General features: G+C 65.9%; 59 protein-coding genes and 1 tRNA gene. 26 read left to right on the top strand and 34 right to left on the bottom strand.

From position 1 onward, the window contains the following. Positions 1–262: 262 nt before the first annotated feature. Complete coding sequence (locus tag ACQUQR_RS00300; RefSeq protein ID WP_435193832.1) at positions 263–742, top strand: thiol-disulfide oxidoreductase DCC family protein; 480 nt, start codon at positions 263–265, stop codon at positions 740–742. On the opposite strand, the gene ACQUQR_RS00295 is transcribed toward ACQUQR_RS00300, so the two are convergent. After that, the gene (locus tag ACQUQR_RS00295) at positions 739–2,094 is read right to left on the bottom strand and encodes an NAD(P)/FAD-dependent oxidoreductase (protein ID WP_435193830.1); all 1,356 of its coding nucleotides are present in this window, start codon (positions 2,092–2,094) and stop codon (positions 739–741) included. The two genes, ACQUQR_RS00300 and ACQUQR_RS00295, sit on opposite strands and share 4 nt — an antisense overlap. A 99-nt stretch (positions 2,095–2,193) precedes the next feature. Between ACQUQR_RS00295 and ACQUQR_RS00290 the strand changes: the two genes are divergently transcribed. After that, positions 2,194–2,985 carry an enoyl-CoA hydratase/isomerase family protein gene (locus ACQUQR_RS00290; RefSeq protein ID WP_435193828.1) on the top strand — a complete coding sequence of 264 codons (792 nt, stop codon included), beginning with the start codon at positions 2,194–2,196 and terminating at the stop codon, positions 2,983–2,985. Here ACQUQR_RS00290 and ACQUQR_RS00285 read toward each other — a convergent pair whose 3' ends face one another. Next, positions 2,986–4,227 (bottom strand): MFS transporter, encoded by a 1,242-nt coding sequence (locus ACQUQR_RS00285; RefSeq protein WP_435193826.1) that lies wholly within the window; start codon positions 4,225–4,227, stop codon positions 2,986–2,988. A gap of 102 nt (positions 4,228–4,329) precedes the next feature. On the opposite strand from ACQUQR_RS00285, the gene ACQUQR_RS00280 reads away from it, so the two are divergent. Both ACQUQR_RS00280 and ACQUQR_RS00275 read left to right on the top strand, forming a co-directional pair. Continuing rightward, on the top strand, positions 4,330–5,262 hold the full coding sequence (locus ACQUQR_RS00280) for a D-2-hydroxyacid dehydrogenase (RefSeq protein ID WP_435193825.1): 933 nt from the start codon (positions 4,330–4,332) through the stop codon (positions 5,260–5,262). A 41-nt stretch (positions 5,263–5,303) separates the two neighbouring features. Next, positions 5,304–5,672 (top strand): universal stress protein, encoded by a 369-nt coding sequence (locus ACQUQR_RS00275; protein ID WP_435193824.1) that lies wholly within the window; start codon positions 5,304–5,306, stop codon positions 5,670–5,672. On the opposite strand, the gene ACQUQR_RS00270 is transcribed toward ACQUQR_RS00275, so the two are convergent. Continuing rightward, positions 5,669–6,034, bottom strand: a complete 366-nt coding sequence (locus ACQUQR_RS00270) for a VOC family protein (RefSeq protein WP_435193822.1) — start codon at positions 6,032–6,034, stop codon at positions 5,669–5,671. The genes ACQUQR_RS00275 and ACQUQR_RS00270 overlap by 4 nt on opposite strands. 76 nt (positions 6,035–6,110) lie before the next feature. Between ACQUQR_RS00270 and ACQUQR_RS00265 the strand changes: the two genes are divergently transcribed. Continuing rightward, positions 6,111–6,569, top strand: a complete 459-nt coding sequence (locus tag ACQUQR_RS00265; protein ID WP_435193820.1) for a hypothetical protein — start codon at positions 6,111–6,113, stop codon at positions 6,567–6,569. On the opposite strand, the gene ACQUQR_RS00260 is transcribed toward ACQUQR_RS00265, so the two are convergent. The 9 genes from ACQUQR_RS00260 to cofD form a co-directional block, all read right to left on the bottom strand. Next, on the bottom strand, positions 6,544–7,689 hold the full coding sequence (locus tag ACQUQR_RS00260; protein ID WP_435193819.1) for a histidine kinase dimerization/phospho-acceptor domain-containing protein: 1,146 nt from the start codon (positions 7,687–7,689) through the stop codon (positions 6,544–6,546). The genes ACQUQR_RS00265 and ACQUQR_RS00260 overlap by 26 nt on opposite strands. Before the next feature lie 60 nt (positions 7,690–7,749). After that, the gene (gene asd / locus ACQUQR_RS00255) at positions 7,750–8,781 is read right to left on the bottom strand and encodes an aspartate-semialdehyde dehydrogenase (RefSeq protein ID WP_435193817.1); all 1,032 of its coding nucleotides are present in this window, start codon (positions 8,779–8,781) and stop codon (positions 7,750–7,752) included. A 110-nt stretch (positions 8,782–8,891) separates the two neighbouring features. Continuing rightward, entirely contained in the window at positions 8,892–10,379 is a 1,488-nt protein-coding gene (locus ACQUQR_RS00250; RefSeq protein WP_435193816.1) for an MATE family efflux transporter, read from the bottom strand. Continuing rightward, entirely contained in the window at positions 10,376–10,960 is a 585-nt protein-coding gene (locus ACQUQR_RS00245) for a TetR/AcrR family transcriptional regulator (protein ID WP_435193815.1), read from the bottom strand. The genes ACQUQR_RS00250 and ACQUQR_RS00245 overlap by 4 nt, the downstream gene beginning before the upstream one ends. A gap of 80 nt (positions 10,961–11,040) precedes the next feature. After that, positions 11,041–11,229, bottom strand: coding sequence for a 30S ribosomal protein S17e (locus ACQUQR_RS00240; protein ID WP_435193814.1), 189 nt, complete (start codon positions 11,227–11,229; stop codon positions 11,041–11,043). Between the two features lie 70 nt (positions 11,230–11,299). Next, a complete protein-coding gene (locus ACQUQR_RS00235) occupies positions 11,300–11,872 on the bottom strand; it encodes a DUF447 domain-containing protein (protein ID WP_435193812.1) in 573 nt (190 codons plus the stop codon). Then, positions 11,869–12,699: a triphosphoribosyl-dephospho-CoA synthase gene (locus ACQUQR_RS00230; protein ID WP_435193810.1), complete on the bottom strand. Its 831-nt coding sequence runs from the start codon at positions 12,697–12,699 to the stop codon at positions 11,869–11,871. Before ACQUQR_RS00230 ends, ACQUQR_RS00235 begins: the two co-directional genes overlap by 4 nt. Beyond that, the gene (locus tag ACQUQR_RS00225; RefSeq protein ID WP_435193808.1) at positions 12,696–13,433 is read right to left on the bottom strand and encodes a tRNA-dihydrouridine synthase; all 738 of its coding nucleotides are present in this window, start codon (positions 13,431–13,433) and stop codon (positions 12,696–12,698) included. The genes ACQUQR_RS00230 and ACQUQR_RS00225 overlap by 4 nt, the downstream gene beginning before the upstream one ends. After that, complete coding sequence (cofD, locus tag ACQUQR_RS00220) at positions 13,433–14,425, bottom strand: 2-phospho-L-lactate transferase (RefSeq protein ID WP_435193806.1); 993 nt, start codon at positions 14,423–14,425, stop codon at positions 13,433–13,435. Before cofD ends, ACQUQR_RS00225 begins: the two co-directional genes overlap by 1 nt. 84 nt (positions 14,426–14,509) lie before the next feature. Here cofD and ACQUQR_RS00215 point away from each other — a divergent pair, with 84 nt between their 5' ends. The 7 genes from ACQUQR_RS00215 to ACQUQR_RS00185 all read left to right on the top strand — a co-directional run bounded on the left by ACQUQR_RS00215 (position 14,510) and on the right by ACQUQR_RS00185 (position 19,826). Beyond that, a complete protein-coding gene (locus tag ACQUQR_RS00215; RefSeq protein WP_435193804.1) occupies positions 14,510–15,658 on the top strand; it encodes an HD domain-containing protein in 1,149 nt (382 codons plus the stop codon). A gap of 140 nt (positions 15,659–15,798) precedes the next feature. After that, on the top strand, positions 15,799–16,083 hold the full coding sequence (locus ACQUQR_RS00210) for a hypothetical protein (protein ID WP_435193802.1): 285 nt from the start codon (positions 15,799–15,801) through the stop codon (positions 16,081–16,083). Positions 16,084–16,161: 78 nt separating this feature from the next. Then, complete coding sequence (locus ACQUQR_RS00205; protein WP_435193801.1) at positions 16,162–16,395, top strand: AbrB/MazE/SpoVT family DNA-binding domain-containing protein; 234 nt, start codon at positions 16,162–16,164, stop codon at positions 16,393–16,395. Then, entirely contained in the window at positions 16,392–16,778 is a 387-nt protein-coding gene (locus tag ACQUQR_RS00200) for a PIN domain-containing protein (protein WP_435193800.1), read from the top strand. The genes ACQUQR_RS00205 and ACQUQR_RS00200 overlap by 4 nt, the downstream gene beginning before the upstream one ends. A gap of 273 nt (positions 16,779–17,051) precedes the next feature. After that, a complete protein-coding gene (locus tag ACQUQR_RS00195) occupies positions 17,052–18,278 on the top strand; it encodes an HD domain-containing protein (RefSeq protein ID WP_435193798.1) in 1,227 nt (408 codons plus the stop codon). Continuing rightward, positions 18,271–19,317, top strand: a complete 1,047-nt coding sequence (locus tag ACQUQR_RS00190) for an amidohydrolase family protein (RefSeq protein WP_435193797.1) — start codon at positions 18,271–18,273, stop codon at positions 19,315–19,317. The genes ACQUQR_RS00195 and ACQUQR_RS00190 overlap by 8 nt, the downstream gene beginning before the upstream one ends. Positions 19,318–19,349: 32 nt before the next feature. Next, the gene (locus tag ACQUQR_RS00185) at positions 19,350–19,826 is read left to right on the top strand and encodes a universal stress protein (protein ID WP_435193795.1); all 477 of its coding nucleotides are present in this window, start codon (positions 19,350–19,352) and stop codon (positions 19,824–19,826) included. A gap of 3 nt (positions 19,827–19,829) precedes the next feature. Here ACQUQR_RS00185 and ACQUQR_RS00180 read toward each other — a convergent pair whose 3' ends face one another. The 10 genes from ACQUQR_RS00180 to ACQUQR_RS00135 all read right to left on the bottom strand — a co-directional run bounded on the left by ACQUQR_RS00180 (position 19,830) and on the right by ACQUQR_RS00135 (position 29,880). Beyond that, a complete protein-coding gene (locus tag ACQUQR_RS00180; RefSeq protein ID WP_435193794.1) occupies positions 19,830–20,774 on the bottom strand; it encodes a biotin--[acetyl-CoA-carboxylase] ligase in 945 nt (314 codons plus the stop codon). 39 nt (positions 20,775–20,813) lie between these two features. Further along, on the bottom strand, positions 20,814–21,122 hold the full coding sequence (locus ACQUQR_RS00175) for a NifU family protein (RefSeq protein WP_435193793.1): 309 nt from the start codon (positions 21,120–21,122) through the stop codon (positions 20,814–20,816). A 40-nt stretch (positions 21,123–21,162) separates the two neighbouring features. Beyond that, positions 21,163–21,360 carry a hypothetical protein gene (locus tag ACQUQR_RS00170; RefSeq protein WP_435193792.1) on the bottom strand — a complete coding sequence of 66 codons (198 nt, stop codon included), beginning with the start codon at positions 21,358–21,360 and terminating at the stop codon, positions 21,163–21,165. 51 nt (positions 21,361–21,411) lie between these two features. After that, entirely contained in the window at positions 21,412–23,205 is a 1,794-nt protein-coding gene (locus ACQUQR_RS00165) for an acetyl-CoA carboxylase biotin carboxylase subunit (protein WP_435193791.1), read from the bottom strand. Between the two features lie 105 nt (positions 23,206–23,310). Next, positions 23,311–23,541: an acc operon protein gene (locus ACQUQR_RS00160; protein ID WP_435193790.1), complete on the bottom strand. Its 231-nt coding sequence runs from the start codon at positions 23,539–23,541 to the stop codon at positions 23,311–23,313. After that, the gene (locus tag ACQUQR_RS00155) at positions 23,538–25,082 is read right to left on the bottom strand and encodes an acyl-CoA carboxylase subunit beta (RefSeq protein WP_435193789.1); all 1,545 of its coding nucleotides are present in this window, start codon (positions 25,080–25,082) and stop codon (positions 23,538–23,540) included. The genes ACQUQR_RS00160 and ACQUQR_RS00155 overlap by 4 nt, the downstream gene beginning before the upstream one ends. A gap of 106 nt (positions 25,083–25,188) precedes the next feature. Further along, entirely contained in the window at positions 25,189–26,619 is a 1,431-nt protein-coding gene (locus tag ACQUQR_RS00150) for a sodium-dependent transporter (RefSeq protein WP_435193787.1), read from the bottom strand. Between the two features lie 127 nt (positions 26,620–26,746). Then, complete coding sequence (locus tag ACQUQR_RS00145; RefSeq protein WP_435193786.1) at positions 26,747–27,589, bottom strand: response regulator; 843 nt, start codon at positions 27,587–27,589, stop codon at positions 26,747–26,749. A 72-nt stretch (positions 27,590–27,661) separates the two neighbouring features. After that, the gene (locus ACQUQR_RS00140; protein ID WP_435193784.1) at positions 27,662–28,978 is read right to left on the bottom strand and encodes a sodium-dependent transporter; all 1,317 of its coding nucleotides are present in this window, start codon (positions 28,976–28,978) and stop codon (positions 27,662–27,664) included. A 209-nt stretch (positions 28,979–29,187) separates the two neighbouring features. Next, positions 29,188–29,880 (bottom strand): SDR family oxidoreductase, encoded by a 693-nt coding sequence (locus ACQUQR_RS00135; RefSeq protein ID WP_435193783.1) that lies wholly within the window; start codon positions 29,878–29,880, stop codon positions 29,188–29,190. Positions 29,881–30,007: 127 nt separating this feature from the next. Here ACQUQR_RS00135 and ACQUQR_RS00130 point away from each other — a divergent pair, with 127 nt between their 5' ends. The 3 genes from ACQUQR_RS00130 to sucD all read left to right on the top strand — a co-directional run bounded on the left by ACQUQR_RS00130 (position 30,008) and on the right by sucD (position 32,804). Further along, positions 30,008–30,685 carry a glycerophosphodiester phosphodiesterase gene (locus tag ACQUQR_RS00130; RefSeq protein ID WP_435193782.1) on the top strand — a complete coding sequence of 226 codons (678 nt, stop codon included), beginning with the start codon at positions 30,008–30,010 and terminating at the stop codon, positions 30,683–30,685. A gap of 99 nt (positions 30,686–30,784) precedes the next feature. Continuing rightward, positions 30,785–31,930, top strand: coding sequence for an ADP-forming succinate--CoA ligase subunit beta (sucC, locus tag ACQUQR_RS00125; protein WP_435193781.1), 1,146 nt, complete (start codon positions 30,785–30,787; stop codon positions 31,928–31,930). 1 nt (position 31,931) lies between these two features. Beyond that, positions 31,932–32,804, top strand: coding sequence for a succinate--CoA ligase subunit alpha (gene sucD, locus ACQUQR_RS00120; RefSeq protein ID WP_435193780.1), 873 nt, complete (start codon positions 31,932–31,934; stop codon positions 32,802–32,804). Between the two features lie 48 nt (positions 32,805–32,852). Here the strand turns inward: sucD and ACQUQR_RS00115 are convergent, their stop codons facing one another. Next, on the bottom strand, positions 32,853–33,857 hold the full coding sequence (locus ACQUQR_RS00115; protein ID WP_435193779.1) for a hypothetical protein: 1,005 nt from the start codon (positions 33,855–33,857) through the stop codon (positions 32,853–32,855). A 119-nt stretch (positions 33,858–33,976) separates the two neighbouring features. On the opposite strand from ACQUQR_RS00115, the gene ACQUQR_RS00110 reads away from it, so the two are divergent. Beyond that, positions 33,977–35,302, top strand: a complete 1,326-nt coding sequence (locus ACQUQR_RS00110; RefSeq protein ID WP_435193778.1) for a cytochrome P450 — start codon at positions 33,977–33,979, stop codon at positions 35,300–35,302. Here the strand turns inward: ACQUQR_RS00110 and ACQUQR_RS00105 are convergent. Then, a complete protein-coding gene (locus tag ACQUQR_RS00105; protein WP_435193776.1) occupies positions 35,299–35,940 on the bottom strand; it encodes a DUF7504 family protein in 642 nt (213 codons plus the stop codon). The genes ACQUQR_RS00110 and ACQUQR_RS00105 overlap by 4 nt on opposite strands. 172 nt (positions 35,941–36,112) lie before the next feature. On the opposite strand from ACQUQR_RS00105, the gene ACQUQR_RS00100 reads away from it, so the two are divergent. Next, entirely contained in the window at positions 36,113–36,901 is a 789-nt protein-coding gene (locus tag ACQUQR_RS00100; protein ID WP_435193774.1) for a GNAT family N-acetyltransferase, read from the top strand. A gap of 205 nt (positions 36,902–37,106) precedes the next feature. On the opposite strand, the gene ACQUQR_RS00095 is transcribed toward ACQUQR_RS00100, so the two are convergent. Continuing rightward, positions 37,107–37,181 (bottom strand) — tRNA-Val (locus ACQUQR_RS00095). 42 nt (positions 37,182–37,223) lie between these two features. Beyond that, positions 37,224–37,496 (bottom strand): DUF7553 family protein, encoded by a 273-nt coding sequence (locus ACQUQR_RS00090; protein ID WP_435193772.1) that lies wholly within the window; start codon positions 37,494–37,496, stop codon positions 37,224–37,226. 144 nt (positions 37,497–37,640) lie between these two features. Between ACQUQR_RS00090 and ACQUQR_RS00085 the strand changes: the two genes are divergently transcribed. Then, a complete protein-coding gene (locus tag ACQUQR_RS00085; RefSeq protein WP_435193770.1) occupies positions 37,641–38,519 on the top strand; it encodes an NmrA/HSCARG family protein in 879 nt (292 codons plus the stop codon). A gap of 18 nt (positions 38,520–38,537) precedes the next feature. Here the strand turns inward: ACQUQR_RS00085 and ACQUQR_RS00080 are convergent, their stop codons facing one another. Both ACQUQR_RS00080 and ACQUQR_RS00075 read right to left on the bottom strand, forming a co-directional pair. After that, positions 38,538–39,074 carry a cob(I)yrinic acid a,c-diamide adenosyltransferase gene (locus tag ACQUQR_RS00080; RefSeq protein WP_435193768.1) on the bottom strand — a complete coding sequence of 179 codons (537 nt, stop codon included), beginning with the start codon at positions 39,072–39,074 and terminating at the stop codon, positions 38,538–38,540. Between the two features lie 239 nt (positions 39,075–39,313). Then, the gene (locus tag ACQUQR_RS00075) at positions 39,314–39,898 is read right to left on the bottom strand and encodes a GNAT family N-acetyltransferase (RefSeq protein ID WP_435193766.1); all 585 of its coding nucleotides are present in this window, start codon (positions 39,896–39,898) and stop codon (positions 39,314–39,316) included. 279 nt (positions 39,899–40,177) lie between these two features. On the opposite strand from ACQUQR_RS00075, the gene ACQUQR_RS00070 reads away from it, so the two are divergent. The 5 genes from ACQUQR_RS00070 (at position 40,178) to ACQUQR_RS00050 (ending at position 45,458) form a co-directional block, all read left to right on the top strand. Beyond that, the gene (locus tag ACQUQR_RS00070; RefSeq protein ID WP_435193764.1) at positions 40,178–41,518 is read left to right on the top strand and encodes a sodium:calcium antiporter; all 1,341 of its coding nucleotides are present in this window, start codon (positions 40,178–40,180) and stop codon (positions 41,516–41,518) included. Positions 41,519–41,520: 2 nt separating this feature from the next. After that, positions 41,521–42,366, top strand: a complete 846-nt coding sequence (locus ACQUQR_RS00065; protein ID WP_435193763.1) for a universal stress protein — start codon at positions 41,521–41,523, stop codon at positions 42,364–42,366. 272 nt (positions 42,367–42,638) lie between these two features. Further along, on the top strand, positions 42,639–43,436 hold the full coding sequence (locus ACQUQR_RS00060; protein ID WP_435193761.1) for an HNH endonuclease: 798 nt from the start codon (positions 42,639–42,641) through the stop codon (positions 43,434–43,436). 345 nt (positions 43,437–43,781) lie between these two features. After that, positions 43,782–44,228, top strand: a complete 447-nt coding sequence (locus ACQUQR_RS00055) for a low molecular weight phosphatase family protein (protein ID WP_435193759.1) — start codon at positions 43,782–43,784, stop codon at positions 44,226–44,228. A gap of 213 nt (positions 44,229–44,441) precedes the next feature. After that, positions 44,442–45,458 (top strand): lysylphosphatidylglycerol synthase transmembrane domain-containing protein, encoded by a 1,017-nt coding sequence (locus tag ACQUQR_RS00050; RefSeq protein WP_435193757.1) that lies wholly within the window; start codon positions 44,442–44,444, stop codon positions 45,456–45,458. 46 nt (positions 45,459–45,504) lie between these two features. Here the strand turns inward: ACQUQR_RS00050 and ACQUQR_RS00045 are convergent, their stop codons facing one another. The 3 genes from ACQUQR_RS00045 to ACQUQR_RS00035 form a co-directional block, all read right to left on the bottom strand. Continuing rightward, positions 45,505–46,731: an aryl-sulfate sulfotransferase gene (locus tag ACQUQR_RS00045; RefSeq protein ID WP_435193756.1), complete on the bottom strand. Its 1,227-nt coding sequence runs from the start codon at positions 46,729–46,731 to the stop codon at positions 45,505–45,507. A gap of 106 nt (positions 46,732–46,837) precedes the next feature. Next, positions 46,838–48,214, bottom strand: a complete 1,377-nt coding sequence (locus tag ACQUQR_RS00040; RefSeq protein ID WP_435193755.1) for an arylsulfotransferase family protein — start codon at positions 48,212–48,214, stop codon at positions 46,838–46,840. An 88-nt stretch (positions 48,215–48,302) separates the two neighbouring features. Next, positions 48,303–49,667, bottom strand: a complete 1,365-nt coding sequence (locus ACQUQR_RS00035) for an MFS transporter (RefSeq protein WP_435193754.1) — start codon at positions 49,665–49,667, stop codon at positions 48,303–48,305. Positions 49,668–49,920: 253 nt separating this feature from the next. On the opposite strand from ACQUQR_RS00035, the gene ACQUQR_RS00030 reads away from it, so the two are divergent. Beyond that, positions 49,921–51,192, top strand: a complete 1,272-nt coding sequence (locus tag ACQUQR_RS00030; protein WP_435193752.1) for an ethylbenzene dehydrogenase-related protein — start codon at positions 49,921–49,923, stop codon at positions 51,190–51,192. Positions 51,193–51,241: 49 nt separating this feature from the next. Here ACQUQR_RS00030 and chrA read toward each other — a convergent pair whose 3' ends face one another. From chrA to ACQUQR_RS00015, 3 genes are read right to left on the bottom strand one after another with little or no spacing between them, the layout of a single operon-like run. Then, positions 51,242–52,627: a chromate efflux transporter gene (chrA, locus tag ACQUQR_RS00025; protein ID WP_435193751.1), complete on the bottom strand. Its 1,386-nt coding sequence runs from the start codon at positions 52,625–52,627 to the stop codon at positions 51,242–51,244. A 19-nt stretch (positions 52,628–52,646) separates the two neighbouring features. Beyond that, a complete protein-coding gene (locus ACQUQR_RS00020) occupies positions 52,647–52,838 on the bottom strand; it encodes a hypothetical protein (RefSeq protein WP_435193750.1) in 192 nt (63 codons plus the stop codon). A 21-nt stretch (positions 52,839–52,859) separates the two neighbouring features. Beyond that, positions 52,860–53,078: a DUF7130 family rubredoxin-like protein gene (locus ACQUQR_RS00015; RefSeq protein ID WP_435193749.1), complete on the bottom strand. Its 219-nt coding sequence runs from the start codon at positions 53,076–53,078 to the stop codon at positions 52,860–52,862. Positions 53,079–53,182: 104 nt separating this feature from the next. Here ACQUQR_RS00015 and ACQUQR_RS00010 point away from each other — a divergent pair, with 104 nt between their 5' ends. Together ACQUQR_RS00010 and ACQUQR_RS00005 are read left to right on the top strand one after the other, a co-directional pair. Next, entirely contained in the window at positions 53,183–53,773 is a 591-nt protein-coding gene (locus ACQUQR_RS00010) for a hypothetical protein (RefSeq protein ID WP_435193747.1), read from the top strand. Positions 53,774–53,776: 3 nt separating this feature from the next. Beyond that, positions 53,777–54,271, top strand: coding sequence for a DUF892 family protein (locus ACQUQR_RS00005; RefSeq protein ID WP_435193745.1), 495 nt, complete (start codon positions 53,777–53,779; stop codon positions 54,269–54,271). Positions 54,272–54,443: the final 172 nt, after the last annotated feature.

The following is a 54,443-nucleotide window of genomic DNA, read 5'->3' as shown; positions in this document are numbered from 1 at the left end:
GCATCACTCCCGGCGGCATGCCTCGGTCAGCCGGCAAACCCTCGTGTGGGGCGGTCGCGTCGGGCTGCGACGGGCCTTCGCTGGCTCAGTTACAGCCAGAGGCGCTGACGGAGTCAACGCAATTGGATATGAGCGTACCCGGGTTCTCCACGTCCGTCATCGCTGCGCCAAGGGCGGCCTCGGGGTGGGGACTAAAGGTACGCATTCTACCCAAGATGACCGAGGGGAATACCCTTTTCGACGTGCGAGCCGCATACTGAACATGGCCGAGCCCACCGCGAGCGAGGGCGCAGCCGGGAGCGAGCGCACGAGCGCCGCCGACAGCGACCCCGTCCCTTCCCGCGACCGCGAACACCCCGTCGTCCTGTTCGACGGCGTCTGCTCCCTCTGTGACTGGTCCGTCCGGTTCATCCTCGACCACGAACGCGCGGGGAGCGAACTCCACTTCGCGTCGCTGCAGTCCGAGGTGGGGACGGCGCTCTTGGAGGAACACGGACTGGGAGGGGACTACTTCGACTCGCTGGTGTATCTCGACGGGGAGGCCCATACGGCCTCGGATGGGGCGCTGAAAATCGCGGAGCATCTGGAGACTCCCTGGCGGTGGCTCCGGCACCTGCACGTCGTCCCCCGACCCCTCCGTGACGCGGGCTATCGGCTCCTCGCGCGGGTTCGCTACCGGCTGTTCGGGAAAAAAGATTCGTGCCGGATGCCCGACCACCGGCTGCGCGAACGGTTCCGCTAAACGGTGTACTCCTCTTCGCGAATCTGACAGACCCGCGGGCCCCGATACCGGTACTTCGTCTTCTTGTAGCTGCCGAAGAGCTTCGCGCCCGAGATACCGGTCTTCACGGCGTCGCGGGGGGTGAAGCCGCCGTCGTCCATCACGCTGGAGATGATGCCGAAGACGCGGTCCCAGTCGCTCGGTCCGTAGCCGACGACCATGTCCGCGAAGGCGACGTTCCTCCGGACCTCGTCGCCGATGGCCTCGCGCCACTCGGTGTTGTACGCCCGCATCGCGTCCAGCCCGGCGAGTCGGCCGGCGATCTTCCCGGTGCGGATGGCGACGTGGTCGCCCCCCTCGTGGAACGCGCTCGTCGCGCCCATCGCCCCGCCGACGACGGCGATGTTCGCCGCGGTGGGGGACTCGATGGGGCGGGTGGAAGAGATGGGGTACGTCTCCGTGCCGCCGCGTTTCCCTCTGTCGCCGACGAGTGGGAAGTCGTCGGCGTCGTACTCGGGGTAGAGCCAGTCGATGAGCCGCTCGATGTACACCTTCCCGGAGGGGACGCGCTCGTCTTCGGGCCGGAGCAGGACGTAGTCCTCGCGGTTCTCCACGGTGTCGAGGTCCAGCCCGATGGGCATGGTGAGGCCGACGCGGGCCACCGTTCCGTCGTTCGGGAACACCCACGGATACGCCGTATGCCCGGGCATCGCACCCCACCAGAACTTGATGCGGTCGGGCTCGAACAGCTCCTCGGGGAACTCCCGATACTCCTGATACGCGATGTGGTTCACCTTCGGGGAGGCCATCCGCTCCTCGAAGACGCCCTCGGCGAGGTACTCCGAGAGCACCTGCCCGGTGATCGTGCGCTGGGGGCCGTCCGCGAGGACGAGGTGGGTGGCCCGAATCTCCGTGCCGTCCTTCAGCGTGAGGGTGTGGGTCGGCGAGCCGGTGAGGTCCGTCTCCACCGAGCGCACCCCCGTCCCCACGCGGTACTCCGCGCCCGCGTTCTCGGCGCGCTCGCGGAGCCAGTCGTCGAGCCGAGCCCGCTGGACGGTGAACCCGAAGTTCGGGTACGACGACTCGATGCCGGTGTCGTTCAGCGCGACGGACTCGTTCGGGCCGAGGAAGTCCGCACCGGAGAGCTCCCGGAGCTTCACCCACTCGGGAATGGGCTCGTCGAGGTCCATGATGTCGACCCAGTAGTCGAGGATGCCGGCGGCGTCCGTCGAGTCGGGACCGAGGTCCTCCCGGTCCTCCCGGGGGACCCCCTTCTCGATGACGACCGCATCCGCACCGGCGCGTGCGGCCGCCCGCCCGGCGGAGGAGCCGGCAGGGCCCCCGCCGACGATGGCGACGTCCACTTGTTGCATACTTCACCCGTGTGCGTAGTGGGCATAAAACGCTTGACGTTCCCGGTGGGGTCCCCGGGTTCGGGGTAGCTTGATTGTTCCCCACCTCGGAGGGGGAGCATGACCGAGTTGGAACTCCAGCACGTCACCATCCGCCACGAGGGTGACGTGGGCTATCTCGTGATGGACCGCCCCGAGACGAACAACGCGCTCGACCTGACGATGGCACGCGAGCTGCATCAGGCCGCGCTCGAGTTGAGCGACGACGACTCGCGGTGTCTCGTCCTCACGGGCACTGGGGGAACGTTCTGCACCGGCGCGGATCTCACGGCCCTCTCCGGCGACAGCGGGGACCACCCCACGATCAAGCGGCTGGCGAACTACCTCCACGAGACCGTCTCGACGCTCGCCCGCGCCCCCAAGCCCGTGGTCTGTGGCGTCAACGGCGTCACCGCGGGCGGTGGCATCGGCCCGTCGCTCTGCGGCGACATCGTCATCGCCAGCGAGTCCGCGCGCTTCGAGTTCGCCTACCCCCGCATCGGCCTCTCCGCCGATGGCGGCTCCTCCTACTTCCTCCCCCGGCTGGTCGGCCTCCGGACGGCCCAGGAGATCGCGTTCCGCGACGAACCCGTTTCATCACAGGAGGCCGCCGACCTCGGGCTCGTCACCGAGACCGTCTCCGACGATGGATTCGACGACGCCGTGCGCGAAGAAGCGGAACGGCTCGCCGCGGGGCCCACCCGCGCCTACGGGGAGACCCGCGCGCTCCTGCGGGGGTCGTTCGACCGGTCGCTCGACGGCCAGCTCGCCGCCGAAGCGGAGCGCATCGCCCGGCTCACCCACACCGACGACTATCGGAAGGGGATCGAGGCGTTCCTCTCGAAGGAGCAGGCCGACTTCGAAGGGGAGTAATCAGTCGTCCGCGGGGACGCCACTCGCGGCCGCGGGCCGGGACTCGACCAGCCCGACGGTGACGACGAGGACGGCGAAGCAGGCGACGACGGAGGCCGCGGCGAACGCCGTCTCGTAGCCGTACGCCGTCGCGGCGAGGCCCACCAGTGGCGGGCCGAACACACCGCCCAACCCCTTCGCGGTCCCCCGAAGCCCGAGCAGTTCCGATTCCCGTCCCGTCGGGGCCACATCGCCGATGAACGCGACCGCACCGGTCGTCATCGCGGAGAAGGAGAACCCCAGCAGGAGGAACGCACCCCCGGCGACGAGGATTCGTCCGACCCCGTCCGGATAGGTCATCACCGCGGCGACGACGGCGAACGCGGCTGAACCGGCCATCCCACCGACGATGAGCGGTTTTCGACCGAGCCGGTCCGCGACGACCCCCAGAAGGAACATGAACGCGACCTGCGAGCCGTGGTTGACGGCGAGGAGACTCCCCATCATCGCGCCGCTCACTTCCACGTTCCGGAGGAGATACGGTCCCATGAGCGCCATCACGCCGAGCACGCAGAGATTGCGGGCCGCGAGCGCGACGTAGAGCCAGCGGAGGCCGTTGGTGTCGAGATGCCCGCGCTCGTCGGGCGCGGGGAACAGCCGAGAGCGAATCTCGGTGAGCACCTCGCTCCACGACGTGGAAGGAGAAGTCGGCGTCGGGTCCTCGATGAACGCCGCGGCGAGCGCACACAGCGCGGAGAGCCCGGCGACGGCGAGGACCACCGCGGTGCCGGCGGGGGCGACGAGCCCCACGAGCACCCCCGCGCCGACCTGCCCGGAGGCGAACCCCCCGGAGCGGGCGCTGTTGTAGAGCCCGACGGAGCGCCCGCGACCCGTCGCGCCGCCGTGGTGCGAGACGATGGCGAGGACGACGGGGGCGTAGCCCGCGAAGAACACCGCGAACAGCGCGCGGACCCCGATGGCGGCCCACACGCTCTGGACGACGAGCAGCGGGAGGACGACGACGGCAGAGAGGAGCGCCGTGAGGACCATCACCGCGCGGCGACGGCCCGTCACGTCCGCGAGGGCACCCCAGACAGGGGAGAACACCATCAGTCCCGCATAGTAGCACGCGGCGAGCACGCCCGCGAGGAGGGGTGAGCCCGCGCTCTCGACGTAGACGGCGAAGGCGGTCCCCATCAGGATGCCGCCAGCGAACCGCGTGAAGGCGGAGAGGCCGATCAGTCCCCAGATGCGTCGTGACACGGCTCGGCTGAAGCGGTCACCCGACTTGAGGGGCGCGATACGACCCCGGGGGACGCTCGCGGGAGGCGACGGCTCTTAGACCCCCGGGTGAGAGGGGGAGATATGCACATCGTCGTCCTCCGGTCGGCCGTCAGCGGTCGGCCCATCGACGCCTACGTCGACGCGCTGCGCGACCGCCTGCCCGACCACGAGATCAGCCACGCTCGCACCCCAGACGAGGAACGCGCGCTGGTCGCCGAGGCGGACGTCGTCACCGGCCCGACCCTCCCACCCGAGCGCGTCACCGACTCCCTCAAGCTCTTCGCGGGCGTCTACGCCGGGAGCGACCACATCGACCTCGAGGCGTTCGCCGCACACGAGGTGCCCGTCACGAGCGCCGCGGGTGTCCACACCTCCAACGTGGCGGAGTACGCCATCGGGGGGCTCATCACCCTCACGCAGGAGTTCACGGAGGCGTTCCGCCAGCAGGAGCGCCGGGAATGGCGCCACTTCGGCACGAGCGAGCTGTACGGGTCGACGGTGACCATCGTCGGGCTGGGCGCCATCGGTCGGGGCATCGCGGAGCGGCTGGAACCGTTCGGCGTCGAGACGGTCGGCATCCGCGCCTCCCCGGAGAAGGGTGGCCCCACCGACGAGGTGCTGGGGCCCGACCACCTGCACGACGCGCTCGCCCGCTCCGATTCGGTCGTGCTCGCCTGCCCGCTCACCGACGAGACGGAGGGCTTGCTGGGGAGTTCGGAGTTCGTCACCATGCCCGCCCACGCCACGCTCGTCAACGTCGCGCGGGGGCCGGTCGTCGACACCGACGCGCTCGTCGACGCGCTCCGCTGGGAGCAGATCGCGGGGGCCGTCCTCGACGTGACCGACCCCGAACCGCTCCCCGAGGACCACCCGCTGTGGGCGATGGAGAACGTGCTTCTCACCCCGCACATCGCGGGTGACACGCCCCACTACTTCGACCGGCTCGCGGACATCGTCGCGGAGAACGTGGCTCGTCTCGAACGGGGCGAGCCACTCCGTAACCGCGTCGTCTGAGCAGGGGCAATGCTGATAGTGGCGTCTCCCCTGAACCACCCATGACGCGGTATCTCGTCGCCACCGCCTCCACGGAGGTGACCGCGGCGGCCTGTGACTATCTGGAGCCGCGGCTCACCGGCGACGACGAGGTGTACGTCCTCACCGTCGACGAGGCGGCGAACCCCATCACCGAGCGGACGGCACTGCTCAGGCTCGCCCAGGAACGGCTCGCCGACACCGTCGAAGTGCGGACGATCCGCCGGACGGGAGACCCCACCCGCGAGATCGTCCAGTTCGCCCGCGAGAAGTCGGTCGACGAGATCATCATCGGGCCGCGCCGGGCGGCCGGACCGAAGATCGGCTCCTCGATGCGTGCCGTCCTCAACCGCGTAGAGGTCCCCGTCTTCGTGGTTCCGCTCTCCCCTTAAAGCGGTTCGATGAGCTCGACGACGTGCCCGTCGGGGTCCTTCACGAACGCCGTCCGGGCGCCCGCGGCCTCCTGGTCCGCGGGCTCGGAGACGACGCCGAAGTGGTCGAGCTCCGCGAAGGTGGCGTCCACGTCGTCGACGGAGAGGGCGATGTGGTCCCACGCGGTCCCCTGTTCGAACTCGGTCTCACCCTCGGTCTCCGAGAGCTGGATCTCCACCCCGTTCTCGTCGGCGACGTAGCGGTTCTCCGTCTCGCCGTCGGGGGTCGTGAAGCCCCACGACTCCTCGAAGCCGAACTGTTCGTAGAATGCGATCGACGCGTCGGCGTCCGCCACGTTCAGGCAGGTGTGTAGGATTGCCATATCGGGTGCGGGCACGGAACCGGGAAAAACGGGGGGGTTCGGGCAACATCCATGTTCCTCCAGTCCAACGGGAGGTATGGACTGGCGGGCCGTCCTGGCAGGTGTGGGCGCGAGCGTCGCCTATCTCCTCCTGCTCGCGGGCTTTCCAGGGACCGAGACGGTGCGGCTCGGCGGGGTGCCACTCGTCCTCGCCACGGGCCTCATCGCGGGCGCCACCGCGGGGCGACTCGCCCCCTCAGCCCGGGTCGGCGGGTGGCACGGTCTCTGCTCGGGGAGCCTCGCCGGGGGGCTGTTCGCCGGCTCCTTCTGGTACCTGCTCGCGCTCCCCGCGCGGCCGCCGGGCGTCTACTACGGCCTGAACTACCTGCTCGCGGTCTCCGCGGGACAGTTCCCGGTCGTCGCCACCCACGGCCCGCTCGTCGTCGCGCTGCTCGCGGGCGTCGGGTGGGCCGGTATCGCCGTCTGCGGGCTCTACGCGGGGACGCGAGCCCCCCAGCGACACGGGGGGTTCATCGACCCCGGGCACCCTCGGTGACGGACCCGTCGACACCGCGAACCTCGATGCGGCAGCCGTTCTCGCAGTCGCCGAGCCCGACGCGCCAGCCGTGGACCCCGGCGATGCGCTTCACGATGGCGAGGCCGAACCCCGTCCCCTCCTCGTGGGTGGTGTACCCCGGCTCGAAGATGGAGTCGCGGTGGATGGACTCGATGCCGGGGCCGTCGTCCTCGAGGTAGAACCCGTCCGGGAGGAGACCGAGTTCGACGCAGACGTTCGGCCCGCCGTGGCGCACCGCGTTCGACAGGAGGTTCTCGAACAGCTCGACCAGATAGTTCTCGTCGGCGAGGATGGGCTGGTCGTCCACGACCGACAGCGTGGCCGTCGCGTGGTCGATGTTCCCCCACGCCCGCTCGGCGGCCTCCCGGACGGAGATCGCCGACAGCTGGCCGGGGGTCCCGTGTTTCGCGAGCGAGAGCAGGTCGTCGACGAGGTGGTCCATCCGGTCGAGCGCCTCGGCGACCCCCTGCAGGTGCGCCGACTCCTCCTGCTCCTCCGCGAGCGTGAGGTAGCCACGAGCCACCCCCAGCGGGTTGCGGAGGTCGTGGCTCACGATGGAGACGAACTCCTCGAGCCGCTCGTTCTCCGCGCGGAGGTACGCGGCCGAGAGGTCGACGGAGATGGCGCTGGCGAGCGCCACCAGCTCCGTGGACTCCGCGTGCGCCTCGTCGAGGTAGAACACGAGGACGGCGACGAGCCCGCCGTCGGTGACCGGGATGGCGACGGCCGCGCCGAGCCCCACGTCGCTCGCGGCGCGTGCGCGGGCGAACACCTCGGGGTCGGCCGAGGCCGTGTCACGGAGCCACTCCACCTCTCCCGACTCCCAGACGCGGCCGGGGAGCCCCTCACCGCGGGCGAAGCTCACCCCCTCCGAGTCGGCCCGGAAGCTCTCGATACCCTCGTGGTCACCGGCCCAGATGGGTGAGAGAACGAGCGCGGTGCCCGCCGCGTTCGGCTCCCACACCTCCACGTACACCCACGGCGTCGCGTCACAGACGAGCGAGACCGTCCGCTGGAGTGCCGTCGCGAACGAGTCCCCGTCCCTCGCCGTCTCCGCGAACTCCCGGAGGAGTTCCGGAGGTGAACGCTCACCAGCCATGCATAATCATGTGAGATAGGCACTCGCACGGAAAAAGAGACGTGTTCGGTCAGCCGACGATTACAGGTAGCCCTCATCCAGGAGGAGCTCGCCGTTCAGCACGGACGCGCCGGCGGCCCCGCGGAGGGTGTTGTGCGCGAGACAGTCGTACTGGACTCCATCGGGAGTCTCGCGGACCCCGCCGACGGAGACGGCCATCCCGTCGCCGAGCATCCGGTCGAGCCGCGGCTGCGGACGGCCCGGCTCCTCGAAGACGTGGATGAGCGGGTCGGGCGAGGAGGGGAGAGCCAGGTTCGGGAACGCCTCGAGTGCGGCCTGCACCTCCTCGACGCTCGGGGACTCCGCGAGGTCGGCCCAGACGTTCTCCAGGTGGCCGTCGAGCGTCGGAACCCGATTGGTGGTGGCCGACACCTCGGCGTCGTGGGGAGACACCTCCGCGCCGTCGAACTCGCCGAGCAGCTTCAGAGACTCCGTCTCCATCTTCTCCGCCTCGCCACCGATGTGCGGGAGCACGTTATCGATGATCTCCATCGAGGTGACGCCGGAGTAGCCCGCGCCGGAGACGGCCTGTAGCGTGGCGACATGGACGCGTTCGAGGCCGAACCCGTCGAGCGCGGCCAGCGTCGGCACCATCGTGATAGTCGAGCAGTTCGGGTTCTTGAGCAGGGCGCCGTCCCAGCCGCGTTCGTCGCGCTGGACCTCGAGCAGGCCGACGTGGTCGGCGTTCACCTCGGGGATGACGAGCGGCACGTCGTCGGCCATCCGCGCGTTCGAGGAGTTCGAGGAGACGACGTATCCCGCCTCCGCGAGCGGGGGCTCGACTTCCGCGCCCACCGAGGAGGGGAGCGAGGAGAACAGAAGCGAGACGTCGTCCGGGATGGCCTCGGGCGTCGTTTCGGTGACCTCGATGTCCGTGACTGACGAGGGGATGGGCGAGTCGGCCCGCCACTTCGCGGCCTCGCGATACGGCTTGCCCGCCGAGGCGGGCGACGCGGTGAGGGCTGCGATCTCGAAGTCCGGGTGCGGTTCCAGCAGTTGAATCAGGCGCTGTCCGACGGCGCCGGTGGCGCCGAGGATGCCTACGCGTACCATTGTCGTAGTCGTCAGGGGTCGCCTCTGAAAACGGTATCGAACCGAGCAACGGTCAGGGAGCCGTCAAACGGCAGATGTTGCGAGACCGCGGGAAGACGAAACGAGGGCTTTCAGTCGTCCCCTGCACTCGCGTCCACGTCGCCCGCGTGGTCGGGGACGCGCGAGCCGCGCACGTCAGCGTCGCGCCAGGTCCCGCGTTTGTACCACGCGACGGCGATGGCCGCGCCGGCGAGGTTCGAGACGACGAACCCCCACCAGATGCCGACCGGGCCGAGCGGGGCGAGGAGCTGCGGGACGACGACCTCGAGACCGAGAAGCGAGAGCGTCGAGGGGCCGATACCCTGTGAGAGCCCTGCGGCCACGGGCAGTCGAATCAGCCCGAGGAAAGTGATGGCGATGACCGCCGCGACGAGCGTCTTGCCCGCGCCTCTGAACGCACCGGTGTACGCGCGCATCACGCCGATGAAGCCGAAGGTGGGGGCGACGTAGCGGAGGAACTCCGCGCCCACGCGGATGACCTCGGGGTCGGCCGTGAACACCGCGACGATGGGCGTCGGGAGGAGGAAAATGACCACGCCGAGCCCACCGAGGACGAGGAACATCACCTTCGCGGCGAAGTCCGCGGCGGCTTCTGCTCTATCGGGTTGGCCCGCGCCGATGTTCTGGCCGGCCATCGTCTCCACCCCCCGCGCGACGGCGATGGCGGGGAGGAAGATAACTGAAAAGACCCGGATGCCGATACCGAAGCCGGCGACGACGGTCGTGGAGAAGGCGCCGACGATGACCATGAGGAGGTTGACGGAGGCCGCCCGACCGGTTCCCTCGATGGACGCGGGGACGCCGATGGCGAGCATCTTCTTCGCGTACGCGAGGTCCGGGACCATATCGCCGGGGCGAATCTTCACGCCGCGGGTGCCGGAGAACATGATGCCCATGCCGACGACCATCGCCAGTCCCCTGGAGAAGACGGTGGCGTAGGCCGCGCCGGTGATGCCGAGTTCCGGGAACGAGAGGGGGCCGAGCGACCAGCCGAAGATGAGGAACGGGTCGAGCGCGATGTTGAGGACGACGGTCCCGAGCATGACGAGCATCGGGGTGATGGTGTCGCCGTACCCCCGCATGAGCGAGACGAAGATGAAGAAACCGAACATGAATGGGAGGCCGAGCGAGACGACCTGCATGTAGCTCGACGCGGCGGCGAGGGTCGCGGGCTGCGCGCCGAAAAAGCGCAGAAGGTCGTCGACGACGAAGTAGCCGCCGACCCCTAACAGAACGGCGGCGACGAACGCGAACGCCACGGTCTGGGAGGCGGCGAACTCCGCCCGTCGTTCGTCGCCCGCGCCGACGTTCTGGGCGACGAGGACGGAGCCCGCGACGGAGAGCCCCAAGCCGAGCGAGATGAGGAGGAAGACCATCGGGAACGCGAAGGAGATGGCCGCCAGCGCGGTGGTGGAGTACTGGCCCAGCCAGAAGGTGTCCGCGAGATTGTACGCCGTCTGGAGGAGGTTCGTGATGACGATGGGAAGCGAGAGGAAGAGCAGGGGCTTGCCGATGCCGCCGGCCGTGAGATCCAGGTCCTCCTGACTCGGGACGTTCACGCGGGCACCTCCCGCGCGCCGAGGATGGCGAGGGCGTCACACCGGACCTGCGCGTGGAGGGACGCACGCGACTCGTCGAGCGCCACCCGCCGGGCGTGGGCCCCGTTTATCATCGTGACGACGGAGCGCGCGAGCTCCTTCGGGGGGCGGTCGGTGTCGAAGGCACCCGAGTCGAGCCCGTCGGCGACGATGGCCCCCACCCACTCGCGCATGAACGCGTCGTGGTCGAGCAGGCGCTCGCGGAAGGCGGACTGGTAGGGCGCGCCGGCCTTGAGCTCCAGGATGGCGGTCGCGAACTCCTCTTCCGCCTCGACGGTCGGGGTGAACACCTCGTCCAGAAAGGCGTCGAGCCGTTCGGTCGGCCCCTCGGCATCCGCGGTTTCGAGCCGGTTCCGGAAGCGGTCGAGGAGCTGTGAGAGGAACGCCTCCAGCAGCTCGTCTTTCGTGTCGTAGTGGTAGTGCAGTGCGGCCTTGCTCACCGACGACTCGTCGGCGATCCGCTGCATCGTCAGGTCCGCATAGCCGTGTTTACAGAGCGCACAGAAGGTCGCACGCATGATGTCGTCCGTCGCGTCGCTCATTCGACCGAACTTACTAACCGGTCAGTCAAGTATCTTCGGAACGCGCCGCTGGCCGGGAAGAGAACGTGAGAAAGTCCAGATTACGCCGGGGGGGCCTGCTTCTTGCGCGTGACGTAGCCCGCGATGCGGTTGCGGACGCCCTTCGACTCGATGTTCGTGAGCTCGGAGACGGCCTCCTTGTTGTGCTCGAAGTCCGTCCCGAACGCGTCGGGATATCGTTCCATGAGCAGCGTCGCCGTCTTCTTGACGTAGGCGGGTTTGATGGCCATGGGTGAAACTCAGGGTCGCGAGGCAAAAAGCGTTCGATACATCGGGCGGGCGTCAGGGTGCCACACGGTTCTATCCGTCCCCGTGCCAATCGACGAGTGCCTCGAACCGCTCCCACGCATCCCGCTCGCGTGCGCCCGCACACGAGTCGACGACCGATTCGAAGTACCGGATCCGCTCCCGGAGCTCCGCGTCGTCGAACCCCGCGACCCCCAGCCGCGAGGCCGCGACGGTCGCCTCGACGATGGCGAAGTACGCCCGGTTCGTCGTCGGCACCACCTCGCGGCGAACCTCGTGTTCCTCGGGGTGGAGATGCCAGTCCGTCCACTCGGTGTCCCCGTCGCTCCCCGACCCCGCCTCCTCGACCGACACCCGGACCCACGCGTCGGCCGATTCGAGAATCGGGTCCGGTTCCTCCCGGATCGAGCAGGCCGCCTCCACGAAATCCACGGGGTCGCGGGTGAACTGGACGTAGCCCGTTCCTCGCTCCGAGAAGTTCCGCCACGTGCGCGTCCGGCCCCAGGTCCGGGCGCGCACGGGGTCACCCTCGAACAGCCCGAGCGCCGCGACGTTCCACTTCCCGTTGGGGCCGAGCGTCGTCACCACGGACTCCGTCGCCCCCGAGAGCTCCACGGGCCAGCTCATACCGCCAGCCCCCGTTCGAGCGCGACGAACAGCGCCGCCGCGGTGATGTCCGCCGTCGTGCCGGGATTGATTCCCGCCGCGACGAACTCGTCGGCCAGCTCCTCGACCGCGATGTCGCCGTCCAGCGCGGCCTGCGCCCGTTCGCTCGCCCGCTCGGCCGTCGCCCGGTCTCGCTGGATCGCGACGAACGTGTCGGGGCGCTCCGCGAGCAACCGCAGGAACGCCCGGGCCGCGCGGTCGGGGGCCGGCCCCTCATCGTCGAGTATCCACGCCGCGGCGGTGAAGGTGCGGGGGAAGCCGCGCACCCACTCCCGGCCGTTGTCGTCCCGGTCGGCGCTCAGTTCCATGATGTCGTGAAGCGAGAGCCCCCGTGCTTCGAGCGTCGGGACGGCATCCGACCCCCGTCGAACGTCCAGCGCGTCCAGCTCCTCGGGTGGGTCCGACACGGCTACATCGACGTGCTCGAACGCGCGGTAGAACCCCGCGGCGTCCGCGACGGTCGTCGCCTCCACGACCTCGGTGACCCCCGCCGGTGAGAGCCCCCCACGCGCCGCAGCCCGGACGAGCGGGACGAGCAGGAGCAGACAGCCGAACTGGGTGTTGCCACCCTCCTGCTCGCTCATCCCCTCGATAGCCGTCTCGAACGCCTCACCGACCGGCCCCTCCTCGGCCAGCCGGAGCCCGCGGGCCGACCCGACCGCCCCCGCGAGGAAATGCTCGAATCGCAGATCGTCGTGGTCCCGGTGTCTGTCGACGTTCCCCGGTTTCGGCGTCCCCGCGACCTCGAGCAGCAGGGCGAGCTCCGCGTTCTCGGCGTGCGTTCTCATCGCCGTGCCTCCGGCGCGTCGAGTGCCACGCGAACACGGCTCAGGACGGCGGGGTTGTCGGAGGGTCGACCCACCGACACCGCATCCGCGCCGTACTCGAGGTACTCCTCGACCGTCTCCCGGTCCCGGACGCCGTTGTTGGCGACGAGAAAGCAGTCGCAGGCTTCCCGCACCTCGCGGATGACGGGCTCGGAGTCCATCGCGTCGACGTGGAGGATATCGGCACCCGCCGTCTCCAGTCGCTGCGCGAGGGCCGGCAGCGAGACGCCCTCGACCTCCGCACGGACCTTCACGCTCACCGTCGGTCTCTTCTCGGCGGCCGCGGCGACGTACTCCGCCAGCCGGTCGGTGTCCCGCAAGAGGGTCTCACCCGCCCCCACCGCACACAGTTCGTCCTGCCGGCAGTGCGCGTTCACCTCCAGGATGGCGCCGTGGCTCGCACACACCCGCGCGGCCTCGCGCAGAGGCGCGATCGTGGTCGTCCGGACGTTCACGCCCGCGCGGAGGGAGGCACCGTCGAGTGCCGACAGCTCCCGGTCGATGAACGCCACGGGGTTCTCGGGGAGGAACTCGGTCCGGTCGCGGGCGACGAGTTCGCGGGCCGCCGTTCTCGTCGTCGCGTCGAGTGCGACCCCCCCGAGGAACGCCGCGCCGACGTACTCCTCTGCCGTGAGCGCCCAGTCCGCATCCGACTCCCCCGAGAGGGAGGCGAGCGCCAGTCGGGGAGCGAACATCAGGTCACCTCCGCGAGCGCCTCGTCGACCGTGCGCGCCACGCGGTCGCTGTCTTCGGGCGTGTCGAGTTTCGTATCGGTGCGGACGACCGGGCGGTCGAGGTCGGTGCCGTCCTCGCTGTCGAGGACGAAGGCGTCGGCGAACTCGTACACCTCCGCGACCCCGCTCGTGGAGGGCTCGTAGCCCGTGGCCGCCATGAGTTCCGCGGCGGGCCCGGAGAACACCGTGTCCTCCACAAATGGTGAAACGGCGACCACTGGCGTCTCGTGGAGCGCCTCCCTGAAGGCATCCATCGCCAGCATCGGCCCGATGCTCGTCACGGGGTTGGAGGGGCCGATAACGACCGGATCGGCGAGCGCGTCGAGCACCTCCGGGGTGGGCTCGGCGTTTTCGGCCCCGCGAAATTCCACGTCCTCGATGGCCGGCTCTGCACGTCTGTGGACCCAAAATTCTTGAAAATGCATCGGGCCCTCCTCGGTGTGGACGATGGTGGCGACGGGGTCGTCGCTCATCGGGAGCAGGGGGCGGTCGATGTCGTAGGCCTCGCAGAGAACGCGAGTGGCTTCGGTGAGCGTGTACCCCTCGTCGATGAGGCCCGTCCGGGTGAGATGAATCGCTCTGTCCACGTCGCCGATGAACATGAACTCCGCGACCCCCGAGAAGCGCCGCCAGCGGGCGATCGTTCTCCCGGACGTCTGCGCCTCCTCGGAGAGATACCGCGGCCCCGAATCGAGCCCGGCGCGCTCCGCGAGCGCGTGGAGCTGGTCGTTCGTCGTACCGCCGTCGGCGTCGATCCCCCACCACGTCCCGGTGTCGAGAATGCCGGCGTCCGCGAACAGCTGCGTGTCGAGGTCCGGACAGACGAGATGCCCCGAGAGCTCCACGTCGTCGCCGGTGTTACCGACGACGGGCGAGTCGGCCGGTGGGAACACCTCGGCCGCGCCGTGGAGGAGTTTGGGGGTGCCCGTGCCCCCGGCGAGAAACGTGACCATACCCCTCCTCCGGCGCGTGGCGGTTTGTCGGTTTCGCCGCGAGGGACCGGGCGCTATTTCATCGCCCTCCACGAACCCCCGCCGATGAACGCCATCAAGGACTCCGTCCACGACTACATCGCGTTGGGTTCGGTGGCGGCCGCCCTCATCGACACCCCCGCCTTCCAGCGACTCCGCCACATCAAACAGCTCTCTACCGTTCGGCTGGTCTACCCCTCCGCCTCCCACACCCGCTTCGAGCACTCGCTCGGGGTGTACCACCTCGCCGACCGCGCGCTCGACCATCTCGCCGTCGGGGAGATGGACGCCGACCACGTCCGCGCCGCCGCGCTGCTCCACGACGTGGGCCACGGCCCCTACGGCCACCAGACGGAGGAGGTGATCCGCCGCCACACCGGGAAGGACCACGACGAGGTCGGCGAGCTCCTCTACGAGGTGGGGCTCGCCGAAGTCCTCGAATCGGAGGGGCTGGACCCCGACCGGGTCGCCGCGCTCATCGACGGGCAGGGGGAACTCGGCGCACTCGTCTCCGGGGAGCTGGACGTGGACCGCATGGATTACCTCGTGCGCGACGCCCACCACACGGGTGTCCCCTACGGCACCATCGACCACGGCCGGCTGGTCCGCGAGCTTCGCCTGTGCGATGGCAAACTCGTCCTCGCGGAGGGGAACGTCCCCACCGCCGAATCCCTGCTGCTCGCCCGGACGCTCATGGACGGCATCGTCTACCGCCACCACGTCTCGCGGATCGCCGGGGCGATGCTGGAGCGTGCGGCCGAAGACCTGCTGGAGCACGTCGACATCGACACCTTCCGCCGGATGGCCGACCACGACCTGCTCGTCTCCCTCCGCGAGCACGTCCCCGAACTCGGCCGTCGCATCGAACAGCGCGACCTCTACAAGCGCTCGGTCTGGGCCGGCCTCGACCGGGTTCCGGAAGCAGTGACGGAACTCGCCTACGAGGATATCCGGGCGACGGAACGGGAGATCGCCGATATCGCGGACGTGCCGGAGCGCGCGGTCGTCCTCGATATCCCCTCCCGACCCACCATCAAGGAGTCACAGGCCCGTGTCGTCGTGAACGGCGTCGTCCAGCGTCTCGAGAACGCCTCCGAGCTGGTGCCCGCGCTGCGCGCGACGCAGCGCGCGGGCTGGCGCATGGGCGTGTACGCCCCCGAACGCTCGCGCGACGCGGTGCGAGCGGCCGCGACCGACGTGCTGGGGCTTCCCTGACTCCGGATATCAAAGTTGAATATGAGAGTGTGAATTGTCCACACAATACCGTATTGCCAACTCTATACCGATTTTTTACATAGAATATCACGCATATAGCCCCTCAAGCTTTAACACCGGGAGCTGCGTTTCTCGGCGTGATGAGCGAATCGAGCCCTCCCGCGGCACACGATGTGCCGTCGAAGACGACGCTGTTCTGTCCATCCTGTGGGCACCAGAGCCGCTGTGACGGTGACTGGACCCGTATCGAGAGTGTCCACGAGACGCGCCTGTCGTGTCCCGACTGTGGGGAGACGATACTCACCCGCCCGACGACGGTCGACGACCGCCAATCGACGCCCCTCTGGCGGCAGGCGTGGGAGACGTGGGACGCGGGGCTGCAGGCGTGGCAGGCCGTCTGGCGCCGGATGGTCGCCACGTACTGAGGCCGCGCCGAGACGGACAGTACCATCATCACGAATTCCGTGGTAAGGTTCATTTTTCGCACCATCGTATACACATCCATGTCAGCAGAGACCGACCGGCAGGGGCGGCTCTACATCCCGAAGGCAGTGCGCGAAAAGTATGGAGAGCGCTACCACATCGTGACGTACGAGGACCGTATCGAACTCATCCCCGTGGCGGACGACCCGCTCGCAGCAGTCCGGGAGGCCGCCGGCGAGCTCCGAGAGGCGTCCGTCGAAGAGATCCGGGAGGATATCGAGGCGGAGGCGAAATGCGAGGCTCGCGATATATGACCGTCTACGTCGAGACGGACTTCCTGCTCGCGCTGGCGAAGGGCTCGGACTGGCTACAGACCTCAGCGGAGGAGGCCTTAGACGAGCACGAGGTCGAAACCTCGGCGTTCGCCTATCTCGAGCTCCTACTCGCCCGCGAGCGGTACGAGTTCGACTACGTTCCCCTCGTCGCGAACCTTCTCGAACTGGTCCCCGTTCGGGACGAAGAAGAGAAACAGGTCGTCCTGAAGGCCGTGAACTACTACGACCAGGGGATGACATCGTTCGATGCGTTCCACGCGGCCACCGCCGAGACACGCGGCTTGGACGTGCTCTCGTCCGAACAGGACTACGAGGATATCGAAGTCGATCGCGTCCCCCTCGAACCGGACGACGAGGACTGATTTTCACCCGGCGACGACGCCCAACCATCCACCAAGGGAGGGACTGAAAGGGGCCGGTCGGTCGGCGAAGGAACGGACGAAGGAGCACCGCAGGAGCGAGCGTGAGCGAGCGACGAGGAGCGCGTTCGCCGTACCGAGCCGAGCGACTGGGGGCTTTCGAGGTGTTCACGTCGGCGAGTCCCACGACAGACAAACAAGAATTCAACGTAGAGCTATCACCAAAGCAAAACGAGAGACGACGGTTTTTATCCGACCCCGCCGAAATCCGGGGCAATGAACACCATCAAGGACTCCGTCCACGACCACATCGCGGTGACGGGTGTGGCGGACGAGCTCCTCGATACGCCGCCCCTCCAGCGCTTGCGACGGATCAAACAACTCGGAACGGCGAGTTTCGTCTACCCGAGCGCGAACCACACGCGCTTCGAGCACAGTCTGGGCGTGTACCATCTCGCGAACGAGGCGCTCGGCCATCTCGGTGTCGAGGGGCGGCAGGCCGAACGGGTCCGGGCCGCGGCGCTGCTTCACGACGTGGGCCACACCCCCTTCTCGCACAACGTCGAGGAGATCATCGAACGCCATACGGGGAAGGCCCACGACGACGTACACGACCTCCTGGAGGGCGGGGAGGTGGAACACGTCCTCATCCGGAACGACCTCGACCCGGGGAAGGTGGCGGACCTCATCGCCGGTGAGGGGGAGCTGGGTCAAATCGTCTCCGGCGAACTCGACGTGGACCGCATGGACTACCTCGTCCGCGACGCACACCACACCGGGGTCCCCTACGGCACCATCGACACCGGGCGGCTCACCCGCGAACTCCGCGTCGTGGGTGGGGAGCTCGTGCTGGGCGAGGGGAACGTCCAGACCGCCGAGTCGCTGTTGCTCGCGCGAGCGCTCATGAACCCCGTCGTCTACAACCACCACGTCGCGCGCATCTCGAAGGCGATGCTCCGGCGCGCGACCGAACGGCTCGTCGACGACGGCGAGGTCGCCCCGCAGCGACTCCGTCGGATGGACGACGCCGACCTCACCGTCGCCATCCGGAACTACGGGCCGACGGCCGAGTACGCGCGACGGCTCGCGGAGCGTGACCTCTACAAACGCGCGGTCTGGGCCGAGATGGCCGACGTGCCGGACGATATCATCGATGCGGACCACGACGATATCGAGGCGTTCGAGCGCGACATCGCCGACGCGGCGGGGGTCGACGTGGCAGAGGTCATCCTCGACGTCCCCTCGCGTCCCACCATCAAGGAATCCTCCTCGCGGGTCGTCGTCAACGGCGAGGTGCGGTCGCTCGCCACCCAGTCGACGCTCGTGGGGGCGCTCCGGCAGGCCTCCGAGGAGCAGTGGCGGCTCGGGGTGTACGCCCCGTCTGAGCACACGGACGCGGTCGGCAACGCCGTGAAACGGACGCTCGGGCTGGAGCTCGACGCGCTCGTCGTCGATGTCCGAAAAGGTGTTCACCAGACGCTCGATGAGTTCAACGATGACTGACGAGACTGCGACAACGACGGTCGAAGGCACGATCCTTCGAGGCACGGAACTGGAACCGGTCGAGGGACGCGTCGTCGTCGAGGACGGCGAGATCGCGGCGGTCGAGGAGACATCGGTCGACTCGACCGACATCGTCCTCCCCGCGTTCGTCAACGCCCACACCCACATCGGCGACTCCATCGCGAAGGAGGCGGGCGCGGGGCTCTCGCTGGACGAGCTCGTCGCGCCGCCGGACGGCCTCAAACACCGGCTGCTCCGGAGCGCGAGCCGCGAGGAGCTCGTGACCGCGATGCGCCACTCGCTGCAGTTCATGCAGGCGTCGGGGACGGCGGCGTTCCTGGAGTTCCGCGAGGGTGGCGTCGAGGGGGTCGAACACCTCCGGGAGGCCGTCGAGGGACTTGCCATCGACCCCGTGATTTTCGGCCGGGAGACCGTCGACGCCATCGACGTGGCCGACGGCTTCGGCGCGTCGGGGGCGCGTGACGCGAACTTCGAACGGGAGCGGCTCGCCTGTCGAAAAGCCGACAAGCCGTTCGCCATCCACGCGGGCGAGCGTGACCCCCACGACATCGACGCCGCGCTGGACCTGGACCCCGCCTTCCTCGTCCACATGGTCCACCCCGAACCCCACCACTTCGAACGGGTGGCCGACTCCGAGATACCCATCGCCGTCTGCCCGCGGTCGAACCTCGTCACCAAGGTCGGCCTGCCACCGCTCAGGGAGTGGCTCGACCGGACGACCGTCGCGCTCGGCACGGACAACGTGATGCTCAACTCCCCGTCGATGTTCCGCGAGATGGAGTTCACGGCGAAACTGTGTGACGTCTCGGCCAGGGAGGTCCTGCAGATGGCGACGGTCAACGGCGCGGAGATCGCGGGGCTGAACTGCGGGGTCGTGGAGCCGGGAAAAGACGCGAAGCTGCTCGTCCTCGACGGCGAGACGGACAACCTCGTCGGCGCGCGCGACCCCGTCCGGGCCGTGGTGCGTCGCGCGGGGCACGCGGACGTGAAACGGATGGTTCCGGGCGAAAGGGTCTAACCCCCCCAGCGCGAGAGTGTGGTAAGGTAGCAATGTACAGTCGCATTCTGGTGCCGACGGATGGCTCCCCGGGGATGGAGCGGGTGGTCGAACACGCGGCCGAGCTCGCGGCCGCACACGGGGCGACGCTCGACATCGTCTACGTCATCAACACGGCCTCCTTCGCCAACCTCCCGATGGAGACCTCGTGGGAGGGCGTCAGCGAGATGCTCCGCGAGGAGGGGGAGAACGCCCTGGAGGCGGCGACCGCCCACGCCGGCGACGTCGACGTCGAGACGCATCTCCTCGAGGGGACGCCGAGCCACGAGATCGTCGCCTACGCGGAGAAGACGGGCTGTGATCTGGTGTGTATGGGCACCCACGGCCGCGGGGGGCTCAACCGCCTCCTGCTCGGCAGCGTCGCCGAGCGCGTCGTCCGCTGTTCGGAGATTCCCGTCCTCACCGTCCGGGTCGGCGAGCGCCCGACGAAGGAGGAGTCGGAGGCCGCCGAGGCGACCGAGAGCGTTTGAGAGTTACTTCGATACCGGGCGCAGGTGCTCGCAGTCACCGGCAGCGACGCGTTCCGTCCCCGACTCCGTCTCCACGACGAGCGTCCCCGGGAACGCGATATCCACCGCCTCGCCGACGAGTTCGCCGGTGGGCGTCTCGACTCTGACCCGCTGGCCGAGCGTTATCGACAGCTCGCGCCACGCGTCGAGGATGGCGTCCGGGTCGTCACGGATGGCCTCGAACGCCTCGACGATATCCTGGACGAACGCCGCGCGGTCCACCTCGCCCACGTGCTCGCGGATGCTCGTCGCCGTATCGGGGAGGTCCTCGCTCGCGGTGTTGACGTTCACGCCGATGCCGACGACGAGCCACGAGACCCGGTCGGCCTCGCCTTCCATCTCGGTGAGGATGCCACACAACTTCCCAGCGCCTTCGCCGTCAGTATCTGGGAGTAGAACGTCGTTCGGCCACTTGATACCCGCCTCCACCCCGCGTTCGCGGGCCGCACGCGCGACCGCGACCGCGGCCGCCAGCGTGTACGTGGGCGCCTGCGCGGCCGGAATCTCCGGGCGACAGAGCAGGCTCGCGTAGACACCACCCGCCGGCGAGGACCACTCGCGGTCGAGCCGGCCTCGCGAGGCCGTCTGGGTGGCCGCGACGACGAGCGTCTCGTCGGCACCGGCCTGCGCCAGCTCCCGCGCCCGCTCGTTTGTGGAGGGGACGGCGTCGTGATACTCCACCGCGAAGGGGGCCTCCAGCCCGTGGGCGATGGCGGCCTCGCCGTACTCCGGCGACTCGACCAGTCGGTAGCCGGCCTCCTCGGAGACGATGGAAAACCCCTGGTCGCGAAGCGCCTCGACGTGCTTCCAGACCGCGGCGCGTGAAACGTCCAGTCGCTCGGCCAGCTCGGGGCCAGTGATCGGACCCTCGGCGAGCGCGTCGAGCACCCGGCGGCGTGTCTCCTGCATACCTGTGGATACGGACTCCGTGACTTGAGCCTTGTCAGGTCAGAAGGGAACGTCGTCGCGGTCGAACCCCATCGGCGTCTCGTCGCCGTCGAACCCCGTCTCCGCGATGACCTCCGTGATCTCGGGGATCTCCTGGACGAGTCGCGTCTTCAGCGCCTGGATCGTCATCGGGGAGATACCACAGCCCGAGCAGGCCCCGCCGAGCTGGATGCTCACGGTGCCGTTCTCCATGTCGAGGTCGCGGATCGCCGCGCTCCCGCCGTGCATCTGGATCTGGGGGAAGTTCCGCTTGAGGAACATCGAGATCCGCTCGCGGAGGTCGTTCTCCGCGTCCGTCTGCGTGCTCATACTCGAAGGGAGGCGACAGGAGGGTAAAGCCGTTGGGTTGCTACCCCTCTTTCTCCGTGGTCTCGGTCGGCCGGACGAACAGCACGGCGAAGATGGCGGCCGCGGCGCCGACGAGCAGGCCCGTCTCGATGCCGACGCGGGCGGTCCCGAGAATCGACCCCACGCCCGTCGCGATGAGGAAGCCGAGGGCGAAGAAGACGCCGGCGCGGTTGAGCGGCGAGGCGAGGATGGAACTCATGGGGAGCAAAGAACGGCCCGGAAGAAAAGCGTGTCCGGTTCAGTCGAGAACTCAGTCGAGGACGACGAGCGGGTCGCCCTGGTTCACCGACTGCCCCTCTTCGATGGCGACCTCCGTGACGGTGCCGCCGACCTCGGCGACCACGTCGTTCTCCATCTTCATCGCCTCCAGCACGCAGATGACGTCGCCGGACTCGACGGTGTCACCCTCCTCGACGTTCACCGAGAGGATGGTCCCCTGCATCTCGGCGGCGATGACCTCGCCGTCCGCCGAGACGGACGGGGAAGAGCCACCCGAGGAGCCGCCGGAGGAGCCGCCGCGCGGCCCCGAGGGGCGCTTGGGCTGGCTCCCGGTCTGGACGGGCATCCCCTTCTCCTCCAAGTCGACCTCGAAGCGCTTGCCGTTCACCTCGATGGTGAACTCGCGGGTGACGGTCTCCTCGTCGTCCTTGCCATCACCCGAGGAGGCCGGTCCCCACTTCTCCTGGGCCTCCTGAATCCGCGCCTTGTCCAGCTCCTCGTCGAGGTACTTCGTGGTGTGGGTACCCGCGACGAACCGCTCGTCCTCCAGCATCAGCCGGTGGAACGGGATGACCGTCACGATCCCCTCGATCTCGTACTCGGCGAGCGCGCGCTTCGAGCGGGCGATACACTCCTCGCGGTCCGCCCCGTAGACGACGAGCTTCGCGATCATCGAGTCGTAGTCGGTGACCAGATCGTCACCCTGCCGGAGCGCGTCGTCCATCCGGACGCCGATGCCGCCCGGCGGGTCGTACGTCTCCAGCTCGCCGCCCTGCGACGGCGCGAACTCCTTCGCGGCGTTCTCCGCGTTGATGCGGAACTCCATCGCGTGGCCCTCGACCTCGACGTCCTCCTGCGCGAAGTCGAGCTCCTCGCCCGCGGCGATCTTCAGCTGCCACTTCACGATGTCGATACCCGTGATCTCCTCCGTGACGGTGTGTTCGACCTGGATCCGGGTGTTGACCTCGAGGAAGTAGAAGTTCCCGTCCTCGACGAGGAACTCCACGGTGCCGGCGTTGACGTAGTCGGAGGCTTTGACGCCCTGGCGGGCGGCCTCGCCGATCTCCTCGCGCAGCTCGTCGGAGAGCGCCGGGGAGGGCCCCTCCTCGATGACCTTCTGGTGTCGCCGCTGGAGCGAGCAGTCACGCTCGCCGAGATGCCGGACGTTGCCGTGCTGGTCGGCGACGATCTGCACCTCGATGTGGCGGGGCTGTTCGAGATAGCGCTCCAGATACACCGAGTCGTTGTCGAAGTACGCCTCCCCCTCGCGTTTCGCCGTGGCGAGCAGCTCCTCGGCCTCCTCGGGCTCGCGGACGACCTTCATCCCGCGGCCGCCACCGCCCCCCTCGGCCTTGATGGCGATCGGGTAGCCGTGCTCCTCGCCGAACTCGTGGACCTCCTCGACCTCCGTGACGGGGTCGGTGCCGGGGACGATGGGGACGCCCGCGCTCTCCATCACGCGGCGGGCCTTCGTCTTCTCGCCGAGCTGCTCCATCGACGCCGAGCTGGGGCCGACCCAGGTGACGCCCTCGGTCGCTTCGACCTTCGCCGCGAACTCCGCGTTCTCCGCGAGGAAGCCGTAGCCGGGGTGGATGGCGTCCGCGCCGGCCTTCTTCGCGGCGTCGATGATGGCCTCGTGGTCGAGATACGAGTCGGCGGCGCGGGCGGGCCCGACGTTGTACGCCTCGTCGGCATAGCGGACGTGGCCGCCGTGTTTGTCCGCGTCGCTGTAGACGGCGACGGTCCCGATGCCGAGGTCCTCGCAGGCGCGCATGACGCGAACCGCGATCTCCCCACGGTTGGCGACGAGTACTTTCTCGAACATTCTTGGGAAACGATGCCCCCGGGTCGAACCTTATTCTATCGGTTTTTTCAGGGTCGGACGGGCCCGCTACCGCCGGAATCCGTCAACGAAGAACGAGCGGTGAGTTTACAGCCGTTCCGCGCGGCCGAGGGCCGTCCAGCCGTCCGTGGGGGCGGCGTCGGGGACGCGCACGTCGCGGCCGGTGAGCCCCTTCGCGCGGCCCGCGAACGTCCAGCGGGAGCCGGTCCACGTCTCCGGCTCCTCCTCGTCCCCGCGCTGTTCCTGCAGGTACGCGGAGAGCGCGGCGGTGATGGCCGCGGCCTCCTCGGTGTCCGCGTCCTCGGGAATCCAGGTCACAGCGGGATGTTCCCGTGTTTCCGGGACGGGGCGTCCTTGCGTTTCGAGTCGAGCATCCGGAGATCGCGGATGAGCCGCGGGCGCGTCTCCTGGGGTTCGAGCACGTCGTCGACGAAGCCGCGCTCCGCCACGGTGTAGGGGTTGGCGAACTCCTCGCGGTACTCGTCGATGAGCTCCTGTCTGCGCTGTTCGGGGTCGTCGGCACCCTCCAGCTCCTCGCGGTAGAGGATGTTGACGGCGCCCTGCGGCCCCATCACGGCGATCTCGGCGGTGGGCCACGCGTAGTTCACGTCGGCTTCGAGATGCTTCGAGGCCATCACGTCGTACGCGCCGCCGTAGGCCTTCCGCGTGATGACGGTGAGGAGGGGGACCGTCGCCTCGGAGTACGCGTACAGCAGCTTCGCGCCGTGTTTGATGATGCCGCCGTGCTCCTGGTCCGTGCCGGGCATGAACCCGGGCACGTCGACGAACGTCACGATAGGGACGTTGAAGGCGTCACAGAAGCGGACGAACCGCGAGCCCTTCAGCGAGGCGTCGATGTCGAGCGTGCCGGCGTTGACGCGGGGCTGGTTCGCCACCACACCGACGGAGCGGCCGTCGAGCCGGGCGAACCCGGTGACGATGTTGCGCGCGAACCCCTCGGCCACCTCGAAAAAGGACTGCTCGTCCATCACGTCGTCGATGACGTCGACGATGTCGTATGGCTTCTGCGGCTGGTCGGGGACCACGTCGCCGGCCTCCTCGGAGAGCCGGTCGGGGTCGTCCCACGGCTCGACGCGCGGCGGGTCCTCCACGTTGTTCTGCGGGAGATACGAGAGCAGGGTGCGGATGTCGTCGAGCGCCTCCTGCTCCGCGGCCGAGGAGAAGTGGGCGACGCCGGATTTGGCGGTGTGGGTCTTCGCGCCACCGAGCTCCTCGAAGGTGACCTCTTCGCCCGTGACGGTCTTGATGACCTCCGGGCCAGTGATCATCATGTGGCTCGTCTCCTCCACCATGAAGATGAAGTCCGTGATGGCGGGGGAGTAGACCGCCCCACCGGCACACGGCCCCATGATGGCCGAGATCTGCGGGACGACGCCGGAGGCCTGCTGATTGCGGTGGAAGATGTCAGCGTAGCCCGCCAGCGAGTCGACACCCTCCTGGATGCGCGCGCCCGCCGAATCGTTCAGCCCGATGATGGGCGCGCCCGTCTCCACCGCGCGGTCCATCACCTTACACACTTTCTGGGCGAACACCTCACCTAAGGAGCCGCCGAAGACGGTGAAGTCGTGGGCGAAGACGAACACCTGTCGGCCGTCGACCTCGCCGTAGCCGGTGACGACCCCGTCGCCGGGGATCTTCTGGTCGTCCATATCGAAGTTCGTACTCCGGTGTTCCCGGAGCATGTCGAACTCCTGGAAGGTGTCGTCGTCGAGGAAGTACTCGATGCGCTCGCGCGCCGTCATCTTCCCCTTCTCGTGCTGTCGCTCGATGCGTTCCTCGCCGCCGCCCTTCCGCGCTTCGGCCTTCTTCTCGCGAAGCTCGTCTACTTTCTCGTCCATCGTCACGGGGCATCACCCCAGGCGGTATGCATGGTAGCCAGATACAGAAGCGCTACAAAAAGGATTCCGCAAGCAGGCGATATTCCCCGCCCGACGCGCAGCCGGCTCAGAGCACCGACACCGGCCGCCGGAGCGCGAGGAAGGCGCCACCGGAGAGCCCCGCGGCGATGACGACTGTCATCCACGTCTCCACGGCCCCGCCGACCCCGAGCGCGCCGAAGATCCCGGTGAGCAGGGTGAACCACAGGAACAGCGGGAGGGCGACCCCCACGGCGAGAAGCCACGGGGTGGCGAGCGACTGCGTGAACTCGGAGGCGCCCTTCGCGAACTCCGCGGCGGCGTCCCGGCCGAGCACCCAGCCGACGAACAGGAGGAACGCGAGGAGGCCGGCGGTGAGCAGCAGGTCGACGAGCGTCCCGGCGATGAAGCCGAAGACGGCGGGGGACAGGGCGTTCGCCGCCATCGTGCCGGAGACGAGTGCGAGCAGGCCGACGGTGGCCCGGCGCCGCGAGACGCCGAACTCGTCGACGAGGAAGGCGACGGGGATCTCGAGCATGCTGATGGAGCTCGACAGCGCGGCCAGCGTCACCACGCCGAAGAAGACGGTCGCGACGAGCCGCCCCATCGGGAGGCCGGCGAGCGACGGGAGGTTGGCGAACGCGCCCGCGATGCCGACGAACAGCGCGCCCGGCCCGCTCGTCCCCGCGGCCTCGGGAGCGAAACTGAACAGCAGCGGGAAGACGACGAGTCCCGCGAGCACGCCCACGACGGTGTTGAGGCCGGCGATGGCCGCGCCGTCGAACGGGAGCGACCGATCCTCCCCGAGATAGGAGGCGTAGGTGATCATCGTCCCGGCACCGATAGAGAGCGTGAACAGCGCCTGCCCCGCGGCGGCCGGGAGGATGTCGAGGAAGTTCGCCTGCAGGGAGCCCCAGTCGGCGCCGAGGTAGAAGGCGTACCCTTCGCCGGCGTTCGGCTGGAACGCGGCCCAGCCGGCGAGCACGACGAGCAGGAGGAGGATGGCGGGCATCATCACCTTCGTCCCGAGTTCGATCCCCCGCCGGACGCCCGCGAGGACGATCCCGCCCGTGGCGAGGAGGAAGAGGAGGCCGAACGCCACGGACTCGGGGGTGCCGAACGCGATGGCGTCGTAGTACGGGCCGGGCGCGCCGAAGTACGCGCCGGTCGGACTGGCGAGGAAGTACCTGAGGATCCACCCGCCCACGACGCTGTAGAACGAGAGGAGGACGACGGCGGTGAGGACGCTCGCGCCACCGACCAGCTCCCACGCCCGCGAGCCGGAGAGCGCCTTCAGCGCGCCCGCGGGGTTGCGTTTCGCGCGGCGGCCGATGACGAACTCCCCGAGCAACCCGGGAACGCCGACGAGCAGGACGATACCGAGATAGACGATGAGAAAGGCGCTGCCGCCGTTCTCCGCGGTCATCCACGGGAACCGCCAGATGTTCCCGAGGCCGACGGCGCTGCCGACGGCGGCGAGGATGAACCCGAGACGGGTCGCCCAGGTCTCACGTGTCATTGGAACGCTCTCGCAAGGAGAGACGTAAGTGGCTTTCGAGTCCCGAGCCGTCAACTCGCCAATAACACACCGCACAGCACCTGAAACGCCGAGATCCGATAGAACGACCGTGAACGTTTCCGCCCGGTCAGCGGAACGGGGAGGGGGGCCGCGAGAGCTTCTGTCGCAGCGTGCGGAACTGCTGTTCCGTGATCTCGAGCTCGTTGCGGAGGTGCTCCAGCTCCGCCTCCTGCTCGTGCTGTTCGGTGATGTCCTCGACGAAGACGGAGATGCCGTCCTCCGCGGGGTAGGCGTGCATCTCGACGTACCGGCCGAGCGAGGGGATCTCCCCCTGGAACGACTCCGGCTGTTGTTCGGTCATCGCGCGCCGGAGGTGGGATTCGAGCTCCGTCTCGCGCAGCCCGGGGAACTGCTCCCAGAACGACTGGCCGATGACATCGCGAACGTCGAACAGCTCCTTCGCATCGTTGTTCAGGTAGGTGAACCGCCAGTGGTCGTCGACGGCGAAGAACGCGACGGTGATGCGCTCGTAGATCTCACGGATGCGCTCGTTGGCCTCCGCGGCGGCCACCTCCGCCCGCTGTTTCGAGACGAGGGTGTCGATGCGGTTGCCGAGCAGCTTGAACTGCTCCATGCCGCCACCCTTCTGGAGGTAGTCGGTGACGCCGAGCGAGATGGCCTCGCTCGCCAGCTCCTCCGACCCCTTCCCGGTGAAGAAGATGACGGGGAGGGTCGGGTGGTCCCGGCGGATGGTGCGGAGGAACTCCAGGCCGTCCATCGAGGCCATCTTGTAATCCGTGACGACGCAGTCGACGGGCTCCGTCTCGATGGCGTCGAGCGCCTCCTCCGGCGTCGTCACCGGGTGGATACTGATGGCGTCGTGTTCCCGCTCGATGAGCTCCTGGGTGAGATCGAGCAGGTCCCGGTCGTCGTCGAGGTGGACGACGTGAATCGGGGCGTTCTCAGACATGAGATTACCGTGGATTCCCGGGGCAATAAACCTTGCAGCGAAACGCGGTGAAAAATCCGTCCGGACGCCGGGTCAGACCGGCGCGCCGGTGAACTGGAACACCGAGAGCGCGAGCGTCCCGAAGACGGCGAGCAGAACCACGGTCCGGAGCGCCCACAGCCAGACGGTGCCCAGAGTCCCGAGGTCCGAGGTGCCACGCCGGAGTTCGTCGACGGCGTCGTCGGCCATGACCCAGCCGACGAAGAAGACGACGAGCAGGACGGCAAGCGGGAGGATGAGGTTGACGGCGAGCCCGTCGAACCAGCCGAGCCACGCGGTCTTCCACGCGGAGGGGAGCCCGAGGACGAAGATGACGCTCCCGAGCCCGACGGTGGTGGGCTTGCGGGAGACGCCGTGGTTGTCGACGAGATACGAGACGACGACCTCTAAAAGCGAGATCGACGAGGAGAGCGCGGCGATGAGGACGATGCCGAAGAAGACGACACCGAACAGCTCACCGAGCGGGAGCCGGGCGAGCGCCGTCGGGACGGAGACGAAGATGGCCCCGGGGCCGGCGCCGCCGTACTCACCGGTCTGGGAGGCGAGCAGCGGGAACACGACCAGCCCGGCGAGGATGCCGATGAGGGAGTTCACGACCGCGATGGAGAGCCCGTCGACGGGGAGGCTCTTGTCGTCCGAGATGTAGGAGGCGTAGGTGATCATCACCGAGAACCCCAGCGAGAGGGAGAACAGCGCCTGGCCCACCGCCGCGGGGATGACGGTCGCGAGGTTGTCGGCGAGGACGCCGAAGTCCGGCGAGAGGAAGAACTCGTAGCCCGGCCCGGAGCCGGGGAGGGTGTACGCGAAGAAGGCGAGGCCGACCATCAACAGGACGATGGCCGGGACCATCACCTTCGTCGCCTTCTCGATGCCGCCCTCGATGCCGAAGGCGACGATGCCGACGGTGAGCAGCATGAACAGGGCGTGGAACGCGATGGCGTCCATCCCCGCGGAGACCGCGCCGAAGTACTCACCGGGCGCCCCGAAGTACGCGCCCGTGAAGCTTCCCGTCAGGTAGCGGATGACCCACCCCCCGACGACGCTGTAGTACGAGAGCGTCCAGAACCCGCCGAAGACGCCGATGGCGCCGATGACGGTCCACTCCTTCCGACCGAGTTTCTCGAACGCGCCGATGGCGCTCATCTCGGCGCGACGGCCGATGACGAACTCCGCGAGGATCGCTGGAATGCCGATCACGAGCACCGCGAGGACGTAGACGACGAGGAACGCCGCCCCGCCGAACTCCGCGGTCTGGTACGGGAACCGCCAGATGTTCCCGAGGCCGACGGCGCTCCCGATGGCGGCCAGGATGAAGCCGAGTCGGGACGCCCATGCGTCTCTGTCTGCCATGTGTGTGAGTGGCTGACCGGTTCCGCGGGGATAAACGGCACGAATCCAGCGGTCGGACGTTAGCGTATACCGTGACAATCTCCGTAAAAATTGGACAGAGAGACAACGAATTACAGTTCACCCGGATCCGATGCGAGGAAACTGGTCGAACAGCAACTTCTCGTCGGTTCACGGGGACGCCCTCGTCGCCGCGCCGGCAGCGCGGCCGGTCAGGCCTCGCCGTAGACCGGAACCGCAGCCCCGCTCGTGGCCCGCGATTCGGGCGACGAGAGGAACATGACGACCCGGGCGATGTCGGCGGGGTCGACCCATTTCGAGTGATCCGCGTCGGGCATCGCCTCGCGGTTCGCGGGCGTGTCGATGACGGAGGGCATGACGGCGTTCGCGCGGACGGTATCCTCGTTCTCCGCGGCGATGGTCTCGGTGAGCAGGCGAACCCCGGCCTTCGCCGCGCGGTAGGGGCCGTCGCCCGTCCCGCCCTCGAGGGAGGCCCGCGCGGAGACGGAGACGATGGTGCCACCGGTCTCCTGCAGATGCGGAAGCGCGTGTTTGGACGCGAGGAACATCGTCGTGAGGTTCACGTCGAACATGCGCTCGTACTCCGACAGCGAGGTCTCGTGGATCGGCGTCCCCCCCTGCCACGTCCCCGCGATGTTACAGAGCGCGTCGAGCCAGCCGTAGCGTTCCACGACGGTATCGAACAGCGCCGCGACCGCGGGTTCGTCGGTGAGGTCCACCGTCTCGTAGTCGACGCCGTCGAGGGGGTCGTCGGGGGCGACCACGTCCACGCCGCAGACGGTCGCGCCCGCGTCCGCGAACGCCCCGGCGACCGCGCGTCCCAGCGCGCCAGCCGCGCCCGTGACCATCACGACCCGGTCCGTGAAGTCGTATTCGAGTGCCATCACACACCACACGTGTCGCTGTGCGATAACGTTGCGGCTCGCGAGAGGACTCGGGGAAGGCCTCGGGAATATTCGTAACCACTGCCTCCGACAGACATTTTACCGCGAAAGCATCCTTGAGAGATATATGCGGCTCATCGCCCACCGCGGCTTCGCCGGCCTGCACCCGGAGAACACCCTCGGGGCCGTCCGGGAGGCGGTCGCGCTGGCCGATGAGGTCGAGATCGACGTGCGCCGCTGTGAGACGGGCGAACTCGTCGTCATCCACGACCCCACCGTCGATAGAGTGACGGACGGGTCCGGCGCGGTCGCCCACCACACGCTCCGGGAGCTCCGCGAGCTGAACGTCCTCGGGACGGGTGAGGGGGTCCCCACCCTCGAGGAGGTGTTCGACGTCGTCCCCCCCGGCGTGGGCGTCAACGTCGAGCTGAAGGAGGTCGGACTCGCCCACGACGCGCTCACCCTCGCCCGCGAACACCACCCACAGGTCACCGTCTCCTCCTTCCACGCCAACGAGCTGGAGGGCTGTCGCGGTGCGAGCTGCGAGGTGCCGCGCGCGTACCTGTTCGCCTCGGACCCCGAGCAGGCGTTCACCTTCGCACACGACATCGACTGTTCGTATCTCCATCCCGCAGCAGAGGTCTGCGACGAGTGGCTCGTCGACCGCGCCCACGCGGAGGGGCTCTGCGTGAACGCGTGGACCGTCGACGAGCGCGCGGAGGCCGAGCGGCTGGAGGCGCTGGGCGTCGACGGCGTCATCGCCGACCGATGGTGCGTGCTCCCCGAAGCCCGCCAGCGGCAGTAACGGCTCGCGCACAGCTGTGCCAGCACGTGTCAGTCTGCGAGCGGATGCCACCCGTAGATAGCGGGATTTAAGCGGGTTGCGTGACCCCGTTCAGTTGGTATGAAGCTTCACGAGTATCAGGCGAAGGGTGTCTTCGCCGACGCCGGACTGCCGGTTCCGGACTCCACGCTCGCCGCCACGCCCGAGGAGGTCGTGGCCGCGGCCGAGGAGATCGGCTATCCCGTCGTCGTCAAGGCCCAGGTACAGGTGGGCGGCCGCGGGAAGGCGGGCGGCATCAAGGTCGCGCAAAACGCAGACGAGGCCCGCGAAGCCGCCGAGGAGATCATCGGGATGGACCTCAAGGGGCTCACCGTCGACCAGGTTCTCGTCGAGGAGGCCGTCGACTTCGTCAACGAGCTCTACGTCGGCGTGACGATGGATCGGACGGTCGGCAAGCCGGTCGCCATGGTCTCGACGCAGGGTGGCGTCAACATCGAGGAGGTGGCGGCGGAGGACCCCGATGCCATCGTCCGCGAGCACATCGACCCCGCGTTCGGCCTGCACCCGTATCAGGCCCGCCGCGCCGTCTTCGAGGCCGGCGTCCCGCGTGACGTGGCCAACTCCGTCGCCTCCGTGCTGACGACGCTGTATCAGCTCTGGGACGACAAGGACGCCACGGAGATCGAGGTCAATCCCGTGATGATCACGTCGGACCGCGACGTGGTCTGTGCCGACGCCGTGATGAACATCGACGAGGACGCGCTGTTCCGCCACCCGGACCTCGCCGAGATGGAGGAGGAGGCCGCGGAGGACGAACTCGAGGCCCTCGCGAACGACTACGGCTTCGACTACGTCCGCCTGGAGGGGAACGTCGGCATCATCGGCAACGGTGCGGGGCTCGTGATGACGACGCTCGACCTCGTCGACTACTTCGGCGGCAAGCCCGCCAACTTCCTCGACATCGGTGGCGGCGCGAAAGCCGAGCGCGTCGCGAACGCGCTGGATATGGTCTTCTCCGACGAGAACGTCGACGCCGTCGTCTTCAACATCTTCGGCGGTATCACCCGCGGCGACGAGGTCGCCAAGGGTATCAACGAGGCCTTAGAGAGCTTCGACGAGATCCCCAAGAAGGTGGTCGTCCGACTCGCCGGGACGAACGCCGAGGAGGGGATGGAGATTCTGAACACCGACCTCGTCACGGTGGAGGCGACCCTCGAGGACGCCGTCCAGCGTGCGGTCGAGTACGCGGGCGAGGAGGCGAACTAACATGTCCATTCTAGTCGACAACGACACGCGCGTCGTGGTACAGGGCATCACTGGCGGTGAGGGGAAGTTCCACACCGGCCAGATGGTGGAGTACGGCACGAACGTCGTCGCCGGGGCGGTCCCCGGCAAGGGCGGGCAGGAAGTGGACGGCATCCCCGTCTACGACACCGTCCGACAGGCCGCCCGCGAGGAGAACGCCAACGCCGCGGTCGTCTTCGTCCCCCCCGCCTTCGCGGCTGACGCGGTCTTCGAGGCGCTCGACTCCCCCGTCGACCTCGTCGTCGCCATCACCGAGGGGATCCCCCAGCAGGACATGGCGAAGGTGAACAAGCGCCTGAAGGAGACGGACACGGTGCTCATCGGCCCGAACTGCCCCGGCATCATCACGCCGGGCGAGGCCAAACTCGGCATCCTCCCGGGGAACATCTTCTCCGAGGGTGACGTGGGGCTCGTCTCCCGCTCCGGCACGCTCACCTACCAGGTCGTCGACAACCTCACCCAGCGGGGTATCGGCCAGACCACCGCGATCGGTATCGGTGGCGACCCCATCATCGGCACGGACTTCGTCGACGCGCTCGAGTACTTCGAGAACGACCCGGAGACGAAAGCCGTCGCGATGTGCGGTGAGATCGGTGGCGAGGACGAGGAGGAGGCCGCCGCGTTCATCGCGGAGCACATGGACACCCCCGTCGCCGGCTTCATCGCCGGGCGCACGGCCCCGCCGGGCAAGCGCATGGGCCACGCCGGTGCCATCGTCTCCGGTGGCGGCGGCGCCGGGACGGCGGAGTCGAAGATCACCGCCCTCAACGACGCGGGCGTCCCCGTCGGCGACACCCCGAACGAGGTCGCCGAGTACATCGAGGACTTCCTCTAAGCTCGATTTCTCCCGTTTTTCTCGCGTTCCGAGTGGCGACGCCGTTTCTCACTCCCCGAACTCGAACCCGTCCTCCTCGATGATGAACGGCCCCGCCGAGAGGGTGCGTTTCGCGACCGTCGCCACCCGGAGGACGTAGGCCGTGAGGACGGCGAACGGGCCGAGCGCGACGGTGTAAGCTGCCGCCGCGAACACGAGGATGAACGGGACCCCCGCGATTTCGCCGTCGATGAACTGGAGGTCCACGGCGAGGATGGCGTACGAGACGAGGAGGATGGCGGGCAAGGAGACGTACAGCAGGTCGGCCGCGAGCTCCGCGAACTCCCGCTCGAAGTAGAGCGATTTGAAGTACTCGCGCGCGGCGAGGAAGAACTGCAGCGCGTCGACGAGTTCGGCGATGGCCTCCGACGCCTCCTCGGGGAGCTGGTCGCCGTGGCGCGAGCGGAGTCGCCGGAGGGCGTAGAGCTGGCCCGCGTAGTCGTACTCGAGGGCGGCGAGCAGCACCTCGAAGGTGCCCGCGTCGGCCTCCTGAAGGGTGCGGTTCACCCGCTCCGTGTTCGCGGCGGCGTGGTCGAGATACGCCTCGACCTCGGCATCGAGGTCACCGGCGACGGCCTCGTCGGCACCGGGGTGGGCCGGCGTGCGCCCGGCGACGGCGTCGTCCAGCCGCTGGGCGCGTTCGAGGACGGCCCGCGTCATCGCGCGCAGGAACGCCGCGGGCTCCGCGGGGCTCACCTCCCGGTCGATGAGTGCCTCCGCGCTCTCGCGGAACTCCCGGGTCGACTCGACCCGCTCGCGCTGGCGACCCACCGGGGAGAGCTCCTGTGAGACGACGAGCGACGCGATGGAGGCGACGACGGAGACGAGGAGGATGACCCCCGACAGCAGCGTGTTCAGGAGCGCGGCGACGGAGCCCCGGTCGCCGAGCAGGGCGTTGATCTCACCCGGCGCGAGCGTGCCCAGCGGGAGGAGCGTGAGATAGACGCCGACCAGCAGCGCGAGCACCACGGCTCGACGGTTCCCGGTGAGCAGTAGCCAGCGACGCAGCGCCATTACCGGGGTCACTCACGGCGGGGCGATAAAGGGGCCGGAAGCGCGAGGACCCGGGCACGGACGGGGAGGCGCTTGCCGGCTCGTGAACCGTTTACCCGCTGTGGACCGAGTATCCGGCAATGAGCAGTCACCCGCCCGGTCCGAAGGGCCTCCCGTTCGTCGGGAACACCCACCAGTACGCACGGGACCCGTTCCGGTTCATGGACGCCTGTGGGCAGGCGTACGGCGACATCGTCGGCTTCGAACTCGCCGGCCGCCCCACGTACATGCTCACGCACCCGCGTGAGATCGAGCAGGTGCTCGTCGCGGGCGAGGCCGACTACGGCAAGCCCGTCTTCGGCGACGACGCGGTCCAGGAGCTGCTCGGCAACGGCCTGCTCCTCTCCGAGGGGGAGTTCTGGCGCGAGCAGCGCCAGCGCGCCCAACCGGCGTTCCACCCGGGCCGTATCGTCGACCTCGCGGACGACATGGTCGCCCACGCCACCGAGATGGTCGACTCCTGGGCGGACGGCGAGGTCATCGACATCCGCCAGGAGATGGCGGAGGTGACGGTGAAGATCATCGTCGACGCGATGTTCGGGACGAGCATCGACGACGAGACGACGAGCGAGGTGCAGGCGGCGCTCGAACCGCTCGGCGCCCGGTTCGAACCGGACGCCGTGCGCTTTCTCACCCCGCAGTGGGTTCCGACAGGGGAGAACCGGCAGTTCCGGGACGCTATCGCCACCCTCGAAGGGGTGCTCGACGACCTCGTCGCGGAGCGCCGCGGCACCGAACGCGAGGGTGAGGACCTGCTCTCCATCATGCTCCGGGCGCAGGCGGCCGGCGAGATCGGCGACGAGGTCCTGCGCGACGAGCTGATGACGATGCTGCTCGCGGGCCACGACACGACGGCGCTCACGCTCACCTACACGACGTATCTCCTCGACGCGAACCCCGAGGAGAAGACGCGGTTCCAGGCGGAGCTGGACGAGGTGCTCGGTGGCGAGGCCCCCACCGCGAGCGCCGTGCGCGAGTTCGCGTTCACCGACCGCGTGCTGAACGAGGCGATGCGGCTGTATCCTCCGGTGTATACGATGTTCCGCCAGCCGAAGCGCGACGTGACGCTCGCGGGCTACGACGTGGCGGAGGGGTCGCTGTTGATGCTTCCACAGTGGGTCGTCCACCGCTCGGACCGGTGGTACGACTCCCCCCAGGCGTTCGACCCCGACCGCTGGCTCCTCGACCGTGCCCGCGAGCGACCCACCTACTCCTACTTCCCGTTCGGTGGCGGCCCGCGCATCTGCATCGGCAAGCAGTTCTCGCTGTTGGAAGCGAAGCTCATCCTCGGTGTGCTCGGGCAGGAATACGACTTCGAGCGGGTGGGCAGCGGGGAGCTCGACCTGCGGCCGTCGCTCACCATGCATCCGGCTGACCCGGTCGAGATGCGGCTCTCGTCGCGTTAGATCTGTCGCCACTCACCGTCGGGGGCGAGCTCGTAGGTCACGTCGAACAGCGACTTGAGGGTGGCCTTCGTCTGCTGGTCGTGTGCCTCGGGGTCCATGTGGAAATGTGCGGTGGCCCCCGTGGAGTCGATGCGTTTCGTGAGCACGTGGAGGAACTGGAAGACGCGTCGGACCTCCGCGAACTGCAGAAGCGTCGTCAGCGAGTCGAAACAGACGACCGTCTCGTTGTCGCTGTCCTCCCACGCCGAGAGACACTGACTCGTCTTGATGCCGAGCCCAGTGAGGTCGCTCGGGTTCGACACCGACGTGATCTTCACGTCGCTCGCGGCCATCGACTCGTCCGCGGCGACGGCGGCCGCCGACCGGGTGGCCTCGCCGACGGTGATGATGCCGACCTCGGCCGGGAGGTCTCGATCCACCGTGCGTCGCCAGCGGTCGAGCACGTCGTCGGCCCCACCGGTGAGGGTGACGGAGAGGAGATTCAGATCCGCGGGAACGGCCGCCGAGCAGAGATGGCCACACGTCTCCTCGCCGGCAGAGTCGAGCGAGGGCGCGAGAAGGAGCACGCTGGAGGCGCCGGCAGGGGGCGTTGGCGTCGAGGCGGTGTCGACCGCCTCATCGTGCTTCGTCGAGACCATCCGTGTATCCTACCAAGACAATAAACCTCATCCGTCTTAATACCCTTCGGCATTTTCAATTCCTGATAACACTGGCAGGCGGATAGCAGCTCGCCTGATGGCTGGATGTCATTTTTGTCCCCGGGTGCGGGGGCAGAGAAACAGTTAATATATTGAATATATATGCAGAGGGATGAACAGAGATCTCGTCCGGGACGTCAGCGCGAACATGCGGAGTGCGATCTGCCGGTTCGCCGACCACGCACCGACCGGTGAATCCACCACCTTCGGCGGGCTGACCGCCGTCTCGAGTGGCCTGCCGAGCCCGATGTTCAACCGCGTGTTCGTCTTCGAGACCCCTGACGCGGAGACCCTCTCGACCGCGATGGCGTGGATGGCCGAGCAGGCCGTCCCCTATCTGGTGACCGCACCTGATACGGTCCGGACCGACCTCGAGCGGATCGCTCCGGACGTCGGACTCACCCGAACGCCGGACATCCACCCGGGGATGGCACTCGCCTCCCTCGACGCGCTCACCCCCGGAGAGGCTGCCACCGACCCGCCGACGGACGGGACGCCCGTCACCATCGAGCACGTGACTGACGAGGACGGGATCGCGGCGTTCGCGCAGGTCATGGCCGAGTCATTCGAGCTACCGCTCGAGTTCACACGGGTCGCGACCCCCCCGTCGATGCTCGACGACGACCACCTGACCCCGCTTCTCGGTCGGTGCGACGGGGATGCCGTCGCCTGCGGACTGCTCGTCCGCAACGACGACATCGCCGGCGTCTACTCCATCGGCGTGACCGACGCGAACCGACGGCGAGGCGTCGGCCACGCGATGACCACCGCCGTTCTGGAGGCCGGGCGCGACGCCGGCTGTGCCGTCGGGACGCTCCAGTCCTCACCCCTCGGCCACTCGCTGTACGAACGCATGGGTTTCGAAACCGTCGTGGACTACCACCAGTTCCAGCCCGTGTGAGGAGGCGCCGAGCTATCGGGCGTTGCAGAAGGACCGACTGACGGGCGTGCTCGCGGCGAGCAACGCTGTGAGGGGCGAGAAGTGGGTCGGGGCGGATTGTGAACCACGGTCGGACGTGCTCACTCCGTTACGCGCGCCCTCCCTGATTCAAATCCGCCCGCTCGTAACGAATTTGCGCCTCGCGGATTGCTCGGCGCAAAATTAGTGGGTCGGGGCAGATTTGAACTGCCGACTTCCTCCGTGTGAAGGAGGTATCATAACCGGACTAGATCACCGACCCAGCAAAAACGAGTAACCCGCGTTGTGACTTAAGAGTTGTCAACTACGCCGCGGGCTTGCGGTCTCGGGCGCGGTACTCGTCGAGTTTCGCGCGGGCCTTCCCGAGCGCCTCCTTGGCCTCGCCCTCGGCTTTCCCGTACAGCTCTTCGAGCTCCGCACGGAACTGGTCCATGCGGCCCTCCTCCGGCTCGTCGTCGCGTCGGGTGAGTTCGCCGAACTTCGCTTCGAGCCCGTGGACCTCCTCGGCCATCCCGGCCTTGGCGGTCTGGCCCGCGCGCTTCAGGTAGTATCGAGTGTCTTCGAAGTGCTTGTTCATACGATAACCCAAGGTAAGGCCGACACGAAGAAAACCTTATCGACGGTTCGAGGAGAAATACCGAGAGCAATAGCGAAGAATAGCGGACGTTCAGGCAGTCGTCTGGGAGGCGTTATCACCCCTGGCCGCGTTCGGATGAGTGCTATGTCGAAGGTACTGGTGACCGGTGCGACGGGGAGACAGGGTGGTGCGGTGATCGATGCGCTGCTGTCGGGGCAGTTCGGCTCGCACGAGGTGTTCGGGCTGACACGCGACGGGTCCAGCCCGCGCGCGCAGGCGCTCGCGGACCGGGGTATCACCGTCGTCGAGGGTGACATGACCGACGAAAAGCGCATGCGAGCCCTCTGTGACGGGATGGACGCGGTGTTCTGCGTGACGACGTTCTTCGAGGACGGCCCCGAAATCGAGACCGAACAGGGAGTCACCTGCGTCGACGCGGCGCAGGCCGCGGGCGTGGACCACGTCGTCTACTCCTCGGTGATGGCCGCCGACGGGGACACCGGGCTCGCGCACTTCGAGTCGAAGCGCGCCGTTGAGGAACACATCGACGAGGTGGGGATCGACGCGACGATCATCCGCCCGACGTTCTTCATGCAGAACTTCGAGGGGATGTGGCGGCCGGACATCGAGCAGGGACAGCTGGCGATGCCGCTGGCCCCGGACACGACGCTCCAGCTGGTGGACGCGACCGACATCGGCGTCGCCGCAGCGATGGCGATCACCGACCCCGAGACGTTCAAAGGAGAAGTCGTCGAGCTCGCCGGGGCGGAGCACACTTTAGAGGAGCTCTGTGCCGCGTTCAGCGAGGCGCTCGACCGTGATATCGAACCGGTCTACGTCGACGTGGAGGCGTTCCGGGCGGAGGCCGGCGACGAGATGGCCGATATGTTCGTATGGTTCAACGAGGTCGGCTACGACGTGGACATCGAAGCACTCGACGCGCTGGGAATCGACCCCACGACGTTCACGGAGTATCTCGCGAAGAACGATACGTGGCGGCCCGCACCCACCCCGACTCGCTGACGCGGGCGAGAGTCAGTATCAGTAGGTCGGGGCGTCCTCGGGGACGCCCTCCCGTTTGTTGACGACGCGCGCGAGCACGAACAGCGCGTCGGAGAGCCGGTTCAGATACTTCACCGCCGTTTCGTTGACGGGCTCGTCCGTCGCGAGCGCGACGGCACGCCGCTCGGCGCGGCGACAGACCGCCCGCGCGTGGTGGAGCTTCGCCCCCGGCGTGGACCCGCCCGGGAGGACGAACGACTTGAGCGGGTCGAGCTCCTCGTCGTGGGCGTCCATCCAGTCCTCGAGGACGTCGACGTGCTCTTCCTCGATATGGGGGGTGTCCTCGTCGTCCTTGTCCGGGCTCGCGAAGTCGGCCTGGATGATGTGGAGGTGGTTCTGGATGGTCTCCAGCTGCTCGTCGATGTCGTCGTAGCCCGACGGGCGGACCACACCGATGACGGAGTTCACCTCGTCGACGGTGCCGTACGCCTCGATGCGGGCGCTCGTCTTGGCGACACGCGACATATCCCGGAGGTCCGTCATCCCCTCGTCACCGCGGCCGGTGTAGATTTTCATACACCCCCGTTGGGTGCGCCGGACCTTAATGCCGCCCGTTCACACGGGTTCCGGAGCGGTTATCTTCTCAGCCTACCAACAAGAGGCGGTCATCTCACCGGATGACCAGGGAGAGGACGGGGGGAGCCGTCACGGCTGGCCAGCCGGACGACAGGGCGGCCCCCACGGGGATGGGGGCCACAGACGCCCTGTCCGACGCCGAGAGAACGGACGGGAACCATCGCCTGCGCGTCAGGTCGCTACGGATCGATTTCAGTGTTCAGTTCAGCGAGCGCGCGCTCCCACGCGTCGCGGGCGTCCGCGGGCGACAGCGGCTCCGGGGGGTCCGCGGGATGCTCCCCCAGCGCGCGGTGCCACCAGGCCACGTCGTGCCACCCGCCGTGTTTGTAGCCCGCGTCGGGCATCACACCGACCTCCTCGAAGCCGAACCGCTCGTGGAACGCCACGCTGCCCGGGTTCGGGAGCGTGATGACCGCGTAGGCGGACTGATACCCCTGCGCGGCCAGCGAGTCGAGGAGTGCGGTGTAGAGCGCCGTCCCGACGCCCTGCCCCTGGGCCGACTCCCGGAGGTAGATGGAGGTCTCGGTGCTCCAGCGGTAGGCGGCCCGGGAGCGCCACGCCCCGCCGTAGGCGTAGCCCAGGAGCTCCCCGTCGGCCTCACAGACGTACCACGGGAACCGCTCGGTCTTCGTCGCGATTCGATTCCGAAACGCCTCGACTGCGGGGACGGCCTCCTCGAACGTGATCGCCGTCTCCTCGACGTACGGCGCGTAGACCGCACGGATCGCGGCGGCGTCACCGGGAGTGACCTCGCGGAGGTGCATGCGGGGAGTGCGAGAGGGAGGACCGTGGCGGTTTCGGTCGCGTCCGATCTCACGCTACCCGCGATTCGTCCGAAATCGGGCGATTCGAGCGTCGAATCCGGCGTATTCGCCGGAGAGCGCCTCCGTGCGAATATCGGCGTCAGAGACGCGCTCTCACACGAAATCGGAGGTATCGCGGATATCTTGTGGATTATAAGGGAGCGATTCGTGGCTACGGGTGGTGACGGATCCGAACATGAACGAGACTACCACTTCGGCCCTTCGGCCCCGGACGAAACGATGAGACGACGATCACTCACCGCCATCGCGCTCGCGGTGGCTCTGACGGTCCCCTGGGTCGGCTACTCCATCGCCTCCACGCTCGGGCTGGTCGGTCACCTCGGCACGCTCTCGACCGTCGCCGTGAGCGGCCTCTCGGTGCTCGGCGCCTCCTTCCTGCTGGCGTGGGGGGCAGAAACTGCAGAGAAGGACGTGCCGCGCGCGTTCGCCATCGCCGTGCTGGCCGTCCTCGCCGTCGCCCCCGAGTACGCCGTCGACGCGCTGTACGCGTTCAACGCCGGACAGTTCGCCGGCACGCCCCGCGGCGCCGAGGCCGGGAACCTCGCCGTCGCCAACATGACCGGTGCGAACCGCATCCTCATCGGCATCGGCTGGGCCGGGATCGCCCTGTTTACGATATTCCGGTCCGGTGCCGACGACGACCCCGCCGTCGAGAAACGATCCGGCATCCTCAACGACGTGGTGACCCTCGACCGCGACATCGGCCTCGAGATCGTCTTCCTGCTCATCGCCACGCTGTGGGCCTTCCTCGTCCCATTCAACGGAGGAATCGACATCATCGACATGCTGTTCCTCGTCGGTCTCTACGTCGCCTACATCGTCATCATCCTGAAAGGCGACGTGGAAGAGCCCGAGGCTCACGTGGGCGTCCCCGCCTATCTCCAGCAGTACCCGAAACCGAAACGGGTCGCCACGGTGCTGGCGCTGTTCGCCTTCTCCGGCACGATGATCTTCACCGCGGTCGAGCCGTTCGCGCACGGCCTCGAGTCGCTCGGGCAGAACATCGGTATCCCTGCGTTCTTCATGATCCAGTGGGTCGCCCCGCTGGCCTCCGAGTCCCCGGAGCTCATCGTCGTCGCCTACCTCGTGAACAAGGCGCGCTCCACCGCGGGGTTCAACGCGCTCATCTCCTCGAAGCTGAACCAGTGGACGCTGCTCATCGGGACGCTCGTCGTCGTCTACTCCATCGGGCTCGGGCAGTACGGCGCGCTTCCGTTCGACCAGAAACAGCAGGGGGAGATCTGGCTCACGGCGGCCCAGTCGTTCTTCGCCATCGCCATCCTCGTGAACTTCAACATCTCCGTCCGCGAGGCCCTGCTGCTGCTCGTGTTGTTCCTCGCGCAGGTGGTCTCGGAGTTCCTGCTCATCCGCGGGGTGCTCGATATCCCCCTCTCTGATTATCAGCTCCTGCTCGCGTTCGCCGTACTCTACATGGTGCTCGGGACGGCGCTGTTCGTCGCCCGGCGCAAGTCGTTCGTCCGGCTCGTCCGGCGCACGGCGGGCACCATCGGCGATGCCTTTTCGGAGCGGGCGAACGCAGCCGAGAGTGGAAGTGACTGACCGTGTTCGACAGCCTCCTCATCACAACCGACGGCAGTGACTGTTCGGGGCGAGCTGCCCAGTACGGCCTCGAACTCGCCGCGTGCTACGACGCGGACGTGACGTTCGTCCACGTCCTCACCGACGAGACGGACGCCATGGCCGAGGAGACCAGCCGGAGTCCCGCCGACCTCGCGGACCACCTCCTCGACCAGTTCCGCGGCCTCGCGGCCAGCGTCGGCGTCGACAGCGAGACCCACGTCGAACGCGGCACGCCCGCGACGGTCATCACCGAGTACGCGGCGACGGCGGGCCACGACTGCATCGTCATGGGTCGCCACGGCCGCGCCGGCATCGGCGAACGCCTCCTCGGGACGACGACCGACCGCGTCCTCCGGCGGGCCGACGTGCCCGTGTTGACCGCCCCCGAAGGGGAGGGACCGGTCGCCTACGAGTCCCTCCTCCTTCCGACCGACGGGAGCGAGAACGCCGAACGCGCCGCCCCCGTCGCGGGCGATATCGCGACCCGTGCCGGGGCCACCCTCCACCTGCTCTCCGTCGTGGACGTGCAGGCCGCCGCGGGCGCGTTCGACGCCGGCGGCATCTCGAAGGAGTACGTGAAGCGACTGACCGACGAGGCAGACGCCGCGGTCGACTCGGCCGCAGCGCAGGTCGGCGACGTCGACACCGTCGAGCGTGTCCGGAAGGGAACACCCCACGAGGAGATCGCGGCGTACGTCGACGAGAACGACATCGACCTCGTCGTGATGGCCACTCGCGGGAGGTCGAACCTCACCGGCCAGTACCTCGGCGGGACGACGGACCGCACCCTCCGGACCGTCGACGCGCCCGTGCTGGTCGTCAGGTAGGCTCGCGCGCCGACCGGAGAGAGAACGCGTTTATTGGGAGTTTTACCTCCAGATAACAGGATTTCAGTAGGGGCCCATCGCGCCAATGACGCTGTGAATCCGTGAACTGAAATCTCTTAGACGGAAGATATCGGTACAGTATTCTTCCACATCGATAGGCAGTAGTACAGTATTCAGATTCATTTTCGACTATAAAAACGTGCTATTCGACCCTCATAGAATACTCACGAACGACGCAAGAATAATATCAAATCATCTACAGTACACAGTATATGGGGGTCGTACGTAGAGAGGGTGACTGGCGTCTTGATAAGCAGGATGATGGTATCTACGAAGTCACCTATCAGCAACGTTCAGAGATGAAGATTATCACAGAAGACTACCAACAGCGCGGCTTCATCGACGAGCGGACCGATTTCACCGTTCCAGTGCGAGAGGTCAATTCGTTCTCAGAGGCGGAAGCGCTCTTTGAGGAGGTGGCGCAGGGCAGCACCTCTCCAGTTGGAGGAATGGCCTCGCCAATCGACCATAACAGTAGTTCAGACACAGATATTGACCTTAGCGACGCGGAGGCAGACCTCTCGGATGTACCACCGGCAGGACTGTTCGTTGGCGGGCTCATAGTAGGTGGATTCCTCATCGTAGAAAGCGGGTTGGCCATCACCTCGACGATGTTTCTCATCGGTGGGGCGTTCCTGCTACTCCCGCTCGGTGTGACGGTATTGACCTACCGCGTGTACGCTACCAAGGGAGTTGGTGCGGCAATCAGCTTTCTGCTTACCACAGAAAACGGAGATAGTGAATCATCAAGTTCGGCCGACAGCGGGACAGAGCGGACACCGCCCGCGCCGGAGAAATTGAAAAATGACCTGTACTTTGAGCGCGCAAATCGGCAGTGCGAGTGGTGTGGCGAAGAAGTTGACTCACCCGACACGCACCACATTACACCCCGCGGGGAAGGCGGGCCGAACGAGCCAAGAAATCTAATTGTGCTCTGCCCGAACTGTCACCGAAAGGCCGACAGGGGAATGATTTCACGCTCGAAACTTCGCCGAGCTATCGACGCATAAATCACAGACTGTTACTGTAATACTCGGAGCCGGACTGATGCTTGTTGTCCGACTTCTACTGTAGTACAACGGTTTCCAGGGGCCATTATCAACTGAATTGAATTTTGGATTGGAGAAATGCGAACTCGTGACTCATGGCCCCACCATCTTCGGAGGATGGATTTGATGCGTGCCTTACTTTCAATATAAAATATTAATAAAATAGAAGAACGGAATAGGAAATCAGGATCCACACAGGAGGGGGGAAGAGTCTCGATTGCATTCAGCCGACGATCATTAGTCGTATATTTGTTGGAGTATACGCCCTATGAGAATCTATTTACTGCGAGCAGTCTAACTAGGAATATGTCTGTTGATCGGATCGCATTTATCTGTAAGGGGAACGCGGGCCGGAGCCAGATGGCGACGGCGTTTGCAGAGCGGGAACGTAGTGAACGAGGACTCGATATCGACATCGTGACCGGTGGAACGGACCCGGCCGATCACATCCATCAAGCGGTCATCGACGCGATGCAAGGGCGTGATATCGATATCAGCGACCGAACGCCCAGGAAGATCACGCCCGACGATATCGAGGACGTTGATTCCGTCGTCACGATGGGGTGTTCAGTGGATGAGTTCCGACCGCCTGATTGGACCGGTCAGAGCCAGCAGTGGGATCTTGAACATCCCGGCGGTGACGATGTCGACGAGATGCGCGGACAGCGTGACGAGATCGAACGTCGCGTCACTGCCTTCTTCGATGAGCTGGAGGCAACGGAGACAGACGGAGACCCCAGTACGGAGACGTAATGGGACTGCTCTTCAAACGTGATCTCCGGATACCGTTCGCTGTTCTCCTTGCGCAGTCGGTTGTCACTGTCGGGTTCGGTATCGCGAAGGTGTCGACAAATGCGAATGTGCTTTAATCAGAACTAGCTTCTCGTCAACCAGCACGTGCAATCAGTACACTATATGGAATCGACTCTGAATCACTCAATTACTGCTCAGAGGAGCATATAACCTGTGCGACGAGCGGTTCGATTTATTGTTGGTGTCGGTATGGGCGGTCTCATTTTGGGGGGATATCTCTACACAGTCGGTGCAGAGACGGTACTCAATCGAGTGATTGCTGTCAGCCCGTGGGTGGTCGGAGTCGTCCTCCTCCTCGTAATTCTGGAGGGGTTGGCGGACGCAATTGGTGTGTGGGCCTCAATTGAACCGCTGGGCGACGGACTCTCCGGGCCGGAGAGCGTTCAATTTGCACTCGCAGGAGACTTCTTCGATATACTCAGTCCAGCCGGACCCGTCAGTTCGGAGCCGATCATGGCACGATTTTTCAGCGTCGCGACGGGGACTGGGTATTCGGATGCACTCGGGGTCCGTTCGACCGCGAAATACGTAAAATCAGGATCACAGGTTATCTTCTCCGGTCTCGCCGGACTGTTCATTCTCGCTGGTTCCCCCGAAGTAACACCAGTTCTACTCACACTGGGAGTCTCGATTACTGGCCTCGTAGTTCTTGGTGGCGTCATTCTTCGGTCGCGAACATATCTCTCGACTGGTCTCGTCGCAGGGCTTACACCGGTTGTCACACGAGTTTCTGGCCTCTACCGCGACCAACCATATGACCGTGCGATCGTCGCGGATGCTGTCGATCGGTATTGGCAACGCATCGTCGACTTCCGAGAGACGCCCGGACTACTAGTCCTTATTACAGTGGGAGGACTCGTTGAACAGCTCTTGACGGCCACTGCGCTCTGGATCGCCCTCTCAGGATTGGGTGGCAACAGTGTGTTTCTCCCAATTCTGGTCATCATCCCGCTCCCACAGGTTGCTAGCGTCGTCCCGATTCCGGGGAGCCTCGGGGCATACGACCTGCTGTTGGGTGGAGCACTGGTCCTCGTTACTGGCGCCCCGAGCGTTAGCGCGACAGCAGCTGTCCTCCTCGTACGAACCCTCTCACTCCCGTTTGGCGCGATCGCTGGTGGAATTTGCGTTGCCTATCTGCGTGGATGGCGACCGAACAGAACGGATGGATGACCTGACCCGGGCCACACCGTATTGTGGGAGGCTGGTCAGTGGCCCTTCAATCCTCGTCTGACTGAAGCCTTCGGGAAACCAACGGCCAGGTGAAATCAACCACGAGCGCCACAGTAGTCACCCCGATCCCGACGAGCGAGAGGAGTTCTGGAAGCTTCATCCAGACTGGGAATACGTACGACGCCCACCCCTCGACCTGACGGACGAAGCCAACAGCTGCGTTCGCGTTCTCCGTCCGCCCCTCTAGCTGCCAGCCAGGCACGGTTTCACCACGTTCCTCGGGGACGCCTTTTCGGTCTACAGCATACGGGAGTTGGACACCCGAGTACTCCCAGACGATCTCTCCTGCTGCATTCACCTCGATGACGCGATTGTGAAGGGAATCGGCAATCAGCGTGTTGCCGTTCGGCAGCCGATCCGCATCACGCGGCCACTGGAGGATGTCGTCACCGCCATACGTCCAGACTGCGGTTCCGCTCTCGAGATCATACTCAACGACTCGGTCGTTTTCGCTGTCGGCAACGAGGACCGTCCCCCACTCCGTCAGGCGATGCGGATTGTGCTGTTCGTAGAGGAAGCTGTGATTCCCCGGCTGGCCGATGACATCGACGATTCGATTAGTCTCGGGATTCACCTCGACGATCACGTCGAAATTCCGGATCGAGAGCTGGAAGTTCCCGTTTGGTAACTGGTCGATATCGTTCATATGGGTCCAGTCGCTTTCGGGCCCCTGTCGCTCGGGACTCCCGTATTGCTGGTCGAACTCTGATCCTTCACCCAGTCGCTTTGTCCCGTTCCAGTTCCAGGTAATCGACCCATTCTGTGCGACGGTGAACGCTCGGTTGTTCCCCATGTCGATGATCGCTGTTTCCCCGCTGTCGAGGCGGTCCACATCGTGGACCTCGTGGTGTTGGACGAATTCGTCGTACCAGGTGTATCGCCAGACGATCTGGGTTTCGTTGTGTTGGAGCGCATCCCCGTCAAGCTCGAGGACACGGTTGTGAACGCATTCGTCCTCGACCTGGTTGAGCTGGTCTGGCGGACAGTTTTCAGGAGCTGTCTTCGTAGCAACCGCGACGAGTACGTTTCCGTTCTCGAGGTATTCTGCGTCGAAGACCCGCGAGTTCGGGGGGTCGAACTCCCAGTTGACGGTCCCGTTCTGACTGACCTCGATGAGTCGGCCGTCGTACTTGTAATCCTGGACGCTGATGAGTGTCGCTCCGGGATAGGTGTCTCCGGACTGTGCGACGGTTTCGGATGTATCTGCTAACACTGCTTGCCCTCCGAGGGCGGCAGACAGGAGGATCAGCACGATGAGGAGCCGACTCCGCCGAGATCCCGACCCGAGCCATTGACGGGGTACGATGTCATGTTCCATATTATGATGAATTCAGGCGGCGAACGCGTGCGACAGTCTGTCGGGCCTTGGCCGAAATCCCCTGCCGATTGACAACCGCCTCTATGATGATCCATGGTAGCAGAAGTACGGCCCCAAAGACGAGGTAGACGAGACTCCACGGAGCCATCCAGACCGGTTTGATCCACTGGGAGACACCCTCCCACGTCTCGGCGATCTCCGAAGTGAGCGATTCGAGCGGCGTTCCGCCGAACGTCGTTTTGAGCCACTCGGGGAACGTCGCCGTTCCCGTGCCTGTTCCCGGCGTCTCACCGGCGCTTCCGGAGAGTTGGTACGAGCCGGAGACGTTCTGGTCGAGCATCGTCGGGCCGTCAGGTTCGTTCCCGTATGCGGCGCGCTCGGCATCGAAGGGTGCCCACGGCGTGTACACTTCCCAGACGATCTCACCCGTTGGTGTCACTTCGATTACGCGGTGGCCCAGCGAATCGACGATGAGTGTATTCCCGTTCGGGAGTCGGTCCGCATCACGCGGCCAGTTCAGTTGGTCATCACCCACTGTCCAGATCTGCTGCCAGTTACACGCTCCCGAATCAGTCCGGTTGACACAGCTATACTCGACGACCCGGTCGTTTTCGCTGTCCGCAACGAGGATCGTCGGCGTGCCGTTTTTCGACTCGAGGTATTGGGGGTCGTGCTGTTCGTTCAGGACCGAGTACTTCTGGTCGGCGCCGAGTCGCATCGTGATGTTCTTGGTCGACCGATTGACGACGATGACCTGATCGAAGTTCCGTGGGGAGACCAGGTATTCCCCGTCTCCGATTTTGTCGACGTCGTTCACGTGTGTCCAGTCCTCGCTCATTCCGCCGTCGGTCCCGTTCGGATAGTGATTTTTGAAGTACCACTCCCAGACGATGCGGTCTTTGGAGAGGTCGTAGATGAACACCCGGTCGTTGCTCGTCCCGTTCTCGTACTCGCGCATGTTGGCGACGAGCAGTTGATCGCCGTTGATCAGGTCCACGTCATGCGTATCTTCGATACTGAAATTCTGTTGCCAGACGCGCTCTTTGGTTTCGGGATTCAGTTCGTAGACTAGCGTCTTTCCAGGTGCAGTATTCACCACGAGTAGGTTTCCGTTCGGAAGTGGATCGGTGTTATAGAACCAGCTAACGCCACGTTTCGAGCCGTTGTATATCCACTCTGGCTGCGCCCGTGGGCCAGCTGCCACGAGCCGGGCTGGCTTCTTTTTCGCCCCTTCGCCTTGGAAATGGAAACCTTGGACGGCAACGTACGTGGTTCCGTTTGCTGCATCTTCGACGGTTCCAGCCTGAATCTCAGGGGGTTCGTAGGTCGCTGTGAGGGCTGTGCTTGCTCCGAACGACGCGATGATGAGAAGGGCCAAGCTCCCACGAAGGAGCCATGCCAGAGACAACGGAGGGCGACGCACTACCGACACCTCCGGTGGTTGTTGTATGTGTTTTGTGATTCGCTCATACGTACGCCTCAAACTCTTCCCCGAATGCGAGGAAGTAACCCGTCCCGATGACACCGATCACGGCCGCGATAGTGAACGCGATCTCCGGATTCACGAATTCCCACAGATAGCCACCAAGAGCCGCACTCGGAATAACGACCGTGTTCCGGAGCAGGTAGTAGGTACCCGTCACGCGGCCGCCGGCGTCGGCCTCGGCGGGTCCGACGATCAATGCCTTGTGTGAGGGTAAACCAGCGAAGCGAAGCCCGGAGAACGCGAAGATGAGGATCATCGCCCACGAGAGCGGCATCACCGACGTGAGAACCTCTGGCCCACTGATGAGTACGATTGGGAAAAGGGCGTAGACTGCGAACCCAAGCGCGACGACGGGCTTGAGGCCGACTCGCTCGGCGACTTTCGCGGCTGGCGCCATCGAGAGGAGGGCAATCAACATCTCGACGCCGAGCAGGTACCCGAAGAACGCCTCCGGCGAAAGATCGATCGCATATGAGAAGCCAGCCAGTGAGACGGTCGTCTCGAAGCCAACCTGGTAGAACTGGGTGATCACCAGCACGAAGAAGACGTACACCATCCCGTTGGCGAACCGGACGAGCGTGTCACCGACGAGCAGCGGCCGGAGCGCCGACGGCATCTCGCGGAGGTCTGCCCGAATCTGTGCCACCCCCTCGAAGGAGTCACCGATGGAGTCCTCACTGGCGTCGTAGAGGACGTGTTGAGCGACTGTTCCGATGATACCGAAGACGACAGCGACGGCGAGGACGTACTGGAAACTCACCGTGAAGTCCGGGTGGAAGCCGATGAGGACGGCCGCGAGTACCGGCCCGATGAGGAATGCCGTCCGGCGGAACGTCTCAGTGCTGGCGAAGCCAGCGGCCAGCCTGGAGGGATCGGTCGCCTGCTTGACGACGGCGAACGTTGCACCCAACCCGAATGACTTCCAGCCTTGCGCGAGCAGCAGCCCGACGAAGATCCAGATCCAGGGTGGGATCGTCACACTGGCAATCGTGATCACGCCGAGGTTCGGTGCGACCAACCAGACGCCGAAGCCCAGAGTCGAAATCAACCCGAACAGCGTGAGCGCGTATCGCGAGCCGATGCGGTCCGAGATAGCGCCACCGGGATACGGGAACACTGCCGAGACGATGTTGCTGACAGTCCCGAAAAGACCGACAACGAATCCGGACGCCCCGAGTGCGACGATGTACTCGGGGATGAATCGACTGGTCATCTGGAAGCCGAGGCTGAACGCGAACATCGCCAGCGACAGCACCAGCACGTCCCGCTCGAGCGCGAAGAACTGCCGGAAGGTGTCCAGTGGGCCCGTTTCCTCTACGTCGACGGATACTTGTTCCTGACTCATCGGTCGTTGCGGGAGTGCTTTGCTTGGTTACGTGATTCGGTCCACCGCAAACGTACGTTTCCTGGAATACTGCCTGTTGTTCGAATGGGGAACCCGCTCATCATACTCACAACGTGAACGCCCGGGTATATAGATTCTTATGGACGGCTAACCTAAACAGATTTACCGAGTGTGTCCACATCCATGAACCAGAAACCTAGCCACCAACCCGTGACTATACCTCGATGGTCTGCGATTCCGGGGGCCGTCCACGATGACTGAGGATTGGCTGCCAGCGGAGACGTTGAAACACTTGGAGACACAGATCGCCTTCAGTTCGGACCGCATCTACTTCCGATTCCGCTGGGATCAGCCCCACCCCGGCGGGTGGATCCACGACATGCTGGTGTATCAGGACGGAGAGTGGCGGCAGTTTGCGGATCCGTCACCGTGGGTGACCGCTACCGAGAACCCAGAGCACACTGGATTCTACGAGGACCGCGTGAGTTTTCTGCTTGACGACGGTTCAGTCAAGGGCTTCGAGGAGTTCGGCGGTTGGTTGACTGTCCACGACGGAATGCGGTCGTTGCCCAGCGAGGTTCCGGAACCCGAGGTACAGGCGCACGAGCATTTCGGCCCGGATGGCCTCGACAAGACAGATATCCGGAAGTACATTCCGCAAGCCTGCGATGGCGAGTGGTGGGAAAACGACTGGCGGGAAATGAAATCGCAACCGGAGCTCGAACGTCTCAAGCGAGAGGGTGTGTTCCTCGACCTCCCGATGTGGCGGGCCCACCGGAGCAATCCCAAGGGATTCGGCACGGACCACCACGTCCTCGACTATCGTCACAGCGACCAGGGCCACAACACGTACACAACTCAGGAGTGGGATCCCGAGGACGGCCCCGAGCTCATGTGGGACCCTGCGGTCGTGGAGGGTGGAGCACTCGATTACCACGAGATTCGTGACGGAGCGTTCCCCGATCAGCAGGAGGGCACGTACGCACTGGAGATGGAGGACGCCGTGCCGTTCGACCGGACCGTCGCGGAGTGGGAAGGAGCGATGATTCCACGCCGGCCGCTCCGCGACCCCGTGGGGAGCGCGGCGGACTGGAAGGCGAGTGGGGTCTGGGATGATGGCGAGTGGGTCGTCGAGATGTGGCGCGACCTGCAGACAGACCATCCGCTGGATACGACACAGCTGGAACCGGGCGGGGTCTACACCTGGACGCCGGCCGTCCACCACGGCGCCGGACAGCGCTGGCACTGGGTCGGGTACCCCTACAAGCTCGGACTCGGGGCCGAACCCGACTACGCCGGCGACCAGTATACGGCCGGACCGACCGAACTCGTTGCGACGGAGTTCACCGGCGCCACACCTGACTGGGACCGTATCGAAACGTACACGCTGCCCCTCGTGTTCCCGGGATTGCTCACTTGGAACGACCTCGTCGACGAGTCCCATCCGCGGGCTGACGACGTCCGAGACGCAGCAGTCACGATGTGGGAACTCTACGAGAACGCCCCGGAATCGTTTATTGGATAATTAACCTCTCTGTCCCTGTGCCAGTTTCGACGGATCGCTCGGTAGGGGGTCAGAGAGCGACCAGTAGTTCGTAGACGATACCTGCAACGATCCCGACCCCGATCGTCCGAAGGACACTCTGGTTGAATCGAAGGTGGAGGACTCCAGCGAGTCCCGCGATCCCGAACGCCGGAAGATTGACCGATGGTACGATCGGAAGGAGCAGCTGCATTCCGTAGCTGTCGACGAGAATAGTCGAATTGAAGAGTGTCTGGACGGCGAACCAGAGGCCGAGGTTCACGATGACGCCGACGACGGCGGCGGTGACCGCCGATAATGCCGCCGTGATAGATGTTCGACCACGAAGGTATTCGATGTACGGGGCGCCAACAAAGATCCACAGAAAGCTCGGAACGAAGGTCACCCACGTAACGACGACCGAGCCTGCGATACCGGCGACCAACGGATCCAGGGTACCTGGATTCCGGTAGGCCCCCATGAACCCGACGAACTGGACGACTTGGATGAGCGGCCCCGGTGTCGTCCCTGCGAATCCGAGACCATCCAGCATCTCGCCGGGTAGCAGCCACTCGTAGGTGAGGACCGCCTCTTGGGCAACGTACGCGAGCGCCGCGTACGCTCCGCCGAACGACACCGCCGCGACGAGACTGAAGAACAGTCCTTCCTGAACGAGGACGTTGCTGCGGCCGAGGAGGGCACCGAGTACGAGAAGCGGGCCGAACCAGACGACCAGCCAGGTGGTTAGCGTCCCCAACGCCTGCCGTCTGGACGGGCGGCCGTCGGCTGGCGCATCGGAGATGACTGCTGTGGTGGCGTCCGCGTCGTGCCCGGTCATCACGGTGAACGTGTCCGGTGCGAGTCGGTAGCCGAGAAACCCGATCAGCCCTGCGCCGATGACGATGATGGGGAACGAGACATTGAAGACGTACATGCCGATGAACGCAGCGACGGCGAGCAGGACCATCGCCCGGTTCTCGAACACTTGCCGACTCAGACTGAGGACGGCCGCGAACACGATCACGAGCACGGCGGCCTTGAGACCGAAGAGCAGGCCCGTCACGACCGTGAGTTCCCGGTAGGTAACGTAGAGGATACTCAGTGCGAGGATCGAGAGAAAGCCGGGGAGGACGAACAACCACCCGGCGATGAGCCCCCCTCTGGTCCCATTGAGAAGCCAGCCGAGATAGACGGACAACTGCTGGGCTTCCGGACCGGGCAACAACATCGTGTAGTTGAGGGCGTGAAGGAAGCGTCGCTCGCTCACCCAGCCGCGTTCCTCGACGACGTACCGGAACATGACCGCAATCTGGCCGGCCGGTCCCCCGAAGCTGGATGCTGCAACCCGCGCCCAGGTCCACGTCGCCTCCCGAAGCGTCGGCATCGATACCGACAACCCATCTGATTGGTCTTTTTCTACCCGGTGCTCCTCTTCCATCGTTCCCAGTGAGATAGTGCTATTTGTGAACCTTTCCGTCCGATACACCGATTGACTGTCGTTGATAGACCGTAGTAAACGATAAGAGCGACCAGATCAGCGTTGGTATTTCGGGGTTCTGGCCGAGCTTCGGAGGGTCAAACAGGGTCGGTGTGCTGTTTGGCGAGAGGCCGGCGTCGGCGACGGTACCCATCCGGAGTTTGACGTCCATTCTACAGGAAAGACGGTGGAGTCAGTCCTCTTCTCTGTAGAATAACGCTTCCTTCGATGCGTTACAGTCCGGACACTGCTCTGGGAGGACTTCTTTGTCTGTAAGATCACCTGTCTCTCCACATTCGCTACAGCGCCACATAGTGTAGCTCTGCCCGAGAGCGTCTGGAGTGTCACCGATCGGAACCTCTGTTTCTTCCTTATTTCCCTCTACCGGAGGTCGGTCGCTTTCTGGCACCATACTTCACCATTGTTCCTGGGAGATAAATCGTTTTCCTACAGTAGTCTATTAGAATCGATTTACTTTGACGGGGTTTTATTCTGCTTCCCACCTTCATCGCCTTTATGACCGGCAGGAAGAACGCGATGCTCACCACCGAAGATCGGCGGTGGTTGACCGGGGAAAAGGTCTACGAGGGGCAACACGCGAAACAGCAACGGTATCAGCGCCGACGCGACATCCGTGAACGCGTCTATAATTCGATGCTCGATTTCTCGATCCTGCTCGACGAACTCGACGATGAAGAGTGGCACGAGATATTTGGTGAGATCTCCGATGGGGGACAACACTGGCAAAACGCGGACGAGGATCTCCAAGCCGGGGTTCGTGATGGACTGGCGTTTCTCCTCCGGACGATTGGTATCGCTACGCTGATGCGTGACGGGCAGACATCGGAGGGGACGGTTCCGGAGCGGATGTTCACGACCGCCCTTCGTCGCGCCGGGCATCGAGATGGGCTGCTCGTCGACGCGGTCTCGCTGGACATCGATGCGACGGATGTGGGGATTCCAGAACTCCTCGAGGGGCTTCAGTCGGACGAACCCTTGTCCGCCGGCAGTCTCTATCTGCTGATGGAGAGCGGTGCTGTCGACACAGACGTTGTTCAGGAGTGCCTGCGCGAGCAGCTCTCTGATGAGGAGCTGGAGGGGGTGTGAGTTATGTCAATTACATCGAAACGCGAGCTATTCGACCGGGAACTCCGTAAACTCTACCACGCCGAGATCGAAATCCTCGATCTGCACAGCGATCTTTCCGATGCTGCTGCGAGCGAAGAGGTACGAGCGATCTTCGGTGGCCACGAAGGCGACACGGTTGACCAGATCGACCGCATCGAGGAAATTTTCGCGGTGCTCGATATGGAGCCCCGTGAGCAAGGGAGCCCGATTATGGAGGGTCTGCTTGCCGAGAAAGACCAGTTCGTGGCCGAGGTAGAGGACGACGACCTCCGGGATCTGGATGTAATCAGCATTGGAATGATCAACGAACGACTCGAGATCACGCTCCTCGACCGACTTATTATGCTTGCCGATGAACTTAATCTCCCAGATCCAACGGTGTCGAATTTGAACGAAAATCGAATTGAAGCACAGAAAGCACTTGAGCAAATGCAACAGTTCCTTGAAGAGCGCCGGCATCAGTCAGAGACGCACTAACCGATCTATTTAATAAATCTGAGCCTTGTAATAAACGGTCTCGACTTCTATAATCTCAAAGTACGAGTTCAATGCGTTTCCTCATTTAATATCGACGCTCTTCGGAAGCAGATTGTTGGTCGGGTAGAGCTGGCGCTGTGAAAGCGTAGCGGGCAAGGGTGACGCGACAGCG

This window comes from Natronomonas sp. EA1, from assembly GCF_051195035.1.
GTDB lineage: Archaea > Halobacteriota > Halobacteria > Halobacteriales > Haloarculaceae > JBNTJV01.
Note: the sequence above shows the minus strand (reverse complement) of the source record. Positions and strands in the feature narration are given on the sequence as shown.

Excerpts from the sequence above, each read along its gene's own strand:
- sucC (WP_435193781.1), top strand. The coding sequence starts at position 30,785 with ATGAAGCTTCACGAGTATCAGGCGAAGGGTGTCTTCGCCGACGCCGGA.
- ACQUQR_RS00080 (WP_435193768.1), bottom strand. The coding sequence starts at position 39,074 with ATGAAAATCTACACCGGCCGCGGTGACGAGGGGATGACGGACCTCCGG.
- ACQUQR_RS00075 (WP_435193766.1), bottom strand. The coding sequence starts at position 39,898 with ATGCACCTCCGCGAGGTCACTCCCGGTGACGCCGCCGCGATCCGTGCG.
- ACQUQR_RS00200 (WP_435193800.1), top strand. The coding sequence starts at position 16,392 with ATGACCGTCTACGTCGAGACGGACTTCCTGCTCGCGCTGGCGAAGGGC.
- ACQUQR_RS00175 (WP_435193793.1), bottom strand. The coding sequence starts at position 21,122 with ATGAGCACGCAGACGGACGCGGAGAACGACCTCCGCGAGCGGATCTCG.
- ACQUQR_RS00105 (WP_435193776.1), bottom strand. The coding sequence starts at position 35,940 with ATGGTCTCGACGAAGCACGATGAGGCGGTCGACACCGCCTCGACGCCA.
- ACQUQR_RS00070 (WP_435193764.1), top strand. The coding sequence starts at position 40,178 with ATGAGACGACGATCACTCACCGCCATCGCGCTCGCGGTGGCTCTGACG.
- ACQUQR_RS00275 (WP_435193824.1), top strand. The coding sequence starts at position 5,304 with ATGACGCGGTATCTCGTCGCCACCGCCTCCACGGAGGTGACCGCGGCG.
- ACQUQR_RS00165 (WP_435193791.1), bottom strand. The coding sequence starts at position 23,205 with ATGTTCGAGAAAGTACTCGTCGCCAACCGTGGGGAGATCGCGGTTCGC.
- ACQUQR_RS00085 (WP_435193770.1), top strand. The coding sequence starts at position 37,641 with ATGTCGAAGGTACTGGTGACCGGTGCGACGGGGAGACAGGGTGGTGCG.
- ACQUQR_RS00150 (WP_435193787.1), bottom strand. The coding sequence starts at position 26,619 with ATGACACGTGAGACCTGGGCGACCCGTCTCGGGTTCATCCTCGCCGCC.
- ACQUQR_RS00280 (WP_435193825.1), top strand. The coding sequence starts at position 4,330 with ATGCACATCGTCGTCCTCCGGTCGGCCGTCAGCGGTCGGCCCATCGAC.
- ACQUQR_RS00230 (WP_435193810.1), bottom strand. The coding sequence starts at position 12,699 with ATGAGAACGCACGCCGAGAACGCGGAGCTCGCCCTGCTGCTCGAGGTC.
- ACQUQR_RS00185 (WP_435193795.1), top strand. The coding sequence starts at position 19,350 with ATGTACAGTCGCATTCTGGTGCCGACGGATGGCTCCCCGGGGATGGAG.
- ACQUQR_RS00225 (WP_435193808.1), bottom strand. The coding sequence starts at position 13,433 with ATGTTCGCTCCCCGACTGGCGCTCGCCTCCCTCTCGGGGGAGTCGGAT.
- ACQUQR_RS00265 (WP_435193820.1), top strand. The coding sequence starts at position 6,111 with ATGGACTGGCGGGCCGTCCTGGCAGGTGTGGGCGCGAGCGTCGCCTAT.
- ACQUQR_RS00180 (WP_435193794.1), bottom strand. The coding sequence starts at position 20,774 with ATGCAGGAGACACGCCGCCGGGTGCTCGACGCGCTCGCCGAGGGTCCG.
- ACQUQR_RS00155 (WP_435193789.1), bottom strand. The coding sequence starts at position 25,082 with ATGGACGAGAAAGTAGACGAGCTTCGCGAGAAGAAGGCCGAAGCGCGG.
- ACQUQR_RS00190 (WP_435193797.1), top strand. The coding sequence starts at position 18,271 with ATGACTGACGAGACTGCGACAACGACGGTCGAAGGCACGATCCTTCGA.
- ACQUQR_RS00060 (WP_435193761.1), top strand. The coding sequence starts at position 42,639 with ATGGGGGTCGTACGTAGAGAGGGTGACTGGCGTCTTGATAAGCAGGAT.
- ACQUQR_RS00205 (WP_435193801.1), top strand. The coding sequence starts at position 16,162 with ATGTCAGCAGAGACCGACCGGCAGGGGCGGCTCTACATCCCGAAGGCA.
- ACQUQR_RS00300 (WP_435193832.1), top strand. The coding sequence starts at position 263 with ATGGCCGAGCCCACCGCGAGCGAGGGCGCAGCCGGGAGCGAGCGCACG.
- chrA (WP_435193751.1), bottom strand. The coding sequence starts at position 52,627 with ATGGAAGAGGAGCACCGGGTAGAAAAAGACCAATCAGATGGGTTGTCG.
- cofD (WP_435193806.1), bottom strand. The coding sequence starts at position 14,425 with ATGGTCACGTTTCTCGCCGGGGGCACGGGCACCCCCAAACTCCTCCAC.
- ACQUQR_RS00020 (WP_435193750.1), bottom strand. The coding sequence starts at position 52,838 with ATGGACGTCAAACTCCGGATGGGTACCGTCGCCGACGCCGGCCTCTCG.
- ACQUQR_RS00170 (WP_435193792.1), bottom strand. The coding sequence starts at position 21,360 with ATGAGTTCCATCCTCGCCTCGCCGCTCAACCGCGCCGGCGTCTTCTTC.
- ACQUQR_RS00010 (WP_435193747.1), top strand. The coding sequence starts at position 53,183 with ATGACCGGCAGGAAGAACGCGATGCTCACCACCGAAGATCGGCGGTGG.
- ACQUQR_RS00295 (WP_435193830.1), bottom strand. The coding sequence starts at position 2,094 with ATGCAACAAGTGGACGTCGCCATCGTCGGCGGGGGCCCTGCCGGCTCC.
- ACQUQR_RS00260 (WP_435193819.1), bottom strand. The coding sequence starts at position 7,689 with ATGGCTGGTGAGCGTTCACCTCCGGAACTCCTCCGGGAGTTCGCGGAG.
- asd (WP_435193817.1), bottom strand. The coding sequence starts at position 8,781 with ATGGTACGCGTAGGCATCCTCGGCGCCACCGGCGCCGTCGGACAGCGC.
- ACQUQR_RS00090 (WP_435193772.1), bottom strand. The coding sequence starts at position 37,496 with ATGAACAAGCACTTCGAAGACACTCGATACTACCTGAAGCGCGCGGGC.
- ACQUQR_RS00030 (WP_435193752.1), top strand. The coding sequence starts at position 49,921 with ATGACTGAGGATTGGCTGCCAGCGGAGACGTTGAAACACTTGGAGACA.
- sucD (WP_435193780.1), top strand. The coding sequence starts at position 31,932 with ATGTCCATTCTAGTCGACAACGACACGCGCGTCGTGGTACAGGGCATC.
- ACQUQR_RS00270 (WP_435193822.1), bottom strand. The coding sequence starts at position 6,034 with ATGGCAATCCTACACACCTGCCTGAACGTGGCGGACGCCGACGCGTCG.
- ACQUQR_RS00235 (WP_435193812.1), bottom strand. The coding sequence starts at position 11,872 with ATGAGCTGGCCCGTGGAGCTCTCGGGGGCGACGGAGTCCGTGGTGACG.
- ACQUQR_RS00145 (WP_435193786.1), bottom strand. The coding sequence starts at position 27,589 with ATGTCTGAGAACGCCCCGATTCACGTCGTCCACCTCGACGACGACCGG.
- ACQUQR_RS00215 (WP_435193804.1), top strand. The coding sequence starts at position 14,510 with ATGAACGCCATCAAGGACTCCGTCCACGACTACATCGCGTTGGGTTCG.
- ACQUQR_RS00290 (WP_435193828.1), top strand. The coding sequence starts at position 2,194 with ATGACCGAGTTGGAACTCCAGCACGTCACCATCCGCCACGAGGGTGAC.
- ACQUQR_RS00240 (WP_435193814.1), bottom strand. The coding sequence starts at position 11,229 with ATGGCCATCAAACCCGCCTACGTCAAGAAGACGGCGACGCTGCTCATG.
- ACQUQR_RS00110 (WP_435193778.1), top strand. The coding sequence starts at position 33,977 with ATGAGCAGTCACCCGCCCGGTCCGAAGGGCCTCCCGTTCGTCGGGAAC.
- ACQUQR_RS00005 (WP_435193745.1), top strand. The coding sequence starts at position 53,777 with ATGTCAATTACATCGAAACGCGAGCTATTCGACCGGGAACTCCGTAAA.
- ACQUQR_RS00210 (WP_435193802.1), top strand. The coding sequence starts at position 15,799 with ATGAGCGAATCGAGCCCTCCCGCGGCACACGATGTGCCGTCGAAGACG.
- ACQUQR_RS00140 (WP_435193784.1), bottom strand. The coding sequence starts at position 28,978 with ATGGCAGACAGAGACGCATGGGCGTCCCGACTCGGCTTCATCCTGGCC.
- ACQUQR_RS00130 (WP_435193782.1), top strand. The coding sequence starts at position 30,008 with ATGCGGCTCATCGCCCACCGCGGCTTCGCCGGCCTGCACCCGGAGAAC.
- ACQUQR_RS00195 (WP_435193798.1), top strand. The coding sequence starts at position 17,052 with ATGAACACCATCAAGGACTCCGTCCACGACCACATCGCGGTGACGGGT.
- ACQUQR_RS00115 (WP_435193779.1), bottom strand. The coding sequence starts at position 33,857 with ATGGCGCTGCGTCGCTGGCTACTGCTCACCGGGAACCGTCGAGCCGTG.
- ACQUQR_RS00015 (WP_435193749.1), bottom strand. The coding sequence starts at position 53,078 with ATGGTGCCAGAAAGCGACCGACCTCCGGTAGAGGGAAATAAGGAAGAA.
- ACQUQR_RS00245 (WP_435193815.1), bottom strand. The coding sequence starts at position 10,960 with ATGAGCGACGCGACGGACGACATCATGCGTGCGACCTTCTGTGCGCTC.
- ACQUQR_RS00135 (WP_435193783.1), bottom strand. The coding sequence starts at position 29,880 with ATGGCACTCGAATACGACTTCACGGACCGGGTCGTGATGGTCACGGGC.
- ACQUQR_RS00035 (WP_435193754.1), bottom strand. The coding sequence starts at position 49,667 with ATGAGTCAGGAACAAGTATCCGTCGACGTAGAGGAAACGGGCCCACTG.
- ACQUQR_RS00055 (WP_435193759.1), top strand. The coding sequence starts at position 43,782 with ATGTCTGTTGATCGGATCGCATTTATCTGTAAGGGGAACGCGGGCCGG.
- ACQUQR_RS00100 (WP_435193774.1), top strand. The coding sequence starts at position 36,113 with ATGAACAGAGATCTCGTCCGGGACGTCAGCGCGAACATGCGGAGTGCG.